Source organism: Pseudoalteromonas sp. DY56-GL79 (assembly GCF_041414765.1).
Taxonomy (GTDB): domain Bacteria; phylum Pseudomonadota; class Gammaproteobacteria; order Enterobacterales; family Alteromonadaceae; genus Pseudoalteromonas; species Pseudoalteromonas piscicida.
In genome coordinates, this window is record NZ_JANHZS010000011.1 from 115,343 (window position 1) to 165,789 (window position 50,447).

40 protein-coding genes are annotated in these 50,447 nt (G+C 44.2%); 21 read left to right on the forward strand and 19 right to left on the reverse strand.

Annotated features, from left to right (window positions below; translation table 11 throughout):
* Window positions 1-193 precede the first annotated feature (193 nt).
* Window positions 194-568, forward strand: coding sequence for a hypothetical protein (locus NO992_RS09815; RefSeq protein WP_371376560.1), 375 nt, complete (start codon window positions 194-196; stop codon window positions 566-568).
* Between the two features lie 60 nt (window positions 569-628).
* A complete protein-coding gene (locus tag NO992_RS09820) occupies window positions 629-2,686 on the forward strand; it encodes a S9 family peptidase (protein ID WP_371376563.1) in 2,058 nt (685 codons plus the stop codon).
* A gap of 269 nt (window positions 2,687-2,955) precedes the next feature.
* Here the strand turns inward: NO992_RS09820 and NO992_RS09825 are convergent, their stop codons facing one another.
* A complete protein-coding gene (locus tag NO992_RS09825) occupies window positions 2,956-3,429 on the reverse strand; it encodes a Dps family protein (RefSeq protein ID WP_045964032.1) in 474 nt (157 codons plus the stop codon).
* 403 nt (window positions 3,430-3,832) lie between these two features.
* Between NO992_RS09825 and NO992_RS09830 the strand changes: the two genes are divergently transcribed.
* Entirely contained in the window at window positions 3,833-4,042 is a 210-nt protein-coding gene (locus NO992_RS09830; protein ID WP_010376516.1) for a hypothetical protein, read from the forward strand.
* Here the strand turns inward: NO992_RS09830 and NO992_RS09835 are convergent.
* Window positions 4,039-4,680, reverse strand: coding sequence for an alpha/beta fold hydrolase (locus NO992_RS09835; protein ID WP_371376567.1), 642 nt, complete (start codon window positions 4,678-4,680; stop codon window positions 4,039-4,041). The two genes, NO992_RS09830 and NO992_RS09835, sit on opposite strands and share 4 nt — an antisense overlap.
* Window positions 4,681-4,800: 120 nt before the next feature.
* Window positions 4,801-5,961, reverse strand: a complete 1,161-nt coding sequence (locus tag NO992_RS09840) for a porin (protein ID WP_371376570.1) — start codon at window positions 5,959-5,961, stop codon at window positions 4,801-4,803.
* Between the two features lie 84 nt (window positions 5,962-6,045).
* Here NO992_RS09840 and NO992_RS09845 point away from each other — a divergent pair, with 84 nt between their 5' ends.
* On the forward strand, window positions 6,046-7,929 hold the full coding sequence (locus tag NO992_RS09845) for a methyl-accepting chemotaxis protein (RefSeq protein ID WP_371376573.1): 1,884 nt from the start codon (window positions 6,046-6,048) through the stop codon (window positions 7,927-7,929).
* Window positions 7,930-8,932: 1,003 nt separating this feature from the next.
* A complete protein-coding gene (ylqF, locus tag NO992_RS09850) occupies window positions 8,933-9,877 on the forward strand; it encodes a ribosome biogenesis GTPase YlqF (protein WP_010376511.1) in 945 nt (314 codons plus the stop codon).
* On the opposite strand, the gene NO992_RS09855 is transcribed toward ylqF, so the two are convergent.
* A complete protein-coding gene (locus NO992_RS09855) occupies window positions 9,874-11,283 on the reverse strand; it encodes a diguanylate cyclase (RefSeq protein ID WP_371376576.1) in 1,410 nt (469 codons plus the stop codon). The genes ylqF and NO992_RS09855 overlap by 4 nt on opposite strands.
* Before the next feature lie 1,489 nt (window positions 11,284-12,772).
* On the opposite strand from NO992_RS09855, the gene NO992_RS09860 reads away from it, so the two are divergent.
* The 6 genes from NO992_RS09860 to NO992_RS09885 are packed head-to-tail and all read left to right on the forward strand — an operon-like array spanning window position 12,773 to window position 19,392.
* On the forward strand, window positions 12,773-14,002 hold the full coding sequence (locus NO992_RS09860; RefSeq protein WP_371376630.1) for an OprO/OprP family phosphate-selective porin: 1,230 nt from the start codon (window positions 12,773-12,775) through the stop codon (window positions 14,000-14,002).
* A 12-nt stretch (window positions 14,003-14,014) separates the two neighbouring features.
* The gene (locus NO992_RS09865) at window positions 14,015-14,977 is read left to right on the forward strand and encodes a Bug family tripartite tricarboxylate transporter substrate binding protein (protein WP_371376579.1); all 963 of its coding nucleotides are present in this window, start codon (window positions 14,015-14,017) and stop codon (window positions 14,975-14,977) included.
* Between the two features lie 60 nt (window positions 14,978-15,037).
* Window positions 15,038-15,514, forward strand: coding sequence for a tripartite tricarboxylate transporter TctB family protein (locus NO992_RS09870; RefSeq protein WP_010376507.1), 477 nt, complete (start codon window positions 15,038-15,040; stop codon window positions 15,512-15,514).
* 3 nt (window positions 15,515-15,517) lie between these two features.
* Window positions 15,518-17,026: a tripartite tricarboxylate transporter permease gene (locus tag NO992_RS09875; protein ID WP_010606897.1), complete on the forward strand. Its 1,509-nt coding sequence runs from the start codon at window positions 15,518-15,520 to the stop codon at window positions 17,024-17,026.
* 30 nt (window positions 17,027-17,056) lie between these two features.
* Window positions 17,057-18,685: a sensor histidine kinase gene (locus NO992_RS09880; protein WP_253107666.1), complete on the forward strand. Its 1,629-nt coding sequence runs from the start codon at window positions 17,057-17,059 to the stop codon at window positions 18,683-18,685.
* 2 nt (window positions 18,686-18,687) lie between these two features.
* Window positions 18,688-19,392 (forward strand): response regulator, encoded by a 705-nt coding sequence (locus NO992_RS09885; RefSeq protein WP_017218317.1) that lies wholly within the window; start codon window positions 18,688-18,690, stop codon window positions 19,390-19,392.
* Here the strand turns inward: NO992_RS09885 and NO992_RS09890 are convergent.
* From NO992_RS09890 to NO992_RS09900, 3 genes are all read right to left on the reverse strand, one after another.
* On the reverse strand, window positions 19,389-20,678 hold the full coding sequence (locus NO992_RS09890; protein ID WP_371376586.1) for a DUF3472 domain-containing protein: 1,290 nt from the start codon (window positions 20,676-20,678) through the stop codon (window positions 19,389-19,391). The genes NO992_RS09885 and NO992_RS09890 overlap by 4 nt on opposite strands.
* A gap of 38 nt (window positions 20,679-20,716) precedes the next feature.
* Window positions 20,717-23,566, reverse strand: coding sequence for a TonB-dependent receptor (locus NO992_RS09895; protein ID WP_371376588.1), 2,850 nt, complete (start codon window positions 23,564-23,566; stop codon window positions 20,717-20,719).
* Between the two features lie 103 nt (window positions 23,567-23,669).
* Entirely contained in the window at window positions 23,670-25,040 is a 1,371-nt protein-coding gene (locus NO992_RS09900; RefSeq protein WP_138521455.1) for a Gfo/Idh/MocA family oxidoreductase, read from the reverse strand.
* 255 nt (window positions 25,041-25,295) lie between these two features.
* Between NO992_RS09900 and agaR the strand changes: the two genes are divergently transcribed.
* The 7 genes from agaR to NO992_RS09935 all read left to right on the forward strand — a co-directional run bounded on the left by agaR (window position 25,296) and on the right by NO992_RS09935 (window position 33,477).
* Entirely contained in the window at window positions 25,296-26,066 is a 771-nt protein-coding gene (agaR, locus tag NO992_RS09905; protein ID WP_010376494.1) for a transcriptional repressor AgaR, read from the forward strand.
* 11 nt (window positions 26,067-26,077) lie between these two features.
* A complete protein-coding gene (locus NO992_RS09910) occupies window positions 26,078-27,367 on the forward strand; it encodes a D-tagatose-bisphosphate aldolase, class II, non-catalytic subunit (RefSeq protein ID WP_260491644.1) in 1,290 nt (429 codons plus the stop codon).
* Window positions 27,364-28,482 carry an SIS domain-containing protein gene (locus NO992_RS09915; RefSeq protein ID WP_371376593.1) on the forward strand — a complete coding sequence of 373 codons (1,119 nt, stop codon included), beginning with the start codon at window positions 27,364-27,366 and terminating at the stop codon, window positions 28,480-28,482. Before NO992_RS09910 ends, NO992_RS09915 begins: the two co-directional genes overlap by 4 nt.
* On the forward strand, window positions 28,479-29,387 hold the full coding sequence (locus NO992_RS09920) for an ROK family protein (RefSeq protein WP_371376596.1): 909 nt from the start codon (window positions 28,479-28,481) through the stop codon (window positions 29,385-29,387). Before NO992_RS09915 ends, NO992_RS09920 begins: the two co-directional genes overlap by 4 nt.
* A complete protein-coding gene (nagA, locus tag NO992_RS09925; protein ID WP_371376600.1) occupies window positions 29,380-30,531 on the forward strand; it encodes an N-acetylglucosamine-6-phosphate deacetylase in 1,152 nt (383 codons plus the stop codon). The genes NO992_RS09920 and nagA overlap by 8 nt, the downstream gene beginning before the upstream one ends.
* A 224-nt stretch (window positions 30,532-30,755) precedes the next feature.
* Entirely contained in the window at window positions 30,756-32,843 is a 2,088-nt protein-coding gene (gene fusA, locus NO992_RS09930; protein WP_130165134.1) for an elongation factor G, read from the forward strand.
* A gap of 244 nt (window positions 32,844-33,087) precedes the next feature.
* Complete coding sequence (locus NO992_RS09935) at window positions 33,088-33,477, forward strand: hypothetical protein (protein ID WP_371376603.1); 390 nt, start codon at window positions 33,088-33,090, stop codon at window positions 33,475-33,477.
* 51 nt (window positions 33,478-33,528) lie between these two features.
* On the opposite strand, the gene hemB is transcribed toward NO992_RS09935, so the two are convergent.
* From hemB to NO992_RS09990, 11 genes are all read right to left on the reverse strand, one after another.
* Entirely contained in the window at window positions 33,529-34,539 is a 1,011-nt protein-coding gene (hemB, locus tag NO992_RS09940; protein ID WP_021032573.1) for a porphobilinogen synthase, read from the reverse strand.
* Between the two features lies 1 nt (window position 34,540).
* The gene (locus tag NO992_RS09945) at window positions 34,541-36,379 is read right to left on the reverse strand and encodes a diguanylate cyclase (protein WP_045964737.1); all 1,839 of its coding nucleotides are present in this window, start codon (window positions 36,377-36,379) and stop codon (window positions 34,541-34,543) included.
* Between the two features lie 8 nt (window positions 36,380-36,387).
* A complete protein-coding gene (locus NO992_RS09950; RefSeq protein ID WP_371376606.1) occupies window positions 36,388-37,164 on the reverse strand; it encodes a TatD family hydrolase in 777 nt (258 codons plus the stop codon).
* Window positions 37,164-37,664, reverse strand: a complete 501-nt coding sequence (locus NO992_RS09955; RefSeq protein WP_371376609.1) for a hypothetical protein — start codon at window positions 37,662-37,664, stop codon at window positions 37,164-37,166. Before NO992_RS09955 ends, NO992_RS09950 begins: the two co-directional genes overlap by 1 nt.
* The gene (gene tatC / locus NO992_RS09960) at window positions 37,661-38,404 is read right to left on the reverse strand and encodes a twin-arginine translocase subunit TatC (protein WP_010376474.1); all 744 of its coding nucleotides are present in this window, start codon (window positions 38,402-38,404) and stop codon (window positions 37,661-37,663) included. The genes NO992_RS09955 and tatC overlap by 4 nt, the downstream gene beginning before the upstream one ends.
* 112 nt (window positions 38,405-38,516) lie before the next feature.
* Entirely contained in the window at window positions 38,517-38,828 is a 312-nt protein-coding gene (gene tatB, locus NO992_RS09965) for a Sec-independent protein translocase protein TatB (RefSeq protein ID WP_010376473.1), read from the reverse strand.
* Between the two features lie 6 nt (window positions 38,829-38,834).
* Window positions 38,835-39,071 carry a Sec-independent protein translocase subunit TatA gene (gene tatA, locus NO992_RS09970; RefSeq protein ID WP_010376470.1) on the reverse strand — a complete coding sequence of 79 codons (237 nt, stop codon included), beginning with the start codon at window positions 39,069-39,071 and terminating at the stop codon, window positions 38,835-38,837.
* 60 nt (window positions 39,072-39,131) lie between these two features.
* Window positions 39,132-40,736: a ubiquinone biosynthesis regulatory protein kinase UbiB gene (ubiB, locus tag NO992_RS09975; RefSeq protein ID WP_371376614.1), complete on the reverse strand. Its 1,605-nt coding sequence runs from the start codon at window positions 40,734-40,736 to the stop codon at window positions 39,132-39,134.
* A gap of 1 nt (window position 40,737) precedes the next feature.
* Window positions 40,738-41,352 carry an SCP2 domain-containing protein gene (locus tag NO992_RS09980; protein ID WP_371376617.1) on the reverse strand — a complete coding sequence of 205 codons (615 nt, stop codon included), beginning with the start codon at window positions 41,350-41,352 and terminating at the stop codon, window positions 40,738-40,740.
* 8 nt (window positions 41,353-41,360) lie between these two features.
* The gene (gene ubiE / locus NO992_RS09985) at window positions 41,361-42,116 is read right to left on the reverse strand and encodes a bifunctional demethylmenaquinone methyltransferase/2-methoxy-6-polyprenyl-1,4-benzoquinol methylase UbiE (RefSeq protein WP_010376465.1); all 756 of its coding nucleotides are present in this window, start codon (window positions 42,114-42,116) and stop codon (window positions 41,361-41,363) included.
* A gap of 118 nt (window positions 42,117-42,234) precedes the next feature.
* Window positions 42,235-43,236 (reverse strand): GGDEF domain-containing protein, encoded by a 1,002-nt coding sequence (locus NO992_RS09990; protein ID WP_010376464.1) that lies wholly within the window; start codon window positions 43,234-43,236, stop codon window positions 42,235-42,237.
* A 385-nt stretch (window positions 43,237-43,621) separates the two neighbouring features.
* On the opposite strand from NO992_RS09990, the gene NO992_RS09995 reads away from it, so the two are divergent.
* Complete coding sequence (locus tag NO992_RS09995) at window positions 43,622-45,403, forward strand: DUF885 family protein (RefSeq protein WP_371376621.1); 1,782 nt, start codon at window positions 43,622-43,624, stop codon at window positions 45,401-45,403.
* Between the two features lie 75 nt (window positions 45,404-45,478).
* Here NO992_RS09995 and mtnK read toward each other — a convergent pair whose 3' ends face one another.
* Complete coding sequence (gene mtnK, locus NO992_RS10000; protein WP_010376462.1) at window positions 45,479-46,681, reverse strand: S-methyl-5-thioribose kinase; 1,203 nt, start codon at window positions 46,679-46,681, stop codon at window positions 45,479-45,481.
* 120 nt (window positions 46,682-46,801) lie between these two features.
* Between mtnK and mtnA the strand changes: the two genes are divergently transcribed.
* On the forward strand, window positions 46,802-47,824 hold the full coding sequence (gene mtnA, locus NO992_RS10005; protein ID WP_371376624.1) for an S-methyl-5-thioribose-1-phosphate isomerase: 1,023 nt from the start codon (window positions 46,802-46,804) through the stop codon (window positions 47,822-47,824).
* A 93-nt stretch (window positions 47,825-47,917) separates the two neighbouring features.
* Window positions 47,918-49,861: an alpha/beta hydrolase family protein gene (locus tag NO992_RS10010; RefSeq protein ID WP_371376628.1), complete on the forward strand. Its 1,944-nt coding sequence runs from the start codon at window positions 47,918-47,920 to the stop codon at window positions 49,859-49,861.
* Window positions 49,862-50,447: the final 586 nt, after the last annotated feature.

Below are 50,447 nucleotides of genomic sequence, written 5' to 3' on the forward strand. Positions count from 1 at the left end.
TATACCAATAGAGTTGATTATCAGTGATTAGAAAATAAAGGGTATTATGATTCAGTGCGTTACATTAAAAAAAAGCTTTAGACTTCTACCTTTGCAAATTTTGGCATGCACTATATTTTTTGCACTGGGTACTTATTATGCGATAACAGTTGAGGATGTCGTTTCTGGCAATTCATTGACTGTGGATGCTAGTTTGGCAAGACCAGCAACAATGGTGATGCTGCTGCTCACTGCAGGAGTCATTGTTTATGCAATCATTAATCTGGAACACACATTAATCCTAAACTTTGAAAATCGTGAAATTCACATTTATAACTGGCGCTCAACACTGCCGAAAGTGTATAGAATGACGAGCAACAATAAGCTTTGTGTTTATCGCCATCCAAATAAGCAGGATCAATTTGGGGTTGAGCTACTTTCTGCAGAAGATGAAGAAGTTTATCTATATTCTAGTTTTGCCTGTAATTGGCTTGTGCCTAAATTACAAGGAGAGCAATTGTGGCAGGTTGCAAAGTCTCAGGGCGTTGCTATAGAGGAAACACCAGAAAGCTTTTTAGATGGTTGTTAATTCCTAAATTTGCTGTGATACACTGGTGAAAAATAACGAATTTAGGATGACAACTTGGTGATGGAAAAAACTCAACCGCTAGCCAAAAAGCAGCCGAAATCCTTGCTGCACCATAATCATGAGCGTATCGACAACTACTACTGGATGCGTGATGACGAGCGTAAAAATGCTGATGTGTTGGCACACCTCAAAGCAGAGAATGATTACTGTGAAGCGCAAATGGCGCCTCACCAAGCGTTGCAAACCCAGCTGTTTGAAGAAATGAAAGGTCGTATCGTAAAAGACGATAGCTCAGTGCCCGCAAAAGATGGCAACTATTGGTATGTGAGTGAAGTGAGTGGTGATGAGGAATATGCTAAGTATTATCGCGCATCACAAGAAGATTTGTCGGATAAAAAACTTCTGTTAGACATTAATCAGTTAGCCGCTGGCAACGAGTTTTATGACATCGGTGATATTACCGTAAGCCCAGATGAGCAACTGCTTGCCTATAGTGAAGATACTGACGGGCGTCGAATTTATACCATCAAGTTTCTTGATTTAAATACCAATACATTACTGCAAGACGTGCTGTATAACACCGAAGGTCAGGTCATTTGGGCGAACGACAATAAAACCGTATTTTATGTCAAAAAAGACGAGCAAACGTTGCTCGGCTTCCAAGTGTATCGCCATGTGTTGGGAACGCCACAAAGCGATGATATTTTGGTGTTTGAAGAGCAAGATCGCCAATTTTATATGGGATTGGGTAAAAGTCGTGACGAAAGCGCTATTTATATCTATCTCGCTGCGACGGAAACGAGCGATCAGTTAATACTGGATGCAAACGATCCTTGCGGTGAGTTTAGCACCCTAATTCCAAGAGAAATTGGCCATGAATATGGTCTTGAAAAAATGGGAGAGTTCTTTTACATCCTGAGTAACAAGAATGCTAAAAACTTCAGGTTAATGCGTGCAACAGCGGCAACCGTTGGTGATGTCGAGCAATGGGAAGAGTTAGTTGCCCATCGCGACCATGTACTATTAGAAGGCTTGGAGCTGTTCAACAGTCACTTTGTGCTGACTGAGCGTGAACAAGGGCAGATCCGTTTTGTTGTCCACGATTATCAAGGGCAGAGCTATCACCTTGGATTTGATGATGCTTGTTATTTTGCCACGGTAGGAAATAACCCTGAGCCAAGTTCAAGTAATATTCGTATTCACTACTCGAGTATGACAACTCCCAGCTCAGTGTACGATTGTGATTTAACTACAGGTAAGAAGACGCTGAAAAAGCAACAGCAAGTGTTAGGTGATTTTAAACCAGAATATTATCACTCTGAACGTTTGCATATTACTGCAAGAGATGGCGTTAAAGTCCCTGTATCTTTGGTGTATCGCAAAGATAAGTTTAATCAAGACGGTAGCAATCCATTATTGCAGTATGGCTATGGTTCTTATGGTATTACTATCGATCCTAACTTTTCTAGTCAAATTCTAAGCCTGTTAGATAGAGGATTTGTATACGCGATTGCGCATATTCGAGGTTCTGAGATGCTTGGTCGTGAATGGTATGAGCAAGGCAAAAAAGCGCATAAGCAAAATACCTTCAACGACTTTATTGATGTTACCAAGGCCTTGGTTGAGCAGAGCTACGGCCATAAAGACAAAGTGTTTGCATCAGGTGGAAGTGCAGGTGGCCTGTTAATGGGCGCAATTGCAAACCAAGCTCCAGAGCTGTATTTAGGGTTAGGCTGCCATGTGCCTTTCTTGGATGTGTTAACAACCATGTTGGATGAGTCAATCCCATTGACCACCAACGAGTATGATGAATGGGGTAATCCGAATAATGAAGCGGACTACCAGAATATTTTAGCATATTCGCCGTATGACAATATTGAAGCCAAAGCCTACCCAAATATTCTTGTCACCACAGGCCTACACGACTCGCAAGTGCAGTATTGGGAGCCCATGAAGTGGGTTGCTAAGCTTAGAGAATATAAAACGGATGATAATGTACTGGTCTTTAAAACCGACTTGGAAGCGGGTCACGGTGGTGCGTCAGGCCGATTTAAAAGCCTACATGAAAGAGCACTAGAAATGGCATTCTTTATCAGCTTATTGGATGGTAGGTCGTAGCTTTAACTCGACAAAAACGCGATAAAAGATCGCGAGGTAAACTCGCTCCTACCAGAGAAGAATCTGAGTAGGAGCTGGCTCGGTTTATAGGTCGTCGCTTTAGCTCGACTCGTACACCCTAGCCTTAGCCCGAAAACAGCGAGATAAAAGATCGCGAGGTGAACTCGCTCCTACCAGAGGAGAACCTAGGTAGGAGCTGGCTCGGTTTATAGGTCGTAGCTTTAGCTCGACTCGTACACCCTAGTCTTAGCTCGAACTATACGTCTATCTTAGTTTAAATACGCTTTAAGCATCCATACCAGCTTTTCTTGCTCTTTGATGTAGTCGCTCATTAGCGCTGCTGTCCCTTCATCTTCGGCTTCACCCGCCTGTGCTAAAATTTCACGCTGCATAGAAATAAGTGTTGTGTAGCCATCAAGCAAGGTTTCTAGTGCTTGTGTACCATTGCTGATCCCTTTTGCTTCGTGAATTTTACTGGTTTCCAAATAATCAGAAAACGCATGCAATGGGTTGCCTTCAATCGTCAAAATACGCTCTGCGATTTCATCGACTTTCTCAAGCAATAGCGTATAAATTTCTTCAAATTTTAGGTGCAGTTCAAAAAACTCACGACCTTTGATGTTCCAGTGAAAACCACGGGCATTCATATATTGAATTTGATAGCTGCTTAGTAGCGTATTAAGTGACGTTACTAGCGCTTGGCTCTTGGCTTTGTCTAAACCGATAGAATTAATGTTTGTCATGCGATGCTCCTTGTTGATTCACAGTCAGTATGGCGCAACCTTAGGTGATTGCCCAATGATTAAAATCAAAGTGTTTAATCGGAAAAATCAATCAATAAAATAAAAACATATCAAATATTAATACAATATGACGTTGGGATGAGCGTGGTAAAAAACAAGATGAAACCCTAAAAGGCACTCAAAAATAACAAGATGGCATGAATACTTGGCGGGAATAAAGCTTGCCAACTTTTCCCAAAGCCTTACCAGAGCGCGTAGTTTTTGATCTAAGACAAGTGTTTAATCTCGTTCGTATTTTGGCGGTTTCAAACTTGATTTAGGTCAAAATATCACCGCATCATAAGCGCATAATCATTTCATCAAGACACAAAAAACGCGGTGTCTACTACTTGAGGAAATGAGTATGAAAGGCAAAACAAAATCAGAACATAAAATGGAACTCGTCGTCGTTGTTATCGCTTTAGTCGCTTTTGTTGTTGGGCTAGTGGGTCACTTAGCTGGCGCAAGCATCGCAAACTCAGATACCTTTGGCTATATTGCAGCGCCAGTACCGTTATTAGTTGGCTTGATCGCAGTGATTGCTTACAAAGTAGCTGCAAGCGCAGAGCACTAAGGCCTCTCTAACAGCTCGCAGATATAGTCCATTACCGCACGGGAATATATTAAGCTGGTATGGCTGAGATGAAATACTTTGTGCTCGGCCATGCCACTGAGCTTGGTTTCTTCTAACAACACTGTGCCATCCGACTGGCTACCTTTTTGTAGCAGTGGCATTAGTCCGATGGGTAGGTCGCCGGCAATACTGTAAAGCTTGGCGTCGAAAGGCCAATCTTGATTGTTAGATAATAAAAACTCCACACTGTTTTTTAACAGTAGCTCCAGTCCTTTGTCGTGCATATGCTTGGCAATGGCACTGCCTTTATGTGGTGTCCCTAAGGTCACCACTTTTTTTACTTGCTTGCTCGCTATAGAGCCTCGCTCTAAATACGCTCTTGCAACTAAGCCTCCCATGGAGTGGCAAACGAGTGCAGCGGGGCGGTCGCCAACAAAAGTATCAATAGCGGCGCAGATCTCATCAATATTTGGTGTTAACGTGTTATAGCTTAAATTGAGAATACGGTAGCCCGATTTACCTAATCGAGCGCTAAGCGGGCGCATCACAAAACCAGACATGTACAAGCCATGTAGCACCACAATGCTCTCGATGTTGGCGCTTGCGGTGATATTGAGTGGAATAGGAGCGTGGTTCATACCGCCTCTTCAAACTTGAATACTTCTAAGCCTTGCGCGAGTGTACCACCCTCACTTGAATACTTGATGTATAAATCAAACCAAATTGAAAAATTATTATCCAAGATCCTGTGATCTTGGCTAATCAAATTGCCACTCTTGCTTGTAATCGTACCTAAAGCCAATAGAGATGGAGTCCATATCGATTTGGTTGTCGAAGGACTTGTTTAAGTACTCCAAGTGCACTCTGAGGGGCGGTGTTGGTAGCCACTCAAGTGTAACATTGTAGCCATCGAAGCTTTGATTAAGCGGATCATGACTGCCGTAACCGTCATCAAAAGCAAAATATCCGGTTTTGAGCTTATAGTGTTTTGCGAGTTGATAGGCTAACGAAAGATCAAAGGTGTGGCCTTGTCGAGAATCAAGTACGCCCACGCGTTGATAGTCTTTGTCCTGATACGCCATGGCAGCGTAAAAGCGGGAGGTAAATTGATAAGCCAGCGCACCAGACCAAAGTTGGTTTTCACCAATATGCTGCTCGTTATCGTATACATTGTTTTGTTGATAAGTAATCGCCGCATGTAAACCCGCGTTATCGTAACTTAACCCAGTGTTGAATAAATCCGTTTGATTATCGCCCTTATCCCCATTAAATTGGCCAGCAGCGATAACCGTCATTGGTCCCAATTCATAGCGGTAAGTAACTAAATTATCAACGAAAAAAATACTCTCTGGATCGTAAGCAAATGGGCTGCTGGCGTGATTAAAAATATCAACGTATTCGGCAATAAACAGATACTGTGCAGGCCTTTGTTTGCCAATGCCAAACCGACCATACGGTGTACCTAGCGCTGTATAAGCACGACGTGATTTGCCAAAATTTCCTTCATTGGCGAGATCGATGCCCCATTCACCATGAAGTTCGGCCTGCCAGCCCGGCATAAATTCATGTGTCACTTTAATCCCTGCGTGGGATAAGGCATCACGAACATCCCAGTTACTTGTATCATCTTGATTGATTACGCCAAATGTCGGGCGTATTGTGGCATAGGTTTGGAGCGTGGTTGAGGGCTCGGTAGGTGGTTTTACAGGGTCACTTTGTGGTGTTGATTTTGCCACAGGAGCTGCGGCCTTTAGTTCGCTATTTTGCGTCATAAACCGAGCTTTAAGCTCAGCCAATTGCCGCTCAAGATTTTCAATGTCGGCCATGGTGACAGGGCGTTCGGCTGCCAAAGCTGCTGAAGAAGTCAGTAAACAGGCTAGGCCAATCAGTGCGTTTGAGTTGCTCAAAGTAAAATTCATGGTTTTTACATCGCTCAGTTGCCAATAATCGAATTATAGACAACACTTTTGATATTCGAGCACTTTTTATTCAGGCTGTTGAATATGAAGATCCGCACTAAGTTCTCTGTGACTTCTGCCATAGTGATCTTATTGATCATCACCACGACGACGCTTTCTACTTACTGGTTTGTTAGCGATTCGGTAAAAACCAAAACCCATGCCTATGTAACAGATAGCACGCAATTGCTGGCCGTGAGCATAGAGAATTGGCTGGCCGGTAAAGCAACGCAAATTAATGTGATAAAAAGTCAGTTAGAGCAAAACTTTAGCGATGATCACTTTCAACAAGCACTGAATACACCAGTGTTTAAAAAGGAGTTTCTGCTGGCTTTTGGTACTTTGGCTAATGAGGAAGGGCTCAGGTCGAACAACCCCGCTCGCAAAAATCCTCCAGGTGTCGATTTTAGAGAACGAGCTTGGTATAAGCTTGGTAAAAACCAAAATAAAACCGTTTATACCAGTCCATATACTGACGCAGCGACAGGTGAATTATTGCTGTCGGTGGTGTCTCCCATCATAGTGAACGGTAATTTTAAAGGGGTAATTGGGGGAGATTTAAGCCTAAAAACCATCGCCAATAGTGTCAATCAGGTCAACTTCGATAACACGGGTTATGCCTTTTTGGTCGATAAGTCTGGTAATGTCATTTCTCATCAACATGCCGAATTTAACGGCAAAAAACTGCAACAGGTATATCCAGCTTTACGCTTAGATACCGTAGATAAGTTGCAAGAAGTGGATACTAAAGAAGGCAAAAGGCTGTTTTACTTACATTCGCTTGATAACACCTTTGGTACGGACTGGTATTTGGCGGTATTAATCGATAAATCAAAAGCCTACAAAACACTAACTGAAATTACTATAAACTCTCTGATCATTGCCATTTTAGCAGTGGCTATTGGAGTATTCTGCGTACGGACTTTGGCAATTCACTTACTTCAACCATTACGGGATTTGGAATCTGCAATCACCGGCATGGCAAGTGGGGGCGGTGACTTAACTCAGCGCTTAAAAATCGTTAACGAAGACGAGTGCGGCACGGTAGCGCGACAATTTAATTTGTTCTTGGGTTTTTTGCATGGGCTAGTAAGCAATGTAAAAGAACGTGCAGACGACGTGGTGATAAGCAGTGATGCCGCCAAAGAGCTGTCGACGCATTCTTCACAGAAACTTGATCAACAAGTTAGCCTCATTGAAAACCTCGCTACTGCGATGAATGAAATGAGTACTACCTCGACCGAAATCGCGGGTAACGCGCAGCAAGCCGCAAGCTCTATTACCTCGGTAAATGAAAAGACCTCCGAAGGGCAAGAGATATTCTTTAAAGCGCGAAGCCAAATTAATGCCTTGGCTGACGATATTACTGCATCGTATGAGCTGAGTACGCAACTTGCAGAATATAGCCAAAATATTGAGAATATTCTTTCGGTCATTAATGGCATTGCAGAACAAACCAATCTACTGGCACTTAATGCTGCAATTGAAGCCGCACGTGCCGGAGAGCAAGGTCGTGGTTTTGCGGTTGTGGCCGATGAAGTGCGATCTTTAGCATCAAAAACGCAGGAATCCACCACCGAAATTAAATCCATGATCGACCAGATCCAAGCCTCGTCCATTCAAGTTCAGCAATCTATGGGAAGCAGCCGCGATAAAACCCAGCAATGTGTGTCGCAAACCGAGCAAGCGACACATATGCTAGAAGAAATCTCAGAAGCAGTAAAAGAGCTTATGGATCGCAATATTCAAATCGCAACCGCCATCGAAGAGCAAAGTGTGGTGATTGAAGAAATCAATAAAAATACAATACATATCAACGATATTAGCGTCGAAGTCGGCAGTTTTTCAGACAAACAATACAGCGCCAGCGAAGAACTCGCGAAAAACGCCCATGAACAAGAAGCGCTGCTGTCTAAGTTTACGTTGTGAGTTTTTGAGTTTGAATTATCCACTCAACTTTTGAGTGGATAATTCAAGGCAAGAATATTTTCCACTGCGCTGCTAACGCGTAACGAAATGCCTCATGAATCTGTTAGTAAACTAACTCCATGTTCCGAGTTCACTTTAATTGTTATTTTATTACGCTAGAAACCAAGCAGGCCATATCAGTGATTTCCATATCTGCAATTAGGGCCTGTTGATCTTTCAAGTTTGTTTTTGCAGCAGTTTGATTGGTATTTATACAAGGCAGAGCCAGCGTAGCATAGTCATTCTATGTAAGTCTGGCGATAACACAGTAGAAATGCTAATCAAGCGCTGCCCTTTGGGTTCATCTGAGTGCGCTTTGTTCATTGTTGCTCAACTTTTGCCTAGATTACTAGGCGGCAAGTCGAGCGTCGCGACCAAAACACACTCAGAAGAACAAAAATCAAACAGCAAAGGTCAACAGGCCCTAAGTGTAGATGTGTGATGAAGTCCATTTTTTCAATGTTCTCGAGCAGGCAGTTGCTACCCATGAAAGGTGTGATGGGGGGGGATAAGCTGCTTGTGAGATCTTCTACGATTTTTATTAATTAAGCTGTTTTCAAGGGTTACAAAAACTATCAGCATAACCTCTTAATTCGCAGTGCAAATAGTTTTGTGGGAGGCGGTACACCCGCCGAGAAATTGTGCTTTCTGGGTGTGATTGCTGGGCGTAGAAACCTGTCAGGAGGACAGGTTGGCTTTACTCATAGCTGCGATATATGGACAAGTATTTTGAGTGTGATATGTGAATTAAACAGAATTCATAGCCATTAACCCAATCCTGCTAATTTATAGTAGAATAGCCAACTTAGTGATGAGGTACTGCTGCTGTATTAAAAGCGTTTAGTACCCTATGTTGTATCCTACACTTATCTCTTGCTCCGTACGAACGACGTTATGGTAGGTGTGAGTTTAGCAAGGTGTTCAACATATGAGCTTTTAAAGTTAATTAATACAGGTGATTATAATGGCAATACAGTGGTTCCCAGGGCATATGAATAAAGCGCGCAATGAGATCAAAGAGATCATGCCGCAGATGGATGTCATTATTGAAGTGCTGGATGCTCGTATTCCATACAGTAGCGAAAACCCGATGGTAGGGCAGTTACGCGGTGACAAGCCTGTTATCAAAATCATGAACAAAGCGGACCTTGCCGATCCTGAACTGACCAAGCAGTGGATGGAGTATTTTGAACGTGAGAGCGGCGTAAAAGCACTGGCGTTTGGTCATGATAAGGCGAATGAAGTACAGCGTATTAATGCGCTTTGCAAAAAGCTTGCACCTCATAAAGTGGGTCAAGATAAGCAGCTAAAAGCTATGATCATGGGTATTCCAAATGTGGGTAAATCGACACTTATCAATACACTTGCTGGCAGAATCGTTGCAAAGACAGGTAATGAACCAGCGGTAACTAAAGCGCAACAGCGTATTAAGCTTGAAGACGGCATTATGCTTTACGATACGCCGGGTATGTTGTGGCCAAAGGTTGAGAACGAAAACTCGGGCTATCGTTTGGCGGCAACGGGTGCTATTCGCGATACTGCTATCAATTATGAAGAAGTGGCGAGCTACACCGCTGAATATCTGCTAGGTGCATATCCAGAGCTTTTAAAAGCACGTTACAAGCTCGACGAATTACCGGATTGTGACTGGACATTTATCGAAATGGCTGGCCGCAAGCGCGGCTGTGTAAAGGGTGGCAATCAGGTCGATACGCATAAGATGTCTGAGATTTTAATCAACGAACTGCGCGATGCTGTTATCGGGCTGATCACGATGGAAACGCCGGAAATGCGAGAGTCGGAAGAAGAAATGGTTGCTGAGTTACGAGCACAAGCTGAGGCTAAAAAGGCCGCGCGTGAAGACGAAAAACGTCAGCGCCGCGCAAGAGCGCGTAAGAATCGCCGCTAAGCGGCGAATTTGGTTTGATTCCGACCTTGTTTGGCACGATAGAGCGCGGCATCGGCGCGCTTTATAAATCCATCTTCCGATTCATCAATATGGTATTGTGCAACGCCAATACTGACTGTCACTTTGACCTCACATTCCGCCTGCTCTAGTGCAACATGGATCTTCTCAGCAATCGCAATTCCTTGCTCTAATGTCGCTTTGGGTAGCAATACCATAAATTCTTCGCCTCCCCAGCGGCACAGCAAACCGTTGTTTTCTATCTGCCGTTTACATACGTTCGAGAAGCATTGCAACACTCTGTCGCCTACCACATGGCCATGTTGATCGTTCACTTGTTTAAAGTGGTCAATGTCCATCATCAACATCACTACAGGGGTTGATTGGGTACGCGCTTTAGCTAAATGATGCTGAAGCTGTGGCTCGAAGGCTTGACGATTAAAGGTATCGGTGAGTTTGTCGTACTTCGCCATTTTTTCTAAGCGTTTTTGATAATGATTAAACGTCAGCTGCGCTACGGCCAATATTAATAAGGTGACGAGGCTCCCTACCCATAAATTGGTTGTGAGGATGTCGCTTATTCCACTTGATTTATCTATTGTTTGCTCAACAATTAAATACCAGCCTATAGAGTCCAAATAGCGCGAATGGACAAACTCGGCATGGTCGTCGGTTTCCAACTGAAATTGATATTCGGATTGATTGAGCAGCGCCGTTGCTTGGGTTGGAAAACGATCATGAATACTGGTGCCAGATAGGGTCTGATCGTTAAAAAATAATAGCCTGCCTTTGTGGTCAATAAAGTACAGTTTGCGTGCGTAGCTGGCTTCGTATTGTTCGATTAAATTGTGTAAATCAGCCAATAAGATACCAACCCCAACAACGCCAATTACATCGTTGTTTTGCCTTATTTTATGATTGACGTAAACAATAGCTTCGTTGTTATCTCTTGGGTCTATATCAACATTGAGCGCATAGTCAGCATCGCTATGCAGGCTTTCACGGTACCAATCGTTTTGTTTGGCGCGAATGTCTAACTGCTGGGTGTTACCATCAAAGTGGTAATAAGTGAGGCTCTTGTCATCCACTAAAAAGCTTGTTTTTGCGTGATGTAATGATCGAGTATCTTCTAAGTAGGTGAAAACAAGCGCAGGGTCTTGCTGTGAAGAGGTTAGCCAACGTTTAATAAAGACGTTATTTGCCATTTGCTGAGAAACAATAATTGGAGCTTGAAGCCGTTTTTGTATATCTAAATCAATCAGATGACTGGTGAGTGGCAGAGCGTCATCGCTCACCCCTTTATACAACGATTGTTTAGCATGCTCGATACTTATCCAGCTGGTGAAAATAAACCCTACCAGCAGCAGCAGGCTTAACAACATGTTATAACGGTAGCGTCGAGCGTTCATATTATTGTTATTTTTGGAAAAATAGAATGATACGGATTCTAGTAAAAGAAAACGATTACACGACATTACAGCTGAACAAACGCTGATAGAAAATGTAGGTATAAAAAAAGCCCTGAGCAGGGCTTTTTGATTCATATCTACCGTCACCGATATGAGCAATGTAGCAAGTAAAAAGTGGTTGCCAGTGATACACATCAAGGGGCGTTGTAGCACATCACCGACAACACGATTCAGGGTCGAATCAGCAAGAGTATGTTCTCTTGTTGATATTGATTATCAATTAGATTAGCCGTTAGGTCAATACCTTTTTGAAAATAATTCTCATTAATGTTTGTGCGACTGTTTTTCGGTAAGTGCTGAAAATAGATATAAATTTTGGGCATAAAAAAAGCCCTGAGCAGGGCTTTTTACGTTCATATCTACCGTCACCGATATGAGCAATGTAGCAAGTAAATTGTGAGAATAAACTTAGTCAGGTTTAGGGGCGACTGAATTAAGCTCATTCAAGCCATTAACGTTGGCCAGCCGTGTTTCAGGGTCGAGAAACAAACTAGAGTACTAATGCCAATCTCAAGGTAGCGAGTACATCAGGTAGGCAGGGCTTTACAACTATCAACCTTACTAACTGAGTTGGCGAAACAACACGTTGCCGTCTTGTTGATAGTGATTATCAGTTAGATCTAACAATGAGTCAATACTTTTTTGAAAATAATTCTCATTAATATTAATGCGGCTGTTTTTCTAGGAAATACCGAAGTAAAAATAAATTTTGGGCATAAAAAAAGCCCTGAGCAGGGCTTTTTGATTTCATATCTACCGTCACCGATATGAGCAATGTAGCAAGTAAAAAGTGGAGTTAGCGTCTAAATACGAGGAGCAATGCAAGTGCCTGCTAACGTCCTTGGTAGTTGTGGATACCAGCCTTGTTTCGGGTCAAGAAACTATTGTGATAACAAGTTGAGCCGTCACTCTCGTCTTGTTGATAGTGATTATCAATTAGATTTGAGGGGCTGTCAACGTTCTTTTTGAAAATAATTCTTATTTAGATCTAGGTGGTTGGAATTACACCAAATTTAAATTTATTGAGTGTATTGTTTTATTAATGTGATGGTTTTTGGTGTGTTGTATGTCTTATTTCTGCTTATTCTTGGGGGCAAAGTATTATTCTATATTGAGCTTTGTAGGCTCACCGTTTCCAGAGCCTCAGAGAAAAGCTAGGTTAATTCATCATCCACATCTTAGATATTTTGATTAACGCAGCGGTCATACTTTCGCTTCACTCGTTATTTATTTCCACACTACTTTGGGTTTTGTTCATATTGCTCATGATTTTTATGCACAAAACGCGTTTTACTCAACTTAATCAACTTATTTCCGCAATCTATGGTTAATTGAGGGTTAACAATAAGCTCGTACTTGATAGCAGGTTGTAGTCGCTAGTCACAATACGTTTAAGACAAATGAGTACAGAGCAATGAGAACAACAATAATGAAGCCAGTTGCAGCAATGTCATTAATTGCGGTAACTGCTTGCCCCGTTTTGGCACAACAAGATGAAGCACTAGCCAGCAAGGTTGCAAAGCTAGAAGCGCAATTAAAGGAATTACAGTCCAATAAATCACTAAACCTTGAGTTTGGTGGGCGTGTACAACTCGATTTTAACCATTTTAGTGGTGCATACAGCGCCGATAATAAGGGTGATGCCGCGAGCGATTTTTTTCCGCGCCGGATCCGCACCTATGTCGAGAGTGAGCAAGGCGACTGGGAACACAAGTTACTACTCGATTTTGCCGAAGGCGATGCCGAGATAGTCACAGTAAGAGTGCGCTATACCGGTTGGAACAACGGCCCGCGCTTTCAGTTTGGTAAATTAAGAGAAGATATCACCCTGAATGCGCTCACTAGCAGCAAACACATCAATACCATAGAGCGCAGTTCCATCGCTGATACGTTTTCTCCTTACTTTCGGTGGGGCGCATCAGCTTATCAATATTTTAAAGATTCCGGTTTTCGCTATGCGTTAGGGGTATATAAAAACGACGCATTTGGTGCATCTGGGCGTGACCAAGATGACCGTCTGGCACTTGCCTATTCGGGGCGTTTGACTTGGTCGCAACACACTCCCGGTAAAACCCTGCATTTAGGTGGTTGGGGTTCGTACCGTGATATGGGCGGTGCAACGCTGGGTAATCGCCTTGCTCGCGGTGAAGTACGCGAAGCCAAAGTGCGCCTCGTGGATTATGCTGCAGGCGGTGATGTAGTTGCCCTTGATAGCATGTCACAAGCCGGGTTAGAACTCGCTTATCAACATAACGCCTTTATGCTTGAGGCCGAATATGCCACACGCAACTTAGATACCCTCGACCCTACTTCTGCTTTAGATGGGGGAGATATTTCGGGTTATCACTTGTCCTTGAGCTATTTCCTGACCGGTGAACACAAACAATATTCCGCAGGCTCTGCGGTATTTAAGCAACCTAAAGGGGTAAAAAATGCGTGGGAGTTGGTTGCACGTATTTCCAGTATGGATGCTGAAAACGCCAACCAAGGCACGCAAGTCGACGCCTACACACTGGGCGGCACCTATTACCATTCCAGCAGCTTAAAGTTCATGGCTAACCTTGTCTATGCGGATGTTTCAGGAGCTGGAAGTTCCGCGTTGGTTGGTGACGAAGATTCAGGGTTTGGTTTTGCTGCACGCTTGCAGTATCTATTTTAACGGGAGCAGGTTATGAAGTTTGCATTAAAGCATCTCAAGTTAGCAATGGCTGGCGTGGCAATGATGTCTACTCAGGTATTAGCGGATACCCACTTTTTAATTCCCGGCGGTCCAGGTGGTGGTTGGGATACTACGGCTCGAGCTGTGGGCGAGGCGTTGGTGAAATCAGGGCTTGAGTCCAATGCGTCGTTTCAGAATATGTCAGGCGGCGGTGGCGGCCGTGCTATTGCTTACTTAATTGAATCGGGCAATAAAAAAGGCGATATGTTGATGGTTAATTCAACACCAATCGTGCTGCGCGCATTGTCGGGCAAGATCCCCTACAGTTATCGTGATTTAACGCCCGTTGCCAGCGTAATTGCCGATTATGGTGCATTCGTGGTGCGTGATGATTCGCCTTTTAAGAGCTGGAAGGAGGTGATTGCTCGTCTAGAAGTAAACCCTGGCTCAGTGACAGTTGCGGGTGGTTCTGCTCGCGGAAGTATGGATCATCTCGTTGCAGCACAAGCAGTAAAAGCGGCAGGTGTTGACGGTCGCAAGCTGCGTTACATTCCTTACGATGCCGGTGGCAAAGCCAAGGCCGGTTTATTGTCTGGCGAGGTGAAGATGCTCTCGACCGGATTAAGTGAAGCGCTCGACATGGCAAAAAGTGGTCAGGCGCGCATTCTTGCTGTGACTGCGCCAGAGCCTATCGCGGACTATCCAGAGATCCCAACCCTGAAGTCTCTAGGCTATAACATGGAATTTGTTAACTGGCGTGGTTTTTTTGCGGCTCCGGATCTCCCCCAAGCAAAACTCGACGAATATACCGTGAGATTACAAAAGCTGGTGCAAAGCAAAGAGTGGGAAGCGGTGCGTGCACGCAACGGTTGGTTGAATCTATTTAAGCCACAGCACGAGTTTATTGAGGCGCTAGAGGCACAAGAAGCGCAGCTGAAAGTGGTGATGGAAGAATTGGGTTTCGTTAGACGCTGATTAAATTAAATAGGTGGCTGTAGTGAGGTTACTGCACCACCTAAAAGTGGGTAATTCACTATGTTAAACCGAGAATTGTTAGGCCCAGTGCTGTTTTTAATTCTGTTTTCACTCTATGCGGTATCTGCTTGGCAAATCCCGATTATGCCTTTTGAAGAGTATGAGGCGGTAAACTCAGCAACTTTGCCTAAGGTATACGCGCTGATTGGCATTGTTGTTTGTCTTTTGTCGATCGCCGCAACATTGTTTAAAGGCGTCTCTGCGCTTGATAAACGTGAAGGAGCGGAGACTATCTCCAAGGCAACCATAGCCCAATGTGCAGCACTGATTGTATTGATGCTTATCTACAGCAGTGTGCTTGAAGAACTCGGGTTTATTGTTTCGACCATTTTGTTTTTAGGCTGTGGCTTTTTAATTATGGGTGAGCGACGTAAGCAAATTTTGTTATTGGCTTCAGTGCCTGTGGTTATCGTGTTTTGGGCCATTATGACGCAGCTACTTGGGATCTATCTGGTTCCTGGTGATTTTTGGAGTTAAGCCATGTTAGACGGTATTTTAGTTGGCCTGTCCACGGCCTTTATGTGGCAAAACTTACTGTACGTAATTGTTGGTTGCTTTGTCGGTACTTTTATCGGCATGTTGCCCGGCTTAGGGCCAATCACGGCGATTGCGTTGATGATCCCTATCACTTACAACATCGGTGCCGACTCCGGTATGATCTTAATGGCAGGCGTATATTACGGCGCTATTTTTGGTGGTTCGACTTCCTCTATTTTGATTAACGCTCCCGGTGTAGCTGGTACTGTGGCATCGTCATTTGACGGTTATCCAATGGCAAAACAAGGACATGCGGGTAAGGCTTTGGCTATTGCCGCTTATGCTTCATTTACTGGCGGAACGATTGGTGCGTTGATGCTTATGATAGCCGCACCACTGCTTGCAAAAGTGAGCTTAAGTTTTCAGTCTCCAGACTATGTGATGTTGATGTTTTTGGGTCTGACCGCGATTGCTGCTTTTTCTGCAAAAGGGCAATTTTTAAAAGCCATGATGATGACCGTATTTGGCTTGATGCTGTCGACGGTGGGAATAGACCCTTCATCTGGAACTGAGCGTTTTACCTTTGGTCAGGCAGACTTGCTAGACGGCGTAAGCTTTTTGTTGGTCGCAATGGCAACCTTTGCATTGTCTGAGGCGCTGATCAACGTGATCCGTCCTGAAAAAGCTAATCAAGGTTCGAATGATGATGACACCCCCGTTATTGGCTCAACAAAATTATCTGGCGCTGAAGTGAAAGAAATGGCGCCAGTTGTGGGGCGCTCTTCGATTTTAGGATTTATCATTGGTGTATTGCCGGGGGCTGGCGCAACGATTGCGAGTTTTATGGCTTATGCGACAGAGCGAAATTTGGCACCCAAAGCCATTCGTGAGCGTTTTGGGCGTGGTGAAATCCGTGGCTTAGCGGCACCTGAGTCGGCAAACAATGCCGCTTGTACTGGGTCGTTTGTACCCTTGTTAACGCTTGGGATCCCAGGGTCTGGCACCACTGCGATTATGTTAGGGGCGCTGATTGCCTATGGTATTCAGCCGGGTCCTACGTTAATGCAGGATAATCCTACGGTGTTTTGGTCGGTAATTGTGAGCATGTATTTTGGCAACATTGTGCTGCTGATTTTAAATTTGCCACTGATCCCTTATTTCGCAAAGGCTTTGACCCTGCCGCGTTCAGTTCTCACGGTGATGATTTTATTCTTTAGCTTGATTGGTGTTTATCTGGTGTCATTTAATACTTTCGATTTGTTTATGATGGTGGGTTTTGCCTTGGTGGCGGTGGTGCTGAGATTATTGAGTTTCCCGATGGCACCTTTGCTCCTTGGATTTATTCTCGGCGATATGATCGAACGTAATTACCGCCGCGCCATGATGATTTCGGATGGCTCTATTAGCTTTATCTGGGAGCGGCCGTTAACTTTAGGCATATTTGCGCTTGCCATGTTAGTGTTGTTGATCCCATTAAAAGAGTACTTCCAGCAACGAAAAGTTGCGCAGTAACCCTAGTAAACCCGCAGTGAGGAAATACGTGTGTCGCAATCACAAAAATTAGCACGCAGACCAAAACGCTTAGAAACGCGACTGATCACTTGGGTTGTGGGCTTGTGTGTGATCCAAGCATGCTTATTTACCGCGCTGGTGTATCAGGTTATTACGCAAAGCTTACACCAGGAAGTGGGAGAAAAAGCCTTGGCTTTGGCTAAGGCGGTGGCGGTTCGTGAAGATGTTATGGCGGCACTCATAACAGATAGGGATAGCTCACAGATCCAACGCCTCAATACTAATGTTGAGCTGCTGCGCCAGGCAACTGGCGCAGATTTTATCGTCATTGGTGACACCGAAACGCGACGTATTGCCCACCCAGATGAGCAAAAAATTGGTCGCACTATGGTCGGAGGGGATAGTCAAGCGGCGCTGTCCGGAGAGAGTTATATCTCAACGGCACAGGGAAGTTTAGGTGAATCTATTCGCGGCAAAGTGCCGGTGTACTCTCCCGCTGGTGAGGTGATTGGTTTAGTCTCGGTAGGCTTTTTAGTGCAATCCGTCGAGTCGTTGGTGTTGCAGCGCAGCATTGCCGTTTTTGTCGGAGCTGCAGCGGTGTTACTGCTCAGTGTCATTGCCGCGATTTGGATTGGTCGACGTGTCCGCCAAGCCATTTTTGGCCTGCAACCAGATGAAATCGGGCGCTTATTTGCAGAGCAAGAGGCCATACTGAATACCGTACGGACGGGGATTATCGCGCTTGACCCTGATGGCAGCGTGCGTCGTTTGAATCAACGTGCGTGCGAAATTCTCGAAAAGCCTCGCGGCTTGAGTAAGCAAGGTTTGCACCTGAGCGATCTGTTGCCAGAGCATAGCGACTTCTTGTTGCATAATCCCAATCGCCCTTTAGTTGGTTTTGAGCTATTTGTTGCTGACAAGCGTTTGGTGTTATCGCGGTTTGCGCTGCAAGTGCAAGGTCAACACGAAGGTATTTTACTGAGTATGCGACCCTCCGATGAACTAGAATATGTGTCAAAGCAGCTCACTAAAGTACAGGCTTTTGCAGAACTGTTGAGAGTGCAAACGCACGACTATTCAAACAAGTTAAATACCATTGGCGCGCTTATCCAAATGGCACAATATGACAAAGCGATTGAGCTGATAGGTCAAGAAAGCCAAGGCTCACAAGCGCAAATTGAAAACCTCCTCACCTATATACAAGAGCCAGTGATCGCGGGCTTATTACTCGGTAAATACCATAAAGCGCGAGAGCACAATGTGGCACTCGAGGTGAGTTCCGACAGTGCGCTGTGTGCTATCCATCAAAAAGAGATGTTGGAGCGAATAGTTTCAATATTAGGTAATCTCATCGATAATGCCATTGAAGCGGCAAGAACGACGGCACAGTTGCGGCCTGCCAAAGTGGTTGTAACAGTGGATGAAACGGTTCAGGATATTATCTTTGATGTTGAAGATAGCGGCACTGGACTGATTGGTAACGTCGAAGAGGCGTTTACGCCGCAGTTTAGTACTAAGTCCGGCGACCAACATGGTGTTGGCTTATATCTCGTAAAAACAAATCTTGATTCCTGCCACGGAACCTTAGAGGTTGGGGAGTCTGAATTACTTGGTGCAAGGATCACGGTCTTTATTCCCAAGCAAGTAAAAGAGCAATAACAATGACTTATTCTGTGGTGATCATCGAAGATGAAGTAGCTGTGGCACAATTATTAGCGCAATACCTAGTGACACCGGCAACACCAAGTAGCGCGAGGCAAGGGCAATATCGGGTGGTGGCCAGTAGCGACAATGTTTCTACCGCGACGGTACTGTTGAGTGCGATACAAGCTGACTTAATTTTATTGGATATTTATCTACCTGATGGCAACGGCCTTGAGTTTTTAAAGATGCTACGCGAGCAAGGCTGTAAAAGCGAAGTGATGCTGATCACCGCAGCAAAAGAAGTAGCGACGTTAGAAAAAGCGATCCGTTTGGGAGTCTGCGACTTTCTAGTTAAACCGCTGATCTTGGAACGACTCGACCTCGCACTCGCTCGCTTTGAGGCGCGTCAGCAGTGTTTGGATGGTGCCAATGAAGTGACGCAATCTATGGTAGACACTTTATTTGGTAGTGAACAGGCGAGCGTACCAAGTACGGCTAGACTACCCAAAGGCGTAGACCCACTTACTTTGGAAAAAATTCGTACGGCATTTCAAAGCCAGCCCAAGCAGGTGTTCACTGCAACCCAAATGGGAGAATTGGTGGGTGTGAGCCGCTCAACCGCTCGGCGCTATTTAGAGTTTTTGGTTAGTATAGAAGAAGTAAAAGCCGACCAAAGCTACGGTAGTATTGGTCGGCCAGAGAGAAGCTATCATTTAAATTAAGGGTGTGCCTGTAGTGACTGCCATGGGATCACCGGCGCATCATTGCTGCTAGGACGAGTAAATTCGCTGAGATAAGGTGTAGGTCCTGTGAAGAAACCGGTATTACGTAAGTAAAAGCGGCTTTGCTCCTCACCACCTTGATAATCCAAACGCGACCCTTTTCTGGCGGTGGCGTCATAAGTGAATTTAGCCTGATTCAACTCAACCCAGTTACCTTGGGTGTCACGCAAAAACTGGCGGTTATAAAATGCCTTACGCTCAAACTGTCCAGCTTCGGGTAAAAAGTTTTCCAAAAAGCTATGCGGTCTTGCAACATAGGTGTTGGTTTCAGGGCGGCTAAAGGCTGCGATCAGCTTCCATTGACCGGTTTCCGGCGCATAAAAGTAGCCACGATATTCTGTATGGCCTTCATAAGTCGTACTAGGCTCGATATTGACCAAAAAGCGATATGTCGTATCCGGTTGCCAGTTATAACGTAAATAGCTTTGCCCACCAGAACCTTCATTGCCAAATTCACCGACGTAAACGCCTTCGCCTTTGGCGAGTAATTTGATTTTAAGATTGTCAGGAATTGTGCTCGGATCATCGGTTTGGTACGGGCTCCAAACCGAAAATAGCACGCGACGCTCGGTGGGTGAGTTTACCTGAATACCAAAGTAACCTTCGCCAAAACCATTCGCCATAAAATACGAACCTTGTGGATCATAGCCAGATGGCACCGTTACTTCGTTGTAAAACCAGTTATAGTCCTTTTTGTCAGGTACGGTATAGGAAAGGTGTACTGAAGGGCCGCGACGACCCCAGTAAAAGTCTTCTTTGACATAGTTAGGCGCGGGGGTCATGGCCTCGCCATCGAGACTGAGCCCGGTAATGGCAGGGAAGGTACTGTTTCGCCCATTGGCTAAGGTGTCACCGGCTATTTGGACGGTTTGATAGCCAACTTGCGTCACGATAAAGTCACCGACTTTAACCTTATTCGGACTTTGTCTATCGAGGTTAAGCGCCACTTGTTTATTGTTATGCGTTACCAGTAATGTACTTGGTGCACTTGGTTTCTCAAGGTGTAAATAGAGGGTATAGGTGCCAACGTTATTGGCATAAAAATAGTGATTAAACCTGAGTTGCTTATCTTGCCATGGGGCAATTCCGGCTTGAGTTATATATTGCCTGCTGGCGTCAATATCATTATTGACCCAGGCGTTACCGTAACTGCTGATATAAGCCTCTTGTGCTGAGGCAAATACTGAGGCGCACAGCAGTATCGGTGTGATTATTGTATTCTTCATCTTAAGTTCCTTGAATGGGGCGCGTTGCCCCATGTTGATTAGAAAGAAGTGTTAATGCCTAAACTGATACTGCGGCCGTAACGGCTCAAGTGGCTCACTTGCTCTTGGGTTTTAATGTATGACCATTGACGCTCATTGGTGAGGTTAGTCACGTTTAGGTCAATTCGTGTCTTTTCAGTAAGATTATAGCTGGCACTGAAATCAAACTGACCATAATCCGCTGCCCATTCCGGGCCGCCCCATGCATCTGGATACTTCAGGTAATCATCTCGCCAGTTGTAAGCGATACGCGCTTGGTAGTCATCCTTTTCATAATAGATAACCGCATTGTAAGAATGCTCAGACATACCAGCGAACGGTAGCTCGTCTTTTTCGGGGTCGTCGTATTTACTATCCGTAAATGTGTAGTTGATTTGCATACCTAGACCATCAAATGGTGCCGGTAGCAATTCCTCAAATGACTGTTGGTAAGCAATTTCGAAACCTTTGATCTCTGCTCCCGCTTCTGAACGTGGAGATACTTGAGTAAATTCCGGACCGTCAACTTCAACGCCGTCTTTTATGAATTTACCCACTTTTATCGTGCCAACACGTCCCTGAGCGATAACAGATTTAATGTCTTTGTAATAGGTTGCAAAGGTGAGCGCACCATAATCAGAGAAGTACCACTCTAGTCCCAAATCAAGTTGGTTTGCTCTAAGTGGCTTGATCCCAGGGTTGGCAAGATTAAGTTCAAACTTACTGAAATTAATTGAGCTATATGGGGTTAGAAAGTCGATGCTAGGTCTGGTGATAACTTTAGCCGCACTGGTTCTAAATAACAGTGAGTCTGTTATTTCTAACTTAAAGTTCATGCTAGGCAGTACATCAGTGTAGTCATCTTCTACGTAAGAATCGGAGTAATAATCGGCAATATCCCCTTCTATACGATAGATAATATCGCCATCTTCGTCTTCTTCTACGTTGTATACCAGACTTGGGTAATCAAAAACGTAGCCATCAGAGGTGATCTCGGTTTTGATTGCTCTTACGCCTAGGTTTAGGTTGTAAGGCATTTCCGACAGCTCGCCGACTAGGTTGGTCTCTAAATAAAGTGCAAACGTTGACTCAGAAAGCTCGTAGGAATCTTTAGGGCTCTTGGTGGCTCTAATTTTTTCATCTGCGGCTTGGGCATTGATGGATTGATAAAATGCATAGAGTTTGTCGTAGTCAAAGCTTGCCCACGGCGCAGGGTGCATGCCCGGCTCACCATCTAGGAAGTTATCAAAGTTGGCGGGTACAAGTACATCTGCGGGTAGTCTAAATAAGTTAAGACCACCGAGCTTTTCTACGCTTGAGTTATCAAAGCTGTCGTAATCTGAGCTTTTAAAATAAGCCCCACCATTACTGAACATCGATGGGTTATTTGACTTGCTCACATCTCTGGCTTTAGATTGCTTGCCGTAATGAAAGCCAAACTTGATGTCTTTGACAAATTCCCATTCTGGAATAAATGTCCCTTCGAGCCTTAGCTCTTCAACATCACTTATCACTTCCGTGCCATAGTTGTAGCTGTAGTGAGCACCAAAGGGTTGATCGGCATTAAGTGCTGGCGACATAGTCACATCTGGCAGGAGGTTGTCGCCGGTTTGATCTATGGTGATGGTATCAACAAAGCCACGCGCCACGATGTAGCGGTTATCGCCATCATTGATCCGCTCGGCACGGGACTTAGACACATCAAATTCAAGCGTTAGATTACTGGTGGCATACCACTTGAAGTTAAGACCGGCCTGCCAAGTGTCGGTATTGCGAGGCTCAGAGACGTTCAGTAGCTCAGCCATTGCACCATCGACTAACTCAATGTAGTTGACGTTGCCATCTTCATTAAATTTTAACTCACCTACTGCAGGGATCCCGGGCGTCCAAGGTTCATCATAGGTGACGAATGAGATTTGATATTTTTCACCGTCGGTTTTGTAACTTGAGTATAAGCTATCAAAGGTGACATCAATATCATTCGTTGGGCGCCATTGTAAGGCGAGGCTTGCACCAATGCGCTCACGTTCGTCTTGCCAGTTCGAGTATCGTACATATCCTGGGATCATTGATGGGTGTACTTTCTCGCCCTCATCTAGCTCACCATTTCGGTTACTATCAACAGGGACTCGCACGTCGGTATTTTCTTCAGGATCGTAAAACCCTTGTCCCTCGTAGGAGTCTTCGCGTTGTGTTCGCTCTGAATAAACGGCGGTGAATAGCGCGCCAAAGGTATTGTCAAAAAAGGTATCACTAATGAGGAAGGAGGCTTGAGGGTTGGTATCGCCGGTACGTTCTTCGTAAATGGCTTTGGCACTTCCGGCGAGGGTAAAGCCATCCATATCTAACGGTCGGCGGGTTTTTATATTGATGACTGAACCAATCCCCCCCTCTTGCGTTTGTGCTTGTGGTGACTTGTACACTTCTAATGCTTGAACCATCTCAGGCGCAATTAAATCGAAGTTAAAGTCACGGCTAGTGTGCTCTGATGCCATTCTACGACCATTGATGGTGGTAACATTAAAGTCCCCGCCAAGGCCCCGCACTGTGACGTTTTGTCCTTCACCTGCGTTACGGGTAATGGCAATACCTGTCATTCGTTGTAGCGCTTCAGCAAGGTTTTGATCTGGAAACTTACCAATGTCTTCGGCAACGATGGCATCCATTACGCCGACGGCGTTTTTCTTGAGAAAGAGTGACTCTTTGATACTCGAACGTACGCCACGTACTTCAATTTTCTCGACTTGTTGCTTGGCTTTATCTTGCTCGTCGGATCCGCTGTTTTGTTCTGTTTCCTGTGCGTGCGCGTATTGGGACAGGGCACAGCTCACGGCCAATCCCACAGCACACAGTTTTAGAGTGTGTTTCATCTTGTTGTCCTGTTGAGTGTTGTTATTATTGCGCCCGCTTTACGGGCGCTTATTCAGGCATTGATAGCATTTGCTATAGATAACGTATTTAACCTTTGGTTAGTTATGTAACAATGCCTAGTGGTGCTGCAGTGCGCCATGTGCCCCTGGTGAAATCCGGGAAGTCCTTGCTATTACTTCTGTCTGCAACTGAGTCCATTGAAAGAGGGAAGACCGCTGACCAAGCAGCTGCGTCGTAAACATCCTGATCTAGCGGCTCGCCATTACGAAGGCAGTAAATAATGCGCCAGAACATTAAGAAATCCATGCCACCGTGGCCGCCGTTGCGCTCTGCTTCAGCCCCCATTTTCTGCCAAAGTGGATGGTCGTATTTACCGTACCAATCATTCATGTCGTAATCCCACTCGTGAAAGCTCTTACTCCCGCCGTTTTCAAGCGCGATGCGGTTGGGGAATCCTGCAAATACGCCGTTAGTACCTTGAATTAAATTGTGGCGGGAGTAAGGGCGTGGGGTAGTGGTATCGTGCTGTACCATAATCGAACGACCTTTGATGGTTTTAATGATGCTGGTGTTCATATCTCCAGCAATATAGTTCAGTTGGTTACGCTCATGATTTGCTGGGAATTCTCGTTTGGCATAAGCTGCACGACCAAGTGCAGGTGAACTCATGGACGAGATATAGTCGAAACGATCGCCACGGTTGATATTCATATATTGAGAAACTGGTCCTAAACCATGAGTGGGGTAGAGGTTACCGTCGCGTTTGGTGTGCCAATGTGTGCGCCATGAGCCCGTTTTATGCTCAATTTCTTTCATTTGCCAACGAAGTTCATGGATATAAGCTGCTTCACCGTGCAGTAACTCACCGAATAGCCCTTGGCGAACCATGTTTAATACCATCAGCTCGTCGCGGCCATAGCAAACGTTTTCCAACATCATGCAGTTCTTTTGCGTGCGCTCTGCGGTATTTACCAATTGCCACGCTTCTTCTATGGTTACTGCTGCTGGCACTTCGACCAAAGCGTGTTTGCCACTTTCCATTGTGTCTACCGCCATAGGCGTATGCCATTTCCAAGGCGTAGAGATGATCACAATATCAATGTCATCGCGCGCCAACATGCGGCGATAGTCCATATCACTCTTGCCGTAAGTCGCAGGCTTGGGTAAACCCTTGTCGACAACAATTTTAACCGCTCTATCGACGACTTCTTGGTGTGTATCGCAGATGGCCTTGATCTCGACACCGTCAAGATGGCAAAAGTGTTTTACCGCGCCAACACCACGTTGACCCACACCAATAAAGCCCACTCGCACGACATCCAGTTTCGGTACGACTAGACCTTGAACTGAATTTCCTTGTGGCTTTGGTGTAAGCGGCGTCTTATTATTGTTACTTGCGCAGCCAACCACTGCGCTTGTTGCTGCGATAGCAGCCATTGATTGAAGAAATCGCCGGCGGTTTAGATCACCCATAATAACCTCTTAGTTGTTCACTCTTGTTGTTAAAAACGAAATATTATTTTTTGGTTATTATTACGGCAGTTTCATTTTGAACGCAAGCAAAATATCTTTCATGTTCTTTCGTTTTATTTTCAAAATGCTTTGGTTTTTTATTTAAATCCATGTAAAACAGTTGGTTGTTTTTATTTTGATTGAAAATTAAAAAAATAAATTGAAAGCAAATGAAAGGTGTGTAGACTAAATTTAACCAAAACGAAAGGAGGTGTCATGCTGAACACCATCGAAAGACGCCACGAAATTGTTCAACTCGTTGGTCAAGCGGACCGAGTAGAAGTAACAGAACTGGCAGAACAATTTGGTGTATCAACCGTGACGATCAGAAATGATCTCAATGCCCTACATGAAAAAGGATTGTTGGTTCGCTCTCATGGTGGTGCCGTTGCGAGTTCTAGGTTAACCAAAGAGCTCACCATAACGGAAAAGCACGATCATCATCACCAAGTGAAAGTAGAGCTTGCAAAGGTAGTGGCGGGTCTTATAGGCAATAATGAGTCTATTATTCTGGACTCAGGTACCACCACCGAAGAGGTTGCGAGGCAACTGACTGAGCATCAACAGTTAGTGGTGATGACTAATGGACTTAATGTGGCGCAAGCGCTCGTTGTAGCTGATGGCGTTGAAGTGTTGATGACCGGAGGCTCACTGCGTAAAAAGTCGCTGTCGTTTTATGGCAGCCACGCAGAAGATCAGCTAAAGCAATATCACTTTGATCGTCTGGTGCTCGGTGTTGATGGATTCTCTGTTGATGTTGGTGTAACAACACACTTTGAACCAGAAGCCGCGCTTAACCGCGAGATGTGTAAAGCTGCAAAACAAGTCATAGTAGTGACGGACTCCAGCAAGTTCGATCGTAAAGGTGTACACCGTATTATCGCCTGCGAAGAAATTGACGTTTTGGTAACGGACAGTGGTATTCCAGCTGATATTCATCAGCAATTGGTTGCCGCCGGAATTGAGGTACATTTAATAACGTCTTAAGAGGTGATCATATGCGGCGTTTCCAAGCCCTAATCGAAGCCAATAAATCAGGGAAAAACTCAGGCATTTATGCCATTTGCTCAGCTCACCCTTGGGTGCTGGAAGCGTCGATAAGATATGCCAAGCAGGAAAATACGCTGCTATTAATTGAGGCCACGGCCAATCAGGTTAACCAATTTGGCGGTTACACCGGGATGCGTCCCGCGGATTTTATTGCCAAAGTCGAAGAGATGGCTGACGAGCTTGGTTTTGATAAGCAGTTACTGATTTTTGGCGGTGATCACTTGGGACCAGTCTGTTGGACGAGTGAAAATAGCCAAGCCGCGATGGCCAAAGCGTGCGACTTAGTCGCTGAATACGTGAAGGCCGGTTTTAAGAAAGTTCACTTAGATGCCAGTATGCCCTGTGCTGACGATCCTGACGCGTTAAGTGATGATATTGTCGCTGATCGCGCTGCCTTGTTGTGTCAAACTGCGGAAGCCGCCGCGATTGCGACGTTTGGTCGTAGTGATATTGTTTATGTGATTGGTACTGAAGTTCCTCCTCCAGGTGGAGCTGATGAACAGATTGACAGTCTTCAACCGACCAGCCAAGTTGCTGCGCAAGAAACCCTAGCTTGCCACCGTGAACTCTTTGCAAACAAAGGATTAACGGATGCTTGGCAACGCGTGGTTGCAATGGTGGTGCAGCCGGGTGTTGAGTTTGATAATACCCAAGTATTTGACTACAAACCGAATGAAGCAAGTGCACTAAAAGACTTTATTCGTACCGTTGACCGTATCGCTTTCGAAGCGCATTCGACAGATTATCAAACTGCAGGCGCTTATCAGTCGCTGGTTGCTGATCACTTTGCCATTTTGAAAGTAGGGCCTGAGTTGACCTTTGCGCTGCGCGAAGGATTATTCGCGCTTCACCATATTGAAAAGCAATTACTACCCGATGTTCACAGTCAGTTTATTGAGGTAGTGGACGAGGTCATGCTGGCAGAGCCAACGAGTTGGCAGCGTTTTTATCACGGCGAGTCACAGCAACTCCGGTTCTTGCGCCAATTTAGCTTTAGCGACCGTATTCGCTATTACTGGCATCAAGAAGCGGTGCAAAAGGCGTTAGCAACGATGCTCGAAAACCTAGCGCGGCAGACTTTACCATTGCCGCTTATCAGCCAATATTTTCCAGAGTTATATCAACAAGTACGCCGTGGTGAAATAGAAAGGGACGCCAAAGCGTTGGTGATTGCCAAAATTCAACGTGTTGTAGCTCGCTATTCAAATGCGTGTTTTGCCATGGAGAAAGCGTCATGAACACTTTGCTAGGACACGAAATTGCGCAATTAAAAACACTGAATGCCTATTGGACAGCAAAAGAGATTAGTCAGCAGCCACAGATGTGGCAAGAAACCGCTCAGTTGGTTGCGAGCATAAAGCCTAGGCTTTTGTTGGAGTTAGCTCCTTTTCTAGATGACCCTGATACCCAGATTATTTTGACAGGGGCGGGTACATCCGCTTATATCGGTGACGCCATCGCCACTCATCTTAATACACACATGCGCCAAAGTGTGCGGGCAGTGAGCACAACTGACTTAGTTGCTGCACCAAGGCAATACCTAGCGACGGATAAACCGTGTTTATTGGTATCCTTTGCTCGCTCCGGTAATAGCCCAGAAAGTGTAGCAGCCGTAGAGTTGGTAACACAGCTGGTTAGTAACAGTCAGCACCTTTTTATCACCTGCAACCGTGATGGAAAGTTGCATCAAGCAGCGCAGCAGGCAAGCAATGCAATAAGTATATTGCTACCGGAGCCTACACTTGACCAAAGTTTTGCAATGACGAGTAGCTATTCGTCAATGATGGTCGCAGCGCTACAACTTTTTGCTGCGGATGACGGCTCCGTGGATAAGTTGATCAATGCAGCGCAAAGCATGTTAGCTGCGACAGAGCAGCAAAATATCCGTGCATTTGCACAACAACCATTTGAACGTTTGGTGTATTTAGGATCGGGTTGTTTACTGGGATTTGCAAAGGAAGCCGCGCTAAAAATGCTTGAGTTATCGGCAGGCCAAGTAATGAGCGTGAGCGAGTCACCGCTTGGCTTCCGTCATGGTCCAAAATCACTTATCAATAGCAAAACTGTCGTGGTATGTTTTATCTCAAGTGATGGTTATACCAGCTTGTACGATCAAGATTTAGTTGCCGAGTTGCAGCGTGACGGTACAGCCATGACGGTGCATTCACTTTGTCCTAAAGTGCCACCACTAGAAGACGTGTGGCAAGGGTTACTGTATATGTTGTTTGCACAGCAGTTAAGTTTCTATAAAGCGCTAACCCTCGGTATTTCACCGGACAATCCTTGCCCGTCGGGGGAAGTGAATAGAGTTGTGCAGGGCGTAGTCATTCATCCATTTGGGAGTGAAGTATGATTTATGGGGTGGATGTTGGCGGGAGTAAAATTGAAATTGCGGTGTTCGATGAAAAACTACAACGTATTGAATCGTGGCGTGTGGCGACCCCAAAGCACAGTTATGAGGCGTTTTTAGCGCAAATCGTCACTTTGGTGCAGCAAGCAGATGACAAATATGGTTGTAAAGGACAGGTTGGTATTGGTATGCCGGGGATAGTAAATGCGCAGCAGCGCGTGCTATCAGCAAATGTCCCTTGTGCCAATGGTAAAGAAGTTAAGGCTGATCTCGTTGCACAACTTGAACGGCCCATTGCGGTAGAAAATGACTGCCGTTGCTTTGCGTTATCAGAAGCCAGTCTTGGAGCCGGTAAGCAATATCAAAAGGTCTTTGGGGCAATAATAGGCACTGGTGCCGGAGGCGGATTTTGCATTGACGGCGCGTTGTATAAAAGTGCCCAAGGGATCGCCGGAGAATATGGCCACCATCCGCTTTCTGCGGTGTTGCAGCAAAAATATCACCTGCCTATTTTAGCGTGTGGCTGTGGACTGCAAGGGTGTTTAGAGCGCTATGTCGCAGGGCCAGGGCTTGCCGGTTTGTATCAACATTTCACTACGCGGAAGCGTTCCTCAGAACAAGTTATCACAGCGATGCGGGCTGGAGAAAGTGAAGCACGCCATGCTTTTAATTGCTATATGGATCTGTTGGGCTCGGCGTTTGCAAATTTAATCAAAGCATATGACCCAGAAGTTATCGTGCTTGGCGGTGGTATGTCGCTGATTGATGAACTTGTAGAGACGCTCCCAAAAGCCATCGAACCCCATGTGTTTTCAGCGGTATCTGTGCCAGATATTGTTAGAGCCAAGCATGGTGATGCGAGTGGCGCATTGGGTGCGGCATTACTTGGGAGTATAGTACATGCTTGAGCAGCTTCGTTATATTCAGCCCCGTCGTATCTATACCCCTACCTGCGTCCTTGAAGCGCACGTTGCGGTAATAAAGGGTGAGCGTTTTCACGCGATTATTCCAGCGACGGACGCGCCAAATAATACCGAATGTTATTCTAATTTAGATATGTGGCCTGGGTTAATTGATTTGCATATTCATGGCCGCGAGGGCTGTGATGTTATTGATGGCAAACTCTCCAGTTTAGAGACCATTAGCACGTCTTTGCTCAAACATGGCGTCACTGGTTTTTTGGCAACCACGGTGACGACTACATGGCCACAAACTATTGCCGCGATGAAGGTTATTGGAGCCGCCTATAAGCAAAAGATGCCGGGCGCTCAGGTGCTGGGCGGATACAGTGAGGGTTTATTTTTTAGTGAAAAACACAAAGGTGCCCATAACGAAGCTTTCTTTAAGCCGTTAGACGAAGCCTTAATTGATGAAATGATTAGCGCGGCTGATGGTGCGCTTAAAGCGGTGGCACTCGCGCCCGAAAAGGCTAATGGCGTTAAGATGACACAGTACCTAAGTAAACATGGGGTGCGAGTGATGTTAGGTCATTGTGATGCGGATTTTGCGCAAACCAATGCTGCCCTAGCACATGGTGCCTGCGGCGGGGTGCATGTGTTTAACGGCATGCGCGGCATTCATCACCGTGAGCCGGGCTGTGCTGGTGCGTTGTTACTTGATAGCCAAGCCTTGGTGGAAGTGATTGCCGACGGTATTCATTTGCACCCTGCGATTTTACAGTTGATCTACCGCCTAAAAGGTCAGCATAAGGTGGCCTTGATCAGTGATTGTATTAATGCTGGTGGCCTTAAAGATGGTGAATATCAATTGGGTGAAATGCCAGTTGTGGTAAAGGATGGCGTGGCGAAAACTCACAGCGGCAGTTTGGCCGGCAGTACACTAACACTTGAAAAAGCAGTGAAGAATTTAGCAGAATTAGCCAATATTCCGCTTCTAGAAGCCATCAATATGGCAAGTTTAGTACCCGCAACTTATTTAAATATGGACAATGAACTTGGTAGCATTGAAGTGGGTAAAATAGCGCATTTTTCTTTGCTAGATGATGTCTTCCAAGTCCAGCATGCCAACTTGTTTGGAAAGCAGATATTTTAAACAAAAACCCAAGCTCACCGCCCTAAAATTGACAAAATACAACGGAATTTTCTTAAATACAGCGGCCTAGCAGTAAGCGATGCGGTAAAAATGGGTCACAAAGTTTCGCATTAGAAACTTTTTCGCGAATTGATTGCATTTTAGACGACTTCAAGGATGATGTTCGCTACAAGAGGTGATATACTCCCGCCGAATAATTTTTCTACTTTAAATAGAGTAAAACAATGGCAGATTTATCGAAATACAGAAACATTGGTATTTTCGCGCACGTTGATGCGGGTAAAACTACCACCACTGAGCGTATTCTAAAGCTTACTGGTAAAATCCACAAAACTGGTGAAGTACACGACGGTGAGTCTACTACTGACTTCATGGAGCAGGAAGCTGAGCGTGGTATTACAATCCAATCAGCGGCGGTAACTTGTGAGTGGAAAGGCCACCGTTTAAACGTTATCGATACTCCTGGACACGTTGACTTCACAGTAGAAGTATACCGTTCACTTAAAGTTCTTGACGGTGGTATCGGTGTATTCTGTGGTTCTGGTGGTGTTGAGCCACAATCAGAAACTAACTGGCGTTATGCGAACGAATCAGAAGTTGCACGTGTAATCTTCGTAAACAAACTAGACCGTATGGGTGCAGACTTCTACCGCGTAGTTGGTCAGGTTGAGAAAGTGCTTGGTGCTAACCCACTAGTTATGACGCTTCCTATCGGTATCGAAGACCAGTTCTGTGGTGTTGTAGACGTACTTGAGAAGAAAGCATACGTTTGGGATGACACAGGTCTTCCTGAAAACTACGAAATTACTGACGTTCCAGCTGACATGGTAGACAAAGTTGAAGAATACCATGAGATGCTAGTTGAGTCTGCTGTTGAGCAAGACGACGACCTAATGGAAGCCTACATGGAAGGTGAAGTTCCTTCACTAGAGCAAATCAAAGCGTGTATCCGTAAAGGTACTCGTGATCTTGCGTTCTTCCCAACTTTCTGTGGTTCAGCGTTCAAAAACAAAGGTATGCAACTTGTACTAGACGCTGTTGTAGATTACCTACCAGCTCCTACAGAAGTTGATCCTCAGCCACTAACAGATCCTGAAACAGGTGAGCCTACTGGTGAAGTAGCAACTGTTGACGCTGATGCACCACTTAAAGCGCTTGCGTTCAAAATCATGGACGACCGTTTCGGTGCACTTACGTTCATCCGTATCTACGCAGGTCGCATGAAGAAAGGTGACACTATCCTTAACTCTGCAACTGGTAAAACAGAGCGTATCGGCCGTATGGTTGAGATGCAAGCGGACGAGCGTACTGAACTTACTGAAGCACAAGCGGGTGACATCATCGCTGTTGTTGGTATGAAGAACGTTCAAACAGGTCACACGCTATGTGATCCTAAGCACGAGTGTACACTTGAAGCGATGATCTTCCCTGATCCAGTAATCTCAATCGCTGTTGCACCTAAAGATAAAGGTGGTAACGAGAAGATGGGTATCGCGATCGGTAAAATGGTTGCAGAAGATCCTTCATTCCAAGTTGAGACTGATGAAGATTCAGGTGAAACTATCCTTAAAGGTATGGGTGAGCTTCACCTAGACATTAAGGTAGACATCCTTAAGCGTACATACGGTGTAGACCTAATCGTTGGTCAGCCACAGGTTGCTTACCGTGAAACTATCACTAAAGAAGTTGAAGATAGCTACACGCACAAGAAACAGTCTGGTGGTTCTGGTCAGTTCGGTAAGATTGACTACCGTATCAAGCCTGGCGAAGTTGGTTCTGGCTTTACGTTCAAGTCTTCAGTTGTTGGTGGTAACGTTCCTAAGGAATTCTGGCCAGCAGTTGAGAAAGGCTTCAAGTCAATGATGGACGAAGGTGTACTAGCGGGCTTCCCAGTACTAGACGTTGAAGTTGAGCTATTCGACGGTGGTTTCCACGCAGTTGACTCATCAGCAATCGCGTTCGAAATCGCTGCTAAAGGCGCATTCCGTCAGTCTATCCCTAAAGCGGGTGCACAACTTCTTGAGCCAATCATGAAAGTTGACGTGTTCACGCCAGAAGACAACGTAGGTGACGTAATTGGTGACCTTAACCGTCGTCGCGGTATGATCAAAGACCAAGAAGCTGGCGCAATGGGCGTTCGTATTAAGGGTGAAGTACCACTATCTGAAATGTTCGGATACATCGGTCACCTACGTACTATCACGTCTGGTCGTGGTCAGTTCTCAATGGAATTCTCACACTATGCACCATGTCCAGCAAACGTTGCTGACGCGGTAATCGCAGCTGAGAAAGAGAAAAAAGCAGCTAAGTAATTAATTACTTATTTTGCATAAAGAGGTCGCCTTTGGCGGCCTTTTTTATTTTTAAATTCAATTGTTTACAGGTTTAATGCCCTGTCTAAAAGTCGTCACGATTATTTCATGTTTTATTAATTTTAAAGTTCTTGCTTTAGGAACATTGGCACTTTATCATTAGCTTTTCTTCAATAAATTGGGTCACGTTATTGCGTCGTGGGCTCAAATTTGATTGTGGTTGGGTAAATAAAGGAGATACTCAATGAGAACTTTAGAACTGGAAATAAACTGGCTTTTCTATGTGCTGGCACTGTCTCTTATCTGGCTGGGTAATGCGCTGTTTTCTATCTTAGATATTCCCTCATCATTATTGCAAATAGTTACACTGATCTTACTATTTTTTACCCTGTCATTATTGGTACTGTCATTAACCGGAAAGCGTTTTCTGCATATCGATAAAGCGGGGATTAGCTATAACTTTTTAGGTAAAACCCATTATATCCATACGGAACATATTCAGGCGATTAGGTTACGCTCTTTGGGCATGGTAAGTCTTCCCGAGGTATATCTCGATGACGGTCGTATTATTCGCTTCTTTAGCTGGAAAATGAATCGCGATGAGCTTTTAAAAGCAGAAAGTTTGGTAGGATGAGTTGCGGAAGAAATGCAGGTGAGAGTTTCACCTGCTCAACACTAATCGCTCTTACTTCTCATTCAGCCAAATTGCGGCTTGTTTTGCAAAGTAAGTCAAAATGCCATCCGCACCAGCACGCTTAAATGCTAGTAGAGACTCCAGTACAACAGGCTTCTCAGCCAACCAGCCGTTATCAATCGCAGCCTTATGCATGGCGTATTCACCGCTGACTTGATAAGCAAATGTTGGTACTCCAAACTCATCTTTAACGCGTCTGACAACATCTAGGTATGGCATACCTGGTTTTACCATCACCATATCAGCACCTTCTTGTAAGTCCAAAGCCACTTCACGTAATGCTTCGTCAGAATTAGCAGGATCCATTTGATAGGTTTTCTTATCTGCACCTTTAAGGTTGCCCGCAGAGCCGATAGCGTCGCGGAAAGGACCGTAATAGCTCGATGCATACTTAGCAGAGTACGCCATTATACGAGTATGGATAAAGCCACACTCTTCAAGTGCTTCACGCACAGCGCCAATTCGACCATCCATCATATCCGATGGTGCAACAACGTCGGCGCCGGCTTCTGCATGAGAAAGCGCTTGCTTGACTAATACTTCCACGGTTTCTTCATTCATGACATAACCGTCTTCATCCAAGATACCGTCTTGACCGTGAACTGTGAATGGGTCTAATGCAACATCGGTGATCACACCCAGCTCAGGACATGCCGCTTTAATAGCACGTACCGCTCTTTGTGCAATCCCTTCAGGGTTGTAAGCTTCCTCAGCTAGTAACGATTTTTGTTCCGCCGGTGTTACTGGGAATAAGGCGATGGCAGGAACCCCTAGCTCTACTAGTTGCTTGGCTTCCTCAACTAATAGATCAATAGATAAACGCTCAATACCTGGCATTGATGGGATAGCTTCACGCTTAGATTCACCATCCAATACAAATACTGGATAGATTAAGTCATTAACCGTTAGCGTGCTTTCGCTCATTAGACGTCTTGAAAAGTCATCGCGACGCATTCTGCGCATGCGAGTTAGGGGGAAAAGATCGAGTCCTGATTGAGCCACGTTAGTTCTCCTGATTGGGTTTGAAAGTAACAACACGATTACGACCTTGCTGTTTTGCTTGATACAAGGCTTTATCCGCATTGTCAGTGTAAAGCTGTGGATTATGTGGATCGCTAACCACTGCACTATAAACGCCTGCACTAGTGGTCAATTTAAGCGTATCTTCACCAAATTTGATATTGAGATCTGCTGTAGCCACTCTCAGGCGTTCAGCTACTCCGACTGCACCTTCTTCTGGGGTGTTTGGTAGTAGCAAAATAAACTCTTCACCACCATAGCGGAACACTTCATCATGTGGTCGCCGCAAGTGTGATTTTATTAAGCTGGCAAATTCGCAAATTGCTTGATCACCAGCCAAGTGGCCATATTTGTCGTTAATTTTCTTGAAGTGATCGATATCAAAAATAACAAGGCTCAATACTGTCTGCTCTCGTCTTGAACGACGTACTTCCATCTGTAAACGCTTGTCGAAATAGCGCCGGTTCTTCACTTTTGTGAGTGGATCTTCCATGTTCATGCGCTCGAGCTCCCGGTTTTTATCCTCAAGTTCCCTTAATGTGACTTGAAGCTCAAAAGTACGTTCCTCAATGTTGGACTCTAAGTCGTACTGGGCCTGTTCTTGTAGTTTAAGCTTTTCTTTTAATAGGGCATCTTCAGCTTGAGTATGAGCTAGCCGTTGCTGTTGCTTGGCCAGCTTTTCATCTCTTTGAAATATATATAGACGTATGAGCAGGTAACTCAGCAACGTGGCTTCAACAACAAAAATACCAAAGTAACCCAAGTGGTTCAAAAAGCTGCCGGACTGAACCCCGAGCTCGACCGTAAACGGGTAGCTAATTACGATAAAGTGGCAGAGCGCGATTGCGATTAAGATATTTCGGCTCTTGTGGTTAATACGGGCGAGCGTATAGATAATCAATACAGAGACAATAAAGCTAATGCTAAGCGCTAGCAGGAGAGACTGAGAAACCGGTAAAAAAGCAATGAGCAGAAACAAACACAATGTCGCTAGAATGGCCTTTCTTTTCGTCAGCTTAGGGTGCGCAAGAAGTGACTTTCCAGAGCAGTAACTCAAAGCGGGCAACAGCAGTGCGCTGAGCAATAACATCATCATGCCTTGACCATACTGTTGAAACCACTGCCATGAAGAGTAAAAGTAGCGATAACCAAAGCCATAGATATGTGCATTGAAAAGCCATACTGTAGCGATAAACAAAGTGGCACATAAAAAGTAACCTTTTTTTGTAACACAATAGAGTGTGGCATTGGTTAAGGCGAGTGCTAGTACAAAGCCTGCTAAAATTCCAAAAATAAGATTAAATTTACTCTTAAATTGGAGGTATTCATTCGGCTCCCAAATTGCAAGAGGAGCCGTGATAACCCCCTCATCACTGATCTGTAAGTATAAATGGCTTTGAGTTTGTGGCTGCAGCTCAAGCGGAACAACTAGAGATTCATACTTTAGTGGCCGCTTAATCAGTGGCAAGGCATCGCCCATATCTAAGCTGAATATTGGATGGTTCGGTCTAACATGATAGGCAGTTACCGCATCGATGAGATTATTGTTTATACTTACCAATACTGGTGTGAGCGAGTTGTTGGTATTGTGCAGCGCTATTTTTAACCATAAGTACTTCGCTACAGGTCGAAGGCCTGTGGGGACTTGGGTGCTGTTATGCCATTCGACAGGAGCCGCAAGCAGTTCGTTTAACGATGCATATTTACTCAGTGTGTAACTTAGCTTTACTTGGTGTTCTACCTTAAATGACTCTGAAATAGTGACGGCAGAAATTACAGCAGAGCTGTATATCAATATAAGTAAAGACAACACAATGCGCATTACTGGCTTTACCTCACAAACAGCTGTTTAAAATTAGCCGAAGTCGTGCTCATCACTTCCGTGACAGGACATTGTTTTAGGTGTGCAATTTGCTCAGCCACATAAGATAAATACATTGGTTCATTGCGTCGAGACTTGGGTTTTGGGCTAATTGTTCTAGGTAGTAGGTAGGGCGCATCCGTTTCCAAAAGCAAACGGTCTAGGGGGATGTATTGGATTAGATCTTGTAGTGCTTGACCTCTACGTTCATCGCAAACCCAACCTGTGATGCCGATCATTAACCCATAGTCCAAGTAACGTCGTAGTGCGTTATGATCACCAGTAAAACAGTGTAGTACTCCTTGAACGTTAACTTCTTGCAGTAACGAAAATAGCGCATCGTGCGCGTCTCTTTCATGTAGATACACTGGATAATCAATAGCTTCTGCTAACTGCAGTTGCGTCAAGCACACGCTTTGTTGTATCGGCCTTGGTGAAAAATCGCGATTAAAGTCCAAGCCACATTCACCAACGGCAATAGCTCTGTCACTACTTTTTAAAAGAGTGAGGAGATCATCGTAGAGCGTATCAGGTGCATCTTTTGCGTCGTGAGGGTGGGCACCTGCTGTACAATAAAGCTGGTATTGCTCTGCGAGAGAAATACTTTGTTCGCTGCTTGTTAAGTCGCAGCCAATGGCGAGCATAGATTCTATGCCAGCGTTTTTGGCTCTAGCAATTACCTCGGCCAAATCGGATGAAAATTGCGAGCTGGTGAGGTTTACACCAGCATCGAACATCGTGTTCATCAGTTAACTCGTTTAACTCGCGTTGTACGGTTTGAGCCCGCTTTCTTCATTAAAAACGAGCCAAAAGACGCGCGTTCAATAATTAATGTGTCTCCTTCATTGGCGAAAAAAGTTTCTGAAGAAATTTGCCGCCATACTTGACCATTGTCCAAGGTGAATACCATTTTATTGCGGCCTTGAGTGGTTGTTTTTACGAGTTTAGCTGTAATTTCTTCGATTTCTTCGCTTACCGCTTTAACTTTATGCTCTAAACCAAAGCCATCTTCTTTCAATTCTGCTTTTTTTTCATTGCGCGCTGTATTTATTTTATCTTTGCTTAAGGGCGCTTTGCTTGAATGTGTTTCCGTGATTGGTTTATTAGCAATCACATTGTCGTAACACATGAGTCGTTTAAAATCATTTTCAATCAGAGTACAAGCTTGTAGTGCCTGCGTATTTATCGGCTCTGCGGCGCATAAAGAGGAAAATCCTAGTGCGAACAGTATCACGGTTTTTTTCATTGTTCTGACTCCTGTTGTTGTGGTTTAGCGCTGTAAAATCTGGCTAGAATGAGCCCCAACTCAAACAAGAGTAGCATAGGTAACGCTAATAAAGTTTGAGATAGAACATCTGGTGGAGTTAAAAACATTGCGATGACAAAAGCACCAACGACAACATAAGGTCGTTTCTCTTTTAAGCTCGCAGGGGTTGTCATGCCACTCCAACATATAAGCATAATGGCGACTGGAATTTCAAAGGCGATACCAAAAGCAAAAAATAGCTTAAGGATAAAGCCAAGGTAACTGCTAATATCTGGTGACAATGTCATCATCTCCGGCCCTACACTGGTAAAAAAGCCAAGTATGATAGGCATGACAACAAAGTAACAAAATGCTATTCCGCCATAAAATAGCAGCACACTAGAAAGTAATATAGGAATGAGCATACGTTTTTCGTGTTTATATAAACCGGGTGCGATAAAGCCCCACACCTGATGCAAAATAAAAGGCACAGCGGCAAATAGTGACACAAAAAGCGTTAATTTAAATGGAGCAAAAAACGGTGCTGTAACGTCTGTGGCGATCATGGTTGTGTTGCTAGGCAAGCTATTTACAAGCGGTGCTGCAACGAAGGCATAGATGTCATTGGCGAAGTACACCAAAGCAACAAAGATAACGAAAACGCTCAATAACGCTCTCATTAAGCGGTTTCTTAACTCAACAAGGTGAGCTATAAATCCACTTTGGGCTGATTCTGTCATGTAACTTGACTCGTACGAATATAATTCCAGTTAGATATAACAAAAAGGAGCGGCTTGGGCGTCTAATTACCCAAAGCTAGCCTTTGACTGAACTATCTAACTGCTAGATTGATTAGTCTTTGTTTTTATTATTTTCGGTTGATTTATAAGAATGTCTGACTGATTCAGCCGCATCTTGTAATTCTTGAACGGATTGCTTGAGTTCGGGGGCCAAATCTTGCATTCCCTGTTGTTCCGCTTTCTTCAAATTATTATGTAGCTCGTGAACACGTAATTCTTCACTCACTTCAGCCTTGACTGAATTGGCGACAGATTTTACCGTTTTTATCCATCTCGCTACGGTGCGGATTGCAACGGGAAGACGTTCAGGGCCAAGTACAATTAGGCCAACGATAAGAACGACCACTAACTCCCACATACCCATGTTGAATTACACCTTATCTTTTTCTTTCTCTGATACCGGTTGTGCTTGCTCAGTTGTTGTATTTTTTAACTTTTCTGGCTCAGAGTCGGTCGCAGTTTGCTCATCAGATACCGCCTTTTTAAAGCCTTTAACTGCACCACCCAAATCACTACCAATACCGCGTAGTTTTTTAGTTCCAAATAACAAAACAATGATGGCTAAAATAATAAGTAATTGCCAAATACTGATCCCACCGAATCCCATAATAACTCCATTGATACTTACTGCTTATGAATAATGATTATACGCCTAGCGAGCAAAAAATCACCCTGTTTTACGCCATGCGCCAATAAATACTAGCACGGCAATAATCGCAAGTAGGCTACTTGCGACAGGCTTGTCAAAAATAAAGCTCAATCCCGATATAATTGCAAAACTGCTCGCTGCTAAGCCTAATAATAGCGGCTTAGTCGCAGTATCTGCTTTTTGTGTGACAGTTGGAGGGGGGCGGCGCTTGAGATTTTGGTAAATCAAATCTGGCAGTTCAGGCATTTTTTCAGCCCAAAATGGTAAGTTCGCATATAGCTTTTTCGCCACCGCGAGAGGGCCAACTTGCTCTTGCACCCAATGCTCTAAAAAAGGTTTGGCCGTTTTCCACAGATCTAACTGTGGATAAAGCTGGCGCCCTAGGCCTTCTACATACAGCAGAGTTTTTTGCAATAATACGAGCTGTGGTTGTACTTCCATATTGAACCGTCTTGCTGTATTAAACAAATTTACTAGCACATGACCAAAAGAGATTTCTGCAAGCGGTTTGTTAAAAATGGGTTCACATACAGTGCGAATGGCAAACTCAAACTCTTCTACGCAGGTATCTGCCGGAACCCACCCAGAATCCACATGAAGCTGTGCCACCTGACGATAATCACGATTAAAAAAGGCGATAAAGTTTTCGGCCAAATAGCGTTTATCTTCACGGTTTAAGGTGCCGACTATGCCGCAATCTATACCAATATACTTAGGGTTATGAGGATTTTCACGAGAGACAAAAATATTGCCAGGGTGCATATCTGCATGGAAAAAACTGTCACGGAATACCTGTGTGAAAAAGACTTCCACGCCGCGCTCGGCCAGCAATTTCATATTGGTGCCTTGCGCTAACAAGGCTTCGGTGTCTGAAACCGGAATACCGTAGATGCGTTCCATCACCAGCACGTTTTTACGTGAATAATCACTATATACCTCAGGGATATACAGTGAATCTGAGTCTTCAAAGTTGCGTCTGAGTTGAATTGCGTTCGCGCCTTCTCGCATCAAATCTAGCTCGTCGAGTAAGGTTTTTTTGTATTCCCTAACAACTTCCACTGGGCGCAGGCGTTTTCCTTCGCTGAGTAAGTTGACAACGATTTTAGCGAAACGCTCCATTAAAGAGAGGTCTGCATGGATTTGTTTCTCGATATCGGGACGAATAACTTTGATCACGACATCTTTCAACACATCTTTGTGTTGTAGCTTGGCAGCATGTACTTGCGCTATCGAGGCTGAAGCCAGCGGTTTTGATTCAAATTCAGCAAAGTATTCATGAATATTGTCGATTTCTAGTGCTTGCTCAATGAGCTTTTGTGCCATCGCGGGGTCAAATGGTTGAACTTGATCCTGCAAAAATGCAAGTTCTTCAGCGATATCTGGTGGTAGTAAATCTCGACGGGTCGAAAGCATCTGGCCGAACTTGATCCACACTGGCCCCAAAGTTTGTAGTGCCAGACGTAGGCGTGTGCCTACTGGTTTGTCTTTATGTTTGTTGCGCAGCCAAAACAAACTCGCTCGAGCGAGTTTACCGTACCAAGGCTGCTTATGCGCAGGGACGATTTCGTCTAAACCATAGGTTAAAAATGTTTTGGTGATCTGATGCAAGCGAAGTAAAGACAACCTAATTTCCTTTGTTTTGCTGAAGTAATACGCTGAGGCGTTGATTTAAGCTTTCGACCTGATTGTTTAATGTTCTCACTTGCTGCTTAAACTGTTGAAACTCGAGCGGGTGAGGCGCAACCTTCAACTCATCTTGAAATAACCCTGTTAGGGTTGCTTTGGCTACCTGTCCATCTTGCTTTGCGCGATGCGCTAACTTATGAAAGGTATCTACGGCAACTTGTGCGGGACCATCACCGACATATTTGGCGAGGTGTTCCGCCCAATCAATATCAAGTGTTGCTAATGCATTACTATATAGTTGTGCGAGCGCCAAATCCCCTTCAAGATCGAGCTTATCTTGACGGATAAGCGCAGTGAGTTGGCTTGGGTCTTTGAGTTCAAGCAAGGTTGGTAAATCGGCACTAATTGAACAATCGGCTTCGCCATCAAAAGGGCATAGTACGTGAATGTTAATGCCTGTGTAAGTCACAGCTAAACAAGTATTTTGATCTCGAATATCAACACTGAGTACTTTGTGTTGGCCTTTACTTAGCACATGCTTTAGCTCAGGTGAGAGTTTAAGGCCTTTGTTTAAAGCCGTCTCAAGTACGGCGCCAAGTAATGAAGCTAACACAGCAACTCCTAGAATTTAAAGCCGCGATGAAGGGCGACGATGCCTCCGGTCATATTTTGGTAGTCAGTTTGTTCAAAACCGGCTTCATCCATCATGGATTTTAGCGTTTCTTGATCTGGGTGCATGCGAATAGATTCTGCAAGGTAGCGATAAGACTCACTGTCATTTGCAACTAATTTGCCCATTGCAGGTAATAGTGTAAATGAATACATATCATACAGCTTTGCCAGCGCCTCGTTATCTGTCTTTGAAAATTCAAGTACCAGTAAGCGTCCACCTGGCTTTAGTACTCTGTACATTGAGCGCAATGCTTTATCTTTATCAGTTACGTTACGTAAACCAAAGGCAATAGTGATGACATCAAAAGTATTATCGTCAAAAGGCAGCATTTCTGCGTTCATTTGAACGTATTCAATATTGCCAACAAGTCCCGAGTCGCGTAATTTTTCGCGGCCGACTTTAAGCATTGAGTCGTTAATATCGCCTAAAACAACTTGTCCTTTATCACCAACTAATTCGCTAAATCTTGCGGTTAAATCACCCGTACCGCCAGCAAGATCAAGTACTTTGTGACCAGCGCGTACACCTGAGCAGGCAATAGTTTGACGCTTCCACAAACGATGGATACCGAATGACATCAGATCATTCATGATGTCGTATTTTGCAGCTACAGAATGAAATACGTCTGCAACCATAGAGGCTTTTTTGTCGGTCTCGACTGTTTTGTATCCAAAGTGGGTAGTATTGTCTTGTGACTCTTTCATGTGGGTTCCATCATTACTCTGCAACTATGGTTGCTAGTGTACTTGATTGGTAGCCGTAGGTGCAATTTCTTATCCGTGTTGTATTGTTGAAAATGCAAACAAAAGAGTATATTGCAGATCAGTGACTAATATAACAGTGTTGGCCGAGAGAATGTGCCTTCTGTGCAGCGTAACCTGCGCGTTTTGCCAACACATTAAAGTCTTGCTCTGGTGCAAGTTGGGCTATCCCAAGAGCCAGAGACACATTAGGTAATGGAATTTTCCCTTTCGCGCTGACAAACTTTAATCGCTCAACACCTTTACGCACTTTTTCCGCGATAACACTCGCGGTATCTAAGTCTACATCGGCAAGGATAACCGTGAATTCTTTTTTACCTGTGCGACCAGGTAAGCCACTTTCAACGACATAACGTTTGATATTATTGGCGATACGATTAAGCACAACTTCACCCACAACATCACCAAACCGCGTTGAAAACTCGTCAAGGTTATCAACTTGGATAGAAAGCGCGCAGACAGATTTTTGCTGCGATTGCCATAGGGACACTTTTTGATGAAGATAGTGACGCTTATAAAGACCCGTTTGTGGGTCTAATAAGTGTTGTTTACGCAAGTCGAGTAGTAACTTTTGATTACGTTCATAATCTAAACGCGATTTTATTAACGCTTGTTTAAATTGTTTGTGCTGTTTTAGCAATAGCTCAGTTTGTTTGGTGAGTGTTGATAGTGCGCGCTTACTCTTTTGAATGTTGTGTTCATCTAAATTATGCACACATTGACTGACTTGTTGGGCAAAGCGAATAACCTGCTTTTGTGAGGTTTCTGCATTTTCGTGTAATTCAGTCACCAAAGAATCAACGCCTTCAAGTAATTCAGATTGTGTTTTTTGACCTTGATCTAAAAATTGGTAGTAGAGTTGTTCAATGAATACGCAGTCTATTTTTGTGTGCGCTTTGATGGCTTTGTTGATGGCACAGTCAAGATCTTTGTTCGTGGCGCTAATATGGGTATAAGCAACCTGATAATTTAAAGGCGTGGGCGGCAAATGATGTTGCTCTAAAAACAGGCACACCTGTGTCATTTTTTCTTGGGCAACAGCCATGGGATCATGGAACATCATTTCATTTACCACAACAATTAATTATCAAACGTTAATGAACTACCACCAGCTCCTTCGGTGTAACTCTTGTCCTAATTGCACTAGACCTACATTAATCTGTATCGTCCGAATTTAAAAGTAAAAAATTTGTCTTTGAAATAGAAAATTTACATTTTTTTGTTGAATTGCTGATTTTCTCATCAATTTTTACTAGGTTGGGTAAATTGTATTCGATCTGAGATATTCGTGATTCTATCGAATTAAGTTGCATCTGTTACGGGACTCTCCTACTTTGACTAGCAGAAAGTTCATTTCACCATAACAAAAGCTCAGAACGATGGATAATCATTATTTTTTGGCTATTTTACCGCGAACTGAGTAACAACAAAGTATTGAGGAAGTCAGCGTGTTATCACCAAAATTAAAGCTGTGGACTAAGCGTTCAAGCGTCGCCGTTTATTTAACTGTCGCTTTATCTGGTTGTGCTATTACCGGAAGTGACAATAACGTTGAGTTTACTCAGATAGCTGGCAGCGTTATGAAATTTAGAAGTGATAACAATGCCTATGGTCGCAGTGATACAAAAGCAGAGTTTCTACTACCAAACCTCAGTGCAGAAAAGTTGGCGACCACAAATCAGCAGCGTCTACAGTTCTTGGCTCAGCTCGACAATATCGACACTTCAGCGCTGAGTGAGGAAAATCAAATCAATCTCACTATTTTGCGTGCACAAGTGCAGAATAGCGTCGATGAATATCGTTTTCATAGCCACTATATGCCGCTCACCTCGGAATACGGCTTTCATTCCGGTCTGTCTTTTATGATCTCGAGTCATGACTTTAAGAAACGTGCTGGTTACGAGCTATATTTGGCACGTTTGCAGCAGGTTCCACGCTATTTTAAGCAAAATATCGACTGGATGAAAGAAGGCATGGCAGTTGGTCTGACTCAGCCGAAAGCGGTGCTTGAAGGTTATGAAAGTTCTATCGAAGCTTATATCGTTGATGATGTGACAAAATCCGAGTTCTATGGCCCGTTTACACAAAACCAAGCGGGTTTGCCTGATGCCGAATTTAAAGCACTGCAACAACGTGCCAAAAAGATTATTAAAGGGGATGTGATCGCAGCATATCAAGATTACCTTAATTTCTTTGTCAATGAGTATCGTCCAGCGGCTAGGACCGAAATTGGAATTTCTTCGACACCAAATGGTGAAGCGTTTTATGCGAACCGAGCGAAATACTATACCACCACGAATATGACGCCTAAGGAGATCCACGAGCTTGGTCTTAAAGAGGTGGCTCGGATCCGTGCGGAGATGGAAAAAATTATTAAAAAAGTAGGCTTTAAGGGATCTTTTGCCGACTTTGTGCAGTTCTTAAGAACCGATCCACAGTTTTATGCTAAAACCCCCGAAGCGTTACTTAAAGAAGCTGCATATATAGCAAAGAAGATGGATGCTCAGCTACCTAAGCTATTCCATACATTACCAAGAAAGCCATACGGTGTCGCCCCAGTGCCTGCGAGCATTGCGCCTAAATACACGACAGGGCGTTATTCGGGGGCACGCAGTGATACTGATGCAGGTTATTATTGGGTAAATACCTACGCGCTGGATAAGCGCCCGTTATATGTATTGGAAGCATTGACTCTACATGAGGCCGTGCCTGGTCACCATTTGCAGATCTCCTTGAATGCCGAGCTTGATTACCTACCGGAATATCGTCGCAACGAATACATTTCAGCTTTTGGTGAAGGGTGGGGGTTATATTCTGAATTTTTGGGTATCGAAGCGGGGTTCTATCAAGACCCTTACAGTGACTTTGGTCGTCTAACCTACGAGATGTGGCGAGCGGCTCGTTTGGTTGTAGACACCGGCATGCATATGTTTGGGTGGAGCCGCGAACGAGCGATGAACTTTATGAAAGACAACACGGCCTTGTCCTTACATAATGTTAAAACGGAGACTGATCGTTATATTTCGTGGCCAGCTCAAGCACTGTCATACAAAATTGGTGAACTAACCATTAAGCGGCTACGTCGCAAAGCAGAAAAAGCACTGGGCGATCAGTTTGATATCCGTGAGTTCCACCATCAAATCTTACGTCATGGCTCTGTGCCATTATTTGTGCTTGAAGAGCAAATCGACAAATATATTGAAACCACGATGAATCAAGCGCGTAAGTAATTGCGTTTATCCATCTAACAGAAAAGCCCAAAGCAGAGACTTTGGGCTTTTATCATTTTATTAGCCTAAGCTAGTTTAGTTTACAAAACTAATAATTAGCTGATACACATCATCGGTGGTTCGGCATTTATTGGCATTAATGATGAGCTGTTCACCTAAGTGTAGTGCTCGCTGTTGTACCGCTAAGCGCGCGTCTTCATCTTCAATCGCATCTATGTCTGCAACATGGGCGAGACCAATGGTGCGGCGGATCAATTCACACCCACAATAACCAACTGCGTCTTGCAATACTTTAGTGAGAAAGTATTCCGCGTAGCCTTCTGTTTGCAACGATAGGTCGCGTGTTTGTGTTTTCGCCAGTTCAAGCCAAGTGACATAGAAGCTCGATAGAGTGGTGGCGATACTATCGAGTAAATACACTTGCATATTTCGACGTTTTGGCAGAGCGTTAATGCGAGCATGTTGGGCACAGTAGTTGAGCAATAAATTGCCGATAAATGAGCCTAAATCAAAGCCTATTGGGCCAAAAAAGCCAAACTCTGGGTCGATTAGCTTAGTGTGATCGGTGTCGACGAAAATACTGCCTGTATGGACATCACCGTGAAGTAAGGTTTCTGGTGCATTGAGAAATTGGGCTTTGAGTTTTGCCACTTCAACTAATAACGTCTTATTTTTTCTCAGCATTTCCACAGACGATTGCAATGCAGCAGGAAAGTTGTTTCTTTCAGCATCGCGGTATGGGTCGTCAAAGAATAAATCTTCTGTGATTGCGCACAGTTCGGGATTAGTAAACTCGGTGACTAGGGCTTTCTTTTCACTCGGTGTTAAGTAAAAGCTTGAGTGGTAAAAGCTGGTTTTTGCTAGATAATTTGCGACGTCTTTGCTGAGTCTTGCAAAGGTGTTCGCTTGGTTTAATTCACCGCGTAAAATGCGTAGATGACCAAGATCTTCCAGCACGGTTAGTGCTAACTCCGTATTATGGTGCAACACTTTTGCTGTGGTATCTGGACAGATCTCACCATGGCGCTGTAATACACTGGCTTCAATTCTGGCTCTGTCTAATGTAAGCGGCCAGCTCTCACCCACACATCGAGCATAAGGTAAAGCTTGCTTGACGATGATGCTATTTTCTTGCGTATCTTGCACGCGGAAAACCAAATTCAGATTGCCATCACCAAACTCATAACAAGATAAGGTTGCATCTTTATCAAAGAAGCTTCCTAAATTAGTAATGTAATCAATAACTTTTTCTGCATCAAATTCAATGTAGCTCGACATGTTTCTGCACCTTGTGGATATTTGCTATTAGCATTCTATATTTTTAAATGTTTAGATGTCTATACTTCTTTAGATCTTGATGTAAAATATCATCAGTACACTTTGAAAGAGCGGGATGTCATGAAAACCTTAATTGCACGTAGTCTTAAATTCGAATCGGGCGTGGTACAGGTATTGGATCAATACTTACTGCCACATCAACAGGTGTGGCATGAATGCCGCGACGTTGCGACGATGAGCGAGCTAATTCTGACACTTAAGGTTCGCGGCGCTCCGCTTATCGGTTTAGCGGCAAGTTTGTTAATTGGTTATCTTGCCGAACAGGGAGAAGATAAAGACACCATTGCCCGTTCGATAGATGAACTTGAAGCCACGCGCCCTACTGCGGTGAATTTAATGCACTGCATGGCGAAATTGCGTGAAGCGTTGCAAGCGATTGATTGGAAACAACAAGTGATCACAACCGCTGAACAGTTATTTGAAGAAGACACTGCGCTATGCGACCGTATGGCAAACATAGGTGCAGAGCTTGTGAATGCAGGAGACAATATTCTTACTCACTGTAATACTGGCGCGCTGGCAACGGCAGGTGTAGGTACCGCACTCGGCGTAATTCATCATGCTGCAAAACAACATGGTGACATTCATGTTTGGGTTGATGAGACCAGGCCACTGTTGCAAGGTGGTAGGCTTACCGCGTTTGAACTAGATGCATGGCAAATCCCATACACGCTAATTTGTGACAATATGGCTGCGAGTTTAATGGCGGCGGGTAAAGTCGATAAAATCTTTGTAGGGGCAGATAGGATTGCGGCAAACGGTGATTTTGCCAATAAAGTCGGCACTTATAATCTCGCGGTGTTAGCCCATTTCCATAATATTCCTTTTTATGTGGTTGCCCCGATCACAACATTAGATAGCAGCTGTCCAAATGGCGCAGCCATTCCAATTGAACAACGCGCCAAAAGCGAAGTAACAGGTGTCAGTGGTAGTTTTGGTGATTGCCAATGGGCACCCAACAATGCCGAGGTATATAACCCGGCATTTGATGTTACGCCAGCGAGTTTGATCACCGGATGGGTGTTGGATACGGGGTTGTTTACGGGTGATGAGGTTGCCCTAGGCGTATTTTCACAAAGTTAAACATTTGTAATTATTTTAACTACTCGTAAATCCAAAATCTTGTTAAACTGTACCCATTTTGTGCTTCGATATAAATGGAGAAAGTAAAACAGGATGAAGAAGTTAATTGCTCTGATGTTGTTGGCCTTAGCTGCTAATGCATTCGCTAAACAGGAAATACCACTAGAGTCTTTTAGTAAAGGTAGTGAGTTCTCAGATGTAAAGATTTCACCTAACGGAGAATATCTTAGCTTTATCACAAAGAGAGAAGGTAAAAACACATTAATTTTTTTACAACTTGATAAATTCAAACTCATTCACGCCGTGCGATTCAATGGTAATGCTCAAGTTGGCCGCTATGAATGGGTGAATGATGACCGTGTGGTATTGGAAAAGGAATATATAAGAGGTTGGAAAGATCACCCTGAATTTCATGGTGAGCTATTCGGCGTAAATGTAGATGGAAGCCGTGCTAAGTATTTGGTGGGTTACCAGGGTGAAGAACAAACGGGTTCTCGTTTGCGCAAAGCTACCCCGCTGTATGGCACATCTTATATTCTTGACCCTTTGGTCAATGACGAAGACAAGATGTTGATTGTGACCTATCCTTGGACTGGCTCGAAAGAGCCTACCACAAGAGTTTACGAGGTCAACGTTCATACTGGTGTCAGACGCAAATTGACAAATGCTCCAAGAAAACTGGGCCGCTTTTTGACCGATCACCAAGGAGAGGTTCGCGCCGTTGTGTCTGAGGATGATGATGGCAATTCATTAGTTTTCATCCGTGAAGAAGCAGACTCAAAATGGGCAGAGCTCACATTAGAAAACAACTTAGATGATTTCTGGATGCATGGATTCGATAAAACTGGAACGTCAGTTTATCTTTCAGCATCAACGGCTGGTGAGCCCATGGCTTTCTATAAATTAGGCTTAGCAAGCAAAAAACTCACTCATGTTTTTCAAGATAAAGTGGTTGATCCAACAAAAGTATGGATAGATCCGATTGATAAATCCCCTTTCGCAATTGAACTATACCCCGGATATCCTACCTATGCATTTATTGATGAAAGTGCTGATTGGAGTCAACGCCTAAAGTCTCTGATAGCCTCGATCCCTGGAAATCAAATACGTATTGTAAGTAGCACGAGAGATGGTGGACAAGTGGTTGTATTCGCCAGCAGCGATACCAACCCAGGGGATTATTACCTTTATGATAGCAAAGCCAACAAGATGAAATATCTTGCGTCTGCAAGAAACTGGATTAAACCAAATCAAATGTCTACAGTGGAGCCTGTTAAATTCACAAGCCGTGATGGACTCACTATTCATGGATATCTAACAACACCAATAAACGCAGAAAAGAAAAACCTTCCCTTGATTGTTATGCCTCATGGTGGACCTCATGGACCAAGAGATTATTGGCAGTTTGACCCTGAAGTACAAATGCTTGCGAGCAGAGGAATGGCTGTGTTACAAGTTAACTTTAGAGGATCCGGTGGTTATGGAGATGCATTTGAAGTACTTGGCTACCAAAAGTGGGGCAAGGAAATTCAATATGACATCATCGATGGAACCCGTGACTTAATCTCTAAAGGTATCGTCGATAAAAAGCGGATTTGTATTATGGGGGCTAGTTTTGGTGGTTATTCTGCATTGCAAAGCGCAATATTAGAACCCGACTTATTCCAATGCGCAGTCGGTGTGGTTGGTGTATACGATTTACCACTGATGTTTGAAGAAGGTGATGTTGCTCAGCGTAGCTCTGGGATCGCATATTTAGAACGTGTACTTGGTACCGATGAGAAGCAGTTAAAAGCATTTTCTCCAAGCTATAATGTCGATAAGCTTAAGGTTCCTGTCCTTATCGTACATGGTGGTGAGGACCAAAGAGCGCCAATTGAACAAGCGGAATCTTTAATTGATGCACTGAAAAAGGCTGATAAACCTTATCAGTATTACTTACTTGAAGATGAAGGGCATGGTTTCTATAAACCGGAACATCGTCTGAAATACTTTAAGAAAGTGCTCGCATTCCTAGAAGAACCTCTGCAGTTGTAGTTTTTAAATACAGCAATAGCCAGTAATTGATGCTGGCTATTTTACTTCATTACAAACACCTTCAATATTACAAATACCTTCAATACTTCCTGACTCAAACAGAGCTAGTTGACTATCGAGTTCTGTCGCCGTTAAATTTTTATCTTAAGCTCAGGCAATTGACTCGTATTGTCGTGACCAAGCGTATAAAACGCTACATCAACGCTCTTATCGCTACCTAGCATTTCACTCTTTGTAGCTCGAAAGGCTAAAAATAATTCCATTATATTTATAATCAATTGATTTTAATGCTAATAAAAATAAATAAATTCATAATGACTCAATAAGCGACTTAAATTTTTTTGGCTTGTAATCTTGTCACCAACAACGGGAACACTTCTAGCTTTGTTCCATACGAGATAAACGCCAAATTATAAAATAAATGTAAGGATTTTTTATGCTTTTAAACAAAGCCCGAATTCAGATAATAAGTGCACCACTCATGGTTAATCGGTGAGGAGAGATCAACTGCCTGTTGGTGGTACTCTGTAATCGCCAAAAAACAAGAGTAGTTACCATGAGTTACAAGCAGTTGATCGAAGGACAA

Coding starts and splice junctions, on each gene's coding strand:
- tatB (WP_010376473.1), bottom strand. CDS start 38,828: ATGGGTATGTGGGAGTTAGTGGTCGTTCTTATCGTTGGCCTAATTGTA.
- NO992_RS09900 (WP_138521455.1), bottom strand. CDS start 25,040: ATGGGTGATCTAAACCGCCGGCGATTTCTTCAATCAATGGCTGCTATC.
- fusA (WP_130165134.1), top strand. CDS start 30,756: ATGGCAGATTTATCGAAATACAGAAACATTGGTATTTTCGCGCACGTT.
- tatC (WP_010376474.1), bottom strand. CDS start 38,404: ATGACAGAATCAGCCCAAAGTGGATTTATAGCTCACCTTGTTGAGTTA.
- NO992_RS09870 (WP_010376507.1), top strand. CDS start 15,038: ATGTTAAACCGAGAATTGTTAGGCCCAGTGCTGTTTTTAATTCTGTTT.
- NO992_RS09825 (WP_045964032.1), bottom strand. CDS start 3,429: ATGACAAACATTAATTCTATCGGTTTAGACAAAGCCAAGAGCCAAGCG.
- tatA (WP_010376470.1), bottom strand. CDS start 39,071: ATGGGATTCGGTGGGATCAGTATTTGGCAATTACTTATTATTTTAGCC.
- NO992_RS09935 (WP_371376603.1), top strand. CDS start 33,088: ATGAGAACTTTAGAACTGGAAATAAACTGGCTTTTCTATGTGCTGGCA.
- NO992_RS09840 (WP_371376570.1), bottom strand. CDS start 5,961: ATGAATTTTACTTTGAGCAACTCAAACGCACTGATTGGCCTAGCCTGT.
- NO992_RS09855 (WP_371376576.1), bottom strand. CDS start 11,283: ATGAACGCTCGACGCTACCGTTATAACATGTTGTTAAGCCTGCTGCTG.
- NO992_RS09830 (WP_010376516.1), top strand. CDS start 3,833: ATGAAAGGCAAAACAAAATCAGAACATAAAATGGAACTCGTCGTCGTT.
- NO992_RS09910 (WP_260491644.1), top strand. CDS start 26,078: ATGCGGCGTTTCCAAGCCCTAATCGAAGCCAATAAATCAGGGAAAAAC.
- mtnA (WP_371376624.1), top strand. CDS start 46,802: ATGAAAACCTTAATTGCACGTAGTCTTAAATTCGAATCGGGCGTGGTA.
- NO992_RS09950 (WP_371376606.1), bottom strand. CDS start 37,164: ATGAACACGATGTTCGATGCTGGTGTAAACCTCACCAGCTCGCAATTT.
- ylqF (WP_010376511.1), top strand. CDS start 8,933: ATGGCAATACAGTGGTTCCCAGGGCATATGAATAAAGCGCGCAATGAG.
- NO992_RS09865 (WP_371376579.1), top strand. CDS start 14,015: ATGAAGTTTGCATTAAAGCATCTCAAGTTAGCAATGGCTGGCGTGGCA.
- agaR (WP_010376494.1), top strand. CDS start 25,296: ATGCTGAACACCATCGAAAGACGCCACGAAATTGTTCAACTCGTTGGT.
- NO992_RS09955 (WP_371376609.1), bottom strand. CDS start 37,664: ATGAAAAAAACCGTGATACTGTTCGCACTAGGATTTTCCTCTTTATGC.
- NO992_RS09875 (WP_010606897.1), top strand. CDS start 15,518: ATGTTAGACGGTATTTTAGTTGGCCTGTCCACGGCCTTTATGTGGCAA.
- NO992_RS09860 (WP_371376630.1), top strand. CDS start 12,773: ATGAAGCCAGTTGCAGCAATGTCATTAATTGCGGTAACTGCTTGCCCC.
- ubiE (WP_010376465.1), bottom strand. CDS start 42,116: ATGAAAGAGTCACAAGACAATACTACCCACTTTGGATACAAAACAGTC.
- NO992_RS09835 (WP_371376567.1), bottom strand. CDS start 4,680: ATGAACCACGCTCCTATTCCACTCAATATCACCGCAAGCGCCAACATC.
- nagA (WP_371376600.1), top strand. CDS start 29,380: ATGCTTGAGCAGCTTCGTTATATTCAGCCCCGTCGTATCTATACCCCT.
- NO992_RS10010 (WP_371376628.1), top strand. CDS start 47,918: ATGAAGAAGTTAATTGCTCTGATGTTGTTGGCCTTAGCTGCTAATGCA.
- mtnK (WP_010376462.1), bottom strand. CDS start 46,681: ATGTCGAGCTACATTGAATTTGATGCAGAAAAAGTTATTGATTACATT.
- NO992_RS09990 (WP_010376464.1), bottom strand. CDS start 43,236: ATGATGTTCCATGATCCCATGGCTGTTGCCCAAGAAAAAATGACACAG.
- NO992_RS09890 (WP_371376586.1), bottom strand. CDS start 20,678: ATGAAGAATACAATAATCACACCGATACTGCTGTGCGCCTCAGTATTT.
- NO992_RS09920 (WP_371376596.1), top strand. CDS start 28,479: ATGATTTATGGGGTGGATGTTGGCGGGAGTAAAATTGAAATTGCGGTG.
- NO992_RS09945 (WP_045964737.1), bottom strand. CDS start 36,379: ATGCGCATTGTGTTGTCTTTACTTATATTGATATACAGCTCTGCTGTA.
- NO992_RS09915 (WP_371376593.1), top strand. CDS start 27,364: ATGAACACTTTGCTAGGACACGAAATTGCGCAATTAAAAACACTGAAT.
- NO992_RS09845 (WP_371376573.1), top strand. CDS start 6,046: ATGAAGATCCGCACTAAGTTCTCTGTGACTTCTGCCATAGTGATCTTA.
- NO992_RS09895 (WP_371376588.1), bottom strand. CDS start 23,566: ATGAAACACACTCTAAAACTGTGTGCTGTGGGATTGGCCGTGAGCTGT.
- NO992_RS09820 (WP_371376563.1), top strand. CDS start 629: ATGGAAAAAACTCAACCGCTAGCCAAAAAGCAGCCGAAATCCTTGCTG.
- NO992_RS09885 (WP_017218317.1), top strand. CDS start 18,688: ATGACTTATTCTGTGGTGATCATCGAAGATGAAGTAGCTGTGGCACAA.